This window comes from Acinetobacter sp. 1125_18A, assembly GCF_052824985.1.
The window spans coordinates 173015-230685 of the sequence record NZ_VTDG01000007.1; the positions used below are offsets into that span (position 1 = coordinate 173015).

The 57671-nt window shown below is 41.0% G+C and carries 55 protein-coding genes (2 of these 55 running past the window's edge); 11 read left to right on the top strand and 44 right to left on the bottom strand.

Annotated elements, in window-relative coordinates; translation table 11 throughout:
- Together FY049_RS14060 and cueR are read left to right on the top strand one after the other, a co-directional pair.
- Positions 1–794 carry the end of a heavy metal translocating P-type ATPase gene (locus FY049_RS14060; RefSeq protein ID WP_446083881.1) on the top strand. Its footprint begins 1690 nt before the window's first position, so 794 of the gene's 2484 nt are visible here — the last part of the coding sequence; its start codon lies beyond the left edge, outside the window; its stop codon occupies positions 792–794.
- A 21-nt stretch (positions 795–815) separates the two neighbouring features.
- Entirely contained in the window at positions 816–1280 is a 465-nt protein-coding gene (gene cueR / locus FY049_RS14065) for a Cu(I)-responsive transcriptional regulator (protein WP_234622762.1), read from the top strand.
- Between the two features lie 368 nt (positions 1281–1648).
- On the opposite strand, the gene FY049_RS14070 is transcribed toward cueR, so the two are convergent.
- From FY049_RS14070 to FY049_RS14130, 13 genes are all read right to left on the bottom strand, one after another.
- Positions 1649–4072, bottom strand: a complete 2424-nt coding sequence (locus tag FY049_RS14070) for a glucose/quinate/shikimate family membrane-bound PQQ-dependent dehydrogenase (protein ID WP_446083882.1) — start codon at positions 4070–4072, stop codon at positions 1649–1651.
- Between the two features lie 16 nt (positions 4073–4088).
- Positions 4089–5414: a carbohydrate porin gene (locus tag FY049_RS14075; protein ID WP_446083883.1), complete on the bottom strand. Its 1326-nt coding sequence runs from the start codon at positions 5412–5414 to the stop codon at positions 4089–4091.
- Positions 5415–5431: 17 nt separating this feature from the next.
- Complete coding sequence (locus FY049_RS14080; RefSeq protein WP_151956557.1) at positions 5432–6892, bottom strand: right-handed parallel beta-helix repeat-containing protein; 1461 nt, start codon at positions 6890–6892, stop codon at positions 5432–5434.
- Positions 6893–6912: 20 nt separating this feature from the next.
- Positions 6913–7752 carry a type I 3-dehydroquinate dehydratase gene (gene aroD / locus FY049_RS14085; RefSeq protein ID WP_446083884.1) on the bottom strand — a complete coding sequence of 280 codons (840 nt, stop codon included), beginning with the start codon at positions 7750–7752 and terminating at the stop codon, positions 6913–6915.
- Positions 7753–8027: 275 nt separating this feature from the next.
- A complete protein-coding gene (gene pcaG / locus FY049_RS14090) occupies positions 8028–8657 on the bottom strand; it encodes a protocatechuate 3,4-dioxygenase subunit alpha (RefSeq protein ID WP_446083885.1) in 630 nt (209 codons plus the stop codon).
- A gap of 12 nt (positions 8658–8669) precedes the next feature.
- The gene (gene pcaH, locus FY049_RS14095; protein WP_004722139.1) at positions 8670–9395 is read right to left on the bottom strand and encodes a protocatechuate 3,4-dioxygenase subunit beta; all 726 of its coding nucleotides are present in this window, start codon (positions 9393–9395) and stop codon (positions 8670–8672) included.
- A gap of 10 nt (positions 9396–9405) precedes the next feature.
- A complete protein-coding gene (pcaC, locus tag FY049_RS14100) occupies positions 9406–9819 on the bottom strand; it encodes a 4-carboxymuconolactone decarboxylase (RefSeq protein WP_004722141.1) in 414 nt (137 codons plus the stop codon).
- Positions 9820–9863: 44 nt separating this feature from the next.
- Positions 9864–11216: an aromatic acid/H+ symport family MFS transporter gene (locus FY049_RS14105; protein WP_446083886.1), complete on the bottom strand. Its 1353-nt coding sequence runs from the start codon at positions 11214–11216 to the stop codon at positions 9864–9866.
- A 42-nt stretch (positions 11217–11258) separates the two neighbouring features.
- On the bottom strand, positions 11259–12044 hold the full coding sequence (gene pcaD, locus FY049_RS14110) for a 3-oxoadipate enol-lactonase (RefSeq protein ID WP_446083914.1): 786 nt from the start codon (positions 12042–12044) through the stop codon (positions 11259–11261).
- 5 nt (positions 12045–12049) lie between these two features.
- Entirely contained in the window at positions 12050–13405 is a 1356-nt protein-coding gene (gene pcaB, locus FY049_RS14115) for a 3-carboxy-cis,cis-muconate cycloisomerase (protein ID WP_446083887.1), read from the bottom strand.
- A gap of 8 nt (positions 13406–13413) precedes the next feature.
- Positions 13414–14622: a 3-oxoadipyl-CoA thiolase gene (pcaF, locus tag FY049_RS14120; protein ID WP_446083888.1), complete on the bottom strand. Its 1209-nt coding sequence runs from the start codon at positions 14620–14622 to the stop codon at positions 13414–13416.
- A 133-nt stretch (positions 14623–14755) separates the two neighbouring features.
- Positions 14756–15409 (bottom strand): 3-oxoacid CoA-transferase subunit B, encoded by a 654-nt coding sequence (locus FY049_RS14125; RefSeq protein ID WP_004722148.1) that lies wholly within the window; start codon positions 15407–15409, stop codon positions 14756–14758.
- Positions 15410–15411: 2 nt separating this feature from the next.
- A complete protein-coding gene (locus FY049_RS14130) occupies positions 15412–16095 on the bottom strand; it encodes a 3-oxoacid CoA-transferase subunit A (RefSeq protein WP_224965054.1) in 684 nt (227 codons plus the stop codon).
- Between the two features lie 251 nt (positions 16096–16346).
- Here FY049_RS14130 and pcaU point away from each other — a divergent pair, with 251 nt between their 5' ends.
- The gene (gene pcaU, locus FY049_RS14135; RefSeq protein ID WP_446083889.1) at positions 16347–17171 is read left to right on the top strand and encodes an IclR family transcriptional regulator PcaU; all 825 of its coding nucleotides are present in this window, start codon (positions 16347–16349) and stop codon (positions 17169–17171) included.
- A gap of 197 nt (positions 17172–17368) precedes the next feature.
- Here the strand turns inward: pcaU and moaCB are convergent, their stop codons facing one another.
- The 9 genes from moaCB to FY049_RS14180 all read right to left on the bottom strand — a co-directional run bounded on the left by moaCB (position 17369) and on the right by FY049_RS14180 (position 29906).
- Entirely contained in the window at positions 17369–18292 is a 924-nt protein-coding gene (moaCB, locus tag FY049_RS14140; protein ID WP_224965053.1) for a bifunctional molybdenum cofactor biosynthesis protein MoaC/MoaB, read from the bottom strand.
- Positions 18293–18378: 86 nt separating this feature from the next.
- Positions 18379–19083 carry a molybdenum cofactor biosynthesis protein MoaE gene (locus tag FY049_RS14145; protein WP_056516303.1) on the bottom strand — a complete coding sequence of 235 codons (705 nt, stop codon included), beginning with the start codon at positions 19081–19083 and terminating at the stop codon, positions 18379–18381.
- Position 19084: 1 nt separating this feature from the next.
- Positions 19085–19327, bottom strand: a complete 243-nt coding sequence (locus tag FY049_RS14150) for a MoaD/ThiS family protein (protein ID WP_056516484.1) — start codon at positions 19325–19327, stop codon at positions 19085–19087.
- A gap of 79 nt (positions 19328–19406) precedes the next feature.
- Complete coding sequence (gene moaA, locus FY049_RS14155) at positions 19407–20516, bottom strand: GTP 3',8-cyclase MoaA (RefSeq protein ID WP_446083890.1); 1110 nt, start codon at positions 20514–20516, stop codon at positions 19407–19409.
- Between the two features lie 184 nt (positions 20517–20700).
- Positions 20701–21336, bottom strand: a complete 636-nt coding sequence (gene mobA / locus FY049_RS14160; protein ID WP_446083891.1) for a molybdenum cofactor guanylyltransferase — start codon at positions 21334–21336, stop codon at positions 20701–20703.
- Positions 21333–24128, bottom strand: a complete 2796-nt coding sequence (locus FY049_RS14165; protein ID WP_446083892.1) for a molybdopterin-dependent oxidoreductase — start codon at positions 24126–24128, stop codon at positions 21333–21335. The genes mobA and FY049_RS14165 overlap by 4 nt, the downstream gene beginning before the upstream one ends.
- 97 nt (positions 24129–24225) lie before the next feature.
- Complete coding sequence (gene nirD / locus FY049_RS14170; RefSeq protein WP_056516316.1) at positions 24226–25851, bottom strand: nitrite reductase small subunit NirD; 1626 nt, start codon at positions 25849–25851, stop codon at positions 24226–24228.
- Between the two features lie 93 nt (positions 25852–25944).
- Positions 25945–28491, bottom strand: a complete 2547-nt coding sequence (gene nirB, locus FY049_RS14175) for a nitrite reductase large subunit NirB (protein ID WP_446083893.1) — start codon at positions 28489–28491, stop codon at positions 25945–25947.
- A gap of 38 nt (positions 28492–28529) precedes the next feature.
- Positions 28530–29906 carry an MFS transporter gene (locus FY049_RS14180; RefSeq protein WP_004722167.1) on the bottom strand — a complete coding sequence of 459 codons (1377 nt, stop codon included), beginning with the start codon at positions 29904–29906 and terminating at the stop codon, positions 28530–28532.
- A gap of 431 nt (positions 29907–30337) precedes the next feature.
- Here FY049_RS14180 and FY049_RS14185 point away from each other — a divergent pair, with 431 nt between their 5' ends.
- Together FY049_RS14185 and FY049_RS14190 are read left to right on the top strand one after the other, a co-directional pair.
- Positions 30338–30925 carry an ANTAR domain-containing response regulator gene (locus tag FY049_RS14185; protein WP_004722169.1) on the top strand — a complete coding sequence of 196 codons (588 nt, stop codon included), beginning with the start codon at positions 30338–30340 and terminating at the stop codon, positions 30923–30925.
- Positions 30926–30928: 3 nt separating this feature from the next.
- Positions 30929–31921, top strand: a complete 993-nt coding sequence (locus FY049_RS14190) for an ABC transporter substrate-binding protein (RefSeq protein WP_446083894.1) — start codon at positions 30929–30931, stop codon at positions 31919–31921.
- Between the two features lie 113 nt (positions 31922–32034).
- On the opposite strand, the gene FY049_RS14195 is transcribed toward FY049_RS14190, so the two are convergent.
- The 22 genes from FY049_RS14195 to FY049_RS14300 all read right to left on the bottom strand — a co-directional run bounded on the left by FY049_RS14195 (position 32035) and on the right by FY049_RS14300 (position 51219).
- Positions 32035–32469: an excinuclease gene (locus tag FY049_RS14195; protein WP_056516332.1), complete on the bottom strand. Its 435-nt coding sequence runs from the start codon at positions 32467–32469 to the stop codon at positions 32035–32037.
- A 14-nt stretch (positions 32470–32483) separates the two neighbouring features.
- On the bottom strand, positions 32484–33704 hold the full coding sequence (locus tag FY049_RS14200) for a beta-ketoacyl-ACP synthase (protein WP_419280212.1): 1221 nt from the start codon (positions 33702–33704) through the stop codon (positions 32484–32486).
- Positions 33704–34429: a 3-ketoacyl-ACP reductase FabG2 gene (locus FY049_RS14205; RefSeq protein ID WP_446083895.1), complete on the bottom strand. Its 726-nt coding sequence runs from the start codon at positions 34427–34429 to the stop codon at positions 33704–33706. The genes FY049_RS14200 and FY049_RS14205 overlap by 1 nt, the downstream gene beginning before the upstream one ends.
- A 13-nt stretch (positions 34430–34442) precedes the next feature.
- Positions 34443–34868, bottom strand: a complete 426-nt coding sequence (locus tag FY049_RS14210; RefSeq protein WP_004722180.1) for an ApeP family dehydratase — start codon at positions 34866–34868, stop codon at positions 34443–34445.
- Entirely contained in the window at positions 34865–36070 is a 1206-nt protein-coding gene (locus tag FY049_RS14215; RefSeq protein ID WP_446083896.1) for a beta-ketoacyl-[acyl-carrier-protein] synthase family protein, read from the bottom strand. The genes FY049_RS14210 and FY049_RS14215 overlap by 4 nt, the downstream gene beginning before the upstream one ends.
- Positions 36054–36650 carry a DUF3261 domain-containing protein gene (locus FY049_RS14220; RefSeq protein ID WP_446083897.1) on the bottom strand — a complete coding sequence of 199 codons (597 nt, stop codon included), beginning with the start codon at positions 36648–36650 and terminating at the stop codon, positions 36054–36056. The genes FY049_RS14215 and FY049_RS14220 overlap by 17 nt, the downstream gene beginning before the upstream one ends.
- Positions 36650–37954: an NAD(P)/FAD-dependent oxidoreductase gene (locus FY049_RS14225; protein ID WP_056516350.1), complete on the bottom strand. Its 1305-nt coding sequence runs from the start codon at positions 37952–37954 to the stop codon at positions 36650–36652. Before FY049_RS14225 ends, FY049_RS14220 begins: the two co-directional genes overlap by 1 nt.
- Before the next feature lie 9 nt (positions 37955–37963).
- Positions 37964–40294 (bottom strand): MMPL family transporter, encoded by a 2331-nt coding sequence (locus tag FY049_RS14230; protein WP_446083898.1) that lies wholly within the window; start codon positions 40292–40294, stop codon positions 37964–37966.
- Complete coding sequence (locus FY049_RS14235; protein ID WP_224965504.1) at positions 40269–40868, bottom strand: LolA family protein; 600 nt, start codon at positions 40866–40868, stop codon at positions 40269–40271. Before FY049_RS14235 ends, FY049_RS14230 begins: the two co-directional genes overlap by 26 nt.
- A 57-nt stretch (positions 40869–40925) precedes the next feature.
- Entirely contained in the window at positions 40926–41345 is a 420-nt protein-coding gene (locus FY049_RS14240) for an acyl-CoA thioesterase (RefSeq protein ID WP_004722192.1), read from the bottom strand.
- Entirely contained in the window at positions 41335–42894 is a 1560-nt protein-coding gene (locus FY049_RS14245; protein ID WP_446083899.1) for an HAL/PAL/TAL family ammonia-lyase, read from the bottom strand. Before FY049_RS14245 ends, FY049_RS14240 begins: the two co-directional genes overlap by 11 nt.
- Positions 42895–42896: 2 nt before the next feature.
- Complete coding sequence (locus FY049_RS14250) at positions 42897–43823, bottom strand: LpxL/LpxP family acyltransferase (protein WP_446083900.1); 927 nt, start codon at positions 43821–43823, stop codon at positions 42897–42899.
- Positions 43816–44571, bottom strand: coding sequence for a glycosyltransferase family 2 protein (locus FY049_RS14255; protein WP_056516366.1), 756 nt, complete (start codon positions 44569–44571; stop codon positions 43816–43818). The genes FY049_RS14250 and FY049_RS14255 overlap by 8 nt, the downstream gene beginning before the upstream one ends.
- 10 nt (positions 44572–44581) lie before the next feature.
- Positions 44582–46270 carry an AMP-binding protein gene (locus FY049_RS14260; protein ID WP_446083901.1) on the bottom strand — a complete coding sequence of 563 codons (1689 nt, stop codon included), beginning with the start codon at positions 46268–46270 and terminating at the stop codon, positions 44582–44584.
- Positions 46271–46281: 11 nt separating this feature from the next.
- Complete coding sequence (locus tag FY049_RS14265; RefSeq protein WP_446083902.1) at positions 46282–46833, bottom strand: septation protein IspZ; 552 nt, start codon at positions 46831–46833, stop codon at positions 46282–46284.
- A complete protein-coding gene (locus tag FY049_RS14270; RefSeq protein WP_004819854.1) occupies positions 46830–47078 on the bottom strand; it encodes an acyl carrier protein in 249 nt (82 codons plus the stop codon). The genes FY049_RS14265 and FY049_RS14270 overlap by 4 nt, the downstream gene beginning before the upstream one ends.
- A gap of 9 nt (positions 47079–47087) precedes the next feature.
- On the bottom strand, positions 47088–47348 hold the full coding sequence (locus FY049_RS14275; RefSeq protein ID WP_004819853.1) for a phosphopantetheine-binding protein: 261 nt from the start codon (positions 47346–47348) through the stop codon (positions 47088–47090).
- A complete protein-coding gene (locus tag FY049_RS14280; protein ID WP_262782021.1) occupies positions 47332–48159 on the bottom strand; it encodes a lysophospholipid acyltransferase family protein in 828 nt (275 codons plus the stop codon). Before FY049_RS14280 ends, FY049_RS14275 begins: the two co-directional genes overlap by 17 nt.
- On the bottom strand, positions 48153–48776 hold the full coding sequence (locus FY049_RS14285) for a beta-ketoacyl synthase chain length factor (RefSeq protein ID WP_446083903.1): 624 nt from the start codon (positions 48774–48776) through the stop codon (positions 48153–48155). The genes FY049_RS14280 and FY049_RS14285 overlap by 7 nt, the downstream gene beginning before the upstream one ends.
- A gap of 688 nt (positions 48777–49464) precedes the next feature.
- Positions 49465–49998: a hypothetical protein gene (locus FY049_RS14290; protein ID WP_446083904.1), complete on the bottom strand. Its 534-nt coding sequence runs from the start codon at positions 49996–49998 to the stop codon at positions 49465–49467.
- Between the two features lie 60 nt (positions 49999–50058).
- The gene (locus tag FY049_RS14295) at positions 50059–50511 is read right to left on the bottom strand and encodes a hypothetical protein (RefSeq protein ID WP_446083905.1); all 453 of its coding nucleotides are present in this window, start codon (positions 50509–50511) and stop codon (positions 50059–50061) included.
- Between the two features lie 111 nt (positions 50512–50622).
- A complete protein-coding gene (locus tag FY049_RS14300) occupies positions 50623–51219 on the bottom strand; it encodes a DUF4189 domain-containing protein (RefSeq protein WP_446083906.1) in 597 nt (198 codons plus the stop codon).
- A gap of 464 nt (positions 51220–51683) precedes the next feature.
- On the opposite strand from FY049_RS14300, the gene FY049_RS14305 reads away from it, so the two are divergent.
- From FY049_RS14305 to FY049_RS14330, 6 genes are all read left to right on the top strand, one after another.
- Positions 51684–52145, top strand: a complete 462-nt coding sequence (locus tag FY049_RS14305) for a hypothetical protein (RefSeq protein ID WP_056516384.1) — start codon at positions 51684–51686, stop codon at positions 52143–52145.
- A gap of 850 nt (positions 52146–52995) precedes the next feature.
- Positions 52996–53547 carry a type 1 fimbrial major subunit FimA gene (fimA, locus tag FY049_RS14310; RefSeq protein WP_016539504.1) on the top strand — a complete coding sequence of 184 codons (552 nt, stop codon included), beginning with the start codon at positions 52996–52998 and terminating at the stop codon, positions 53545–53547.
- 52 nt (positions 53548–53599) lie between these two features.
- Positions 53600–54085 carry a hypothetical protein gene (locus tag FY049_RS14315; protein WP_056516387.1) on the top strand — a complete coding sequence of 162 codons (486 nt, stop codon included), beginning with the start codon at positions 53600–53602 and terminating at the stop codon, positions 54083–54085.
- A gap of 19 nt (positions 54086–54104) precedes the next feature.
- A complete protein-coding gene (locus tag FY049_RS14320) occupies positions 54105–54806 on the top strand; it encodes a fimbria/pilus periplasmic chaperone (RefSeq protein WP_004722216.1) in 702 nt (233 codons plus the stop codon).
- 5 nt (positions 54807–54811) lie between these two features.
- Positions 54812–57430, top strand: coding sequence for an outer membrane usher protein FimD (gene fimD, locus FY049_RS14325; protein ID WP_446083907.1), 2619 nt, complete (start codon positions 54812–54814; stop codon positions 57428–57430).
- Positions 57431–57441: 11 nt separating this feature from the next.
- Positions 57442–57671, top strand: the start of a protein-coding gene (locus FY049_RS14330) for a fimbrial protein (protein ID WP_056516394.1). The gene runs 781 nt beyond the window's last position; only the first 230 of its 1011 coding nucleotides appear in the window; it begins with the start codon at positions 57442–57444; its stop codon lies off the right edge, out of view.

Genomic DNA, 57671 nt, shown 5'->3' on the forward strand with positions numbered 1-57671 from the left:
TGACCTTACCCAAAGTGAATCAATTTGATTCTGTGACAGGTATGGGGGTCTATGCAAATATAGATGAAAATGGAGACATTCATATTGGTGCAGATCGCTATATGCTACAACTTAATATTGATATTTCACCTTTTACAAGTACGGCACAACGTTTAGGTGACGAAGGTAAATCACCACTTTATGTAGCAATCAATGGCAAGTTGGCAGGGATAATTGCAGTTGCGGATCCGATTAAATCAACCACGCCAAGTGCAATTAAAGCCTTACATCAACTCGGTCTTAAAGTTGCGATGGTGACTGGTGATAATGCCCGAACTGCACAAGCGATTGCTCGCCAGTTAGGGATTGACGAAGTGATTGCGGAAGTTCTACCTGAAGGAAAAGTAACAGCGGTACAAAGCCTTAAAGCCAAATATGGCAATATTGCATTTGTCGGTGATGGGATCAATGATGCACCCGCTTTGGCTGAAGCCGATGTTGGTCTTGCGATTGGTACAGGTACGGATGTTGCGATTGAGTCGGCAGATGTTGTATTAATGTCAGGTAACTTGCAAGGTGTTGCCAACGCCATTGCATTATCTAAAGCCACTATCGGCAATATTCATCAGAATTTATTCTGGGCATTTGCTTACAATACCATGCTGATTCCAGTTGCCGCTGGGCTACTCTATCCTGCTTATGGAATCCTGCTTTCGCCAATATTTGCAGCAGGTGCAATGGCTTTATCCAGTGTATTCGTGTTGGCCAATGCCTTACGTTTACGTCGTTTTCAACCCGCTTCTACTTTCGAGTAGAAGCTTGTAGAGAGAATCACAATGAATATTGGAAAACTATCTCAAACTGTTGGAATATCTGCCAAAATGATTCGTTATTATGAACAGATTGGTCTGATTCCAGCCGTGGGTCGAAGTAATGCTGGGTATCGCTCCTATTCTGACCAAGATGCTGAACGGCTAAAGTTTATTCGAAGTTCAAGATCGCTTGGATTTTCAGTTGCAGAGATCGCGGATCTTTTAGATTTGTGGAACAATAAAAATCGACACAGTGCAGATGTAAAGCAACTCGCACTCTCGCATATCGAAAAATTGGAAATCCGTATTACGGAATTACAAAAGATGACCAATACTTTGCAAAATTTAATCAATTGTTGTGCTGGTGATCATCGACCGAATTGTCCGATTCTTGAGGGATTGCAAAAACAAGATATTGAACTTCAAGAAAACTACCATCAAAATGATTCTCTCTCTGTTTCACCACTTGCACAGCAAAAAGCTAAATAGGATTTAAAATCCTCTCCCGCTTGCGAAGTATTGCTTCTTCACCTTTTTTAAAGAAAGAGGGCTTACACTGCCCCATCTTACAGTGAAAGGTTTAATTTAACTTGCGCAGGCGATACCTTACTTTTGAAAGATCAAAAGTAACAAAAATCTTTTGCTATGCGAGGGGTACTTCCTATACCCCCGCCTAGCGGCGACATCCTTGTCGCCTTGCGATAGCTACACCGTGTAGGATTCAATGATGAAGAGCGGTTTAATTTCTGCTTAGTTGATTTATATCACTCCGCTAATTCGGTTTCATTCGATTTTAAACCCATAAAAAAACTGCAATCGCGTAACGATTGCAGTTCCATTTTTTAAACAGTTCTAGCTTATTTCAGACTATAGGCAATCACATAGTCACCATGATCAGGAGATTGTCGAGCACCGCCCGCAGTCACCATCACATATTGTGTACCTGTTTTAGGTGAAACATAGCTGATTGGCGTTCCTTGGCTACCGACAGGTAAACGTGATTTCCACAACTCTTTACCTGAAGATGAATCCAAGGCACGTAAGTAGTAATCTTGCGTTGCTGCAAAGAAGACTAAACCACCTTGTGTTGCCATTGGTCCACCAATGGTAGGCATACCAATCGGTGCTTTTAATCCCATTTTTATCCCCATAGGTCCAGTGTCTTCGACTGTTCCCATCGGTACTTGCCAAGCGATCTGACGTGTTTTCATATCAATCGCAGTCATGGTGCCATAAGGCGGTTTTTGACATGGAATATTCAACTTCGACCAGAAGCGATCTTTATTGACTTTATAGGGTGTACCTTTCATCGGTACAGCGCCCATACCTGTATTGACCTTTTCACCACCATTTGCCTGAATTGCCAAATCTTCAGGTGTTTGTTCAATCAATTGAATCCATAAACCTAAACGCATGTCGTTGACAAACATATATTGATGGCTTGGATCAAAAGCAATACTGCCCCAGTTCATGCCACCCAAAGAGCCGGGGAAACTTAAAGATTTATCTGTACCCGGTGCAGTATATAAGCCTTCATAACGCATAGATTTAAAGCCGATACGACACATAAGCTGGTCAAATGGTGTTGCACCCCACATATCCGATTCAGTCAAGGTTTGATTACCAATTTGTGGCATTTCAACTGAACGTGGTTGGGTTGGGCTATATTGTTCATCTGGAATATCCGCAGCTTTCACTGGCTGTTCAATCACTTTGGTTAATGGTTTGCCTGTTAAGCGATCCAATACAAAGAATTGTCCCGATTTGGTTCCAATAACCACAGCAGGTTGATTCTTACCATTTTGCATTGGGAAATCGACCAAGCTTGGTTGCATCGGTAAATCAAAATCCCATAAGTCATTATGGACGGTTTGATAGACCCATTTTTCTTTACCTGTTGTTGCATCTAAAGCCAAGACAGATGAATTGTATTTATGATCTAAAGGTTGACGATTGCCTCCCCAAACATCCACAGATGAGCTACCCATTGGCAAAAATACTGTGTTCATTTTTGGGTCATATGACATTGCAGCCCAAGAGTTTGCTGAACTGCGTTTATAAGTTTCGCCTTCTTTTAACACATAGTTTGGATCAGGATTACGTGGATCAAATGCCCAGCGCAATTGACCTGTGATCACATCATAAGCACGAATCACCCCACCCGGCATATCTGCGGCAAGGTTGTCTGCAATACGACTACCCACCACAATCACTGTGCCCGCAATAGTTGGTGCAGAAGTCACTTCAAAACGTGGCGCGGTGGTTCCTTCACCCAAACCTTTGAGTAAATCAACCGTTCCATCAACACCAAAATCTTTACAACGCTCACCAGTATCAGCATTGACTGCAATTAAACGACCATCTGGTGTGTTGGTATAAACACGACGTAGACAAGCGGTATTATTAGCGACAGCTTGAACAGGAGTTGCACCAGCCAAAGTCGGTTGGGTTAATGCTTGGGTTGAATCGAAGTAAGCCACACCACGACAACGTTCCCATGCATCCGATTTAGAGTTTACTTCGGCTTTCCAAAGCTGTTTACCTGAGTCAGCTTCTAAAGCAAAAATATTGTTATGTGGTGTACATAAGAAAATCTTATTGCCCACCTGTAACGGGGTCATTTGATCTTCTGCACCATTGCCTGAACCCGTGGTGAAATCACCTGTACGAAAACGCCATGCTTCTTTGAGTTGATGGACATTATCACGGGTAATTTGATCAAGTGCAGCAAAGCGACTGCCGCCTGCATCCTGACCATAATTCTGCCAATTGCTTTGTTTCATGTCCGCTTGAACAGGAACCAATGGCAATGCCTGACCAGTTGCGGCAACCGTTGGATGTGGTTGGAACATTTGATAAAGCCCAATCAACATGCCTAAAACTGTGAGTGCACCTAAGCCATAAGCTGGCAAGCTCGCACTCGGTTGAAACTGGTAACGGCGAATCGCGGGCAAAGTAAACATCAATGCAGCAAATAAACCTGCTGGAAACATCAGTCTAGAAAATAAAGGCCAAAATTCCCAACCTGCATCTAGCAATGACCAAATAATTGTGCCCACAAAAACCAAACTAAATAACCAGACACCGAGCGTTTTTTTCTTAAATATAAATATCGCCGATGCCAGTGTGAATACACCAGAAATCACGAAATACCATGATCCTCCAAGTGTTACCAGCTTAGCACCACCAACGGTAAAGAATAGCCCTGTCACAAGTAAAGCCAAAGCTAATATAAAACACCATATTTTTAATACGGTATGTGTCCTTGTAGACTCAGTCATAGGTCATACTCCTAGATTAGAAATTCACACGCATACTCAAACCAGCAACCCATGCATCATCCACTTCTTTTACACCCGCAGGCTGATGGATATATTGTAGGTTGGGTCGTAGCATGACCGCAGGTGACCATTGGTAGGTATAGTTCAGTTCAACATTGAGCTCATCACGTTGTACGGGCACATAATCTGTTGCGAACCTATCGTACTGGTCATAGCCACGGCTGTTGTTGGTTGCAATTTGGCGATCTTTATAACGATCATTGACCATATAATTTGCAATACCAAATCCCATTGAATCATTTGGGCGACTGTCAAAAGGCCCTTTGTACCAGAAAGCAAGTTGTTGGGTACTTTGTACTGCCGTGGTGGCTTTATCATTGACCACAGCATTAAAGCTTACGAACAAACCACGTTTAGGATCTTGGCCTTTTTGGCTCAGTTGTTGTTGTGCATTGAGCCAAAAACTATGTTTGCTATCATGCACCTTGCCTGCAATCGCAATATCATTGGCTTCTGCTGTCGAGTACAACGCACCGACTTTATACTCGCCTGCTAAACCATCAAATGCTGCTAGTTTTGGACGCCATGCCAGTTCTACTGGAATAGTGGCGCCTTTAACATTTCGCATATCCAAGTTAAAACCATCGTTTTTGCCGGTTTTAATGTTGTCAGGATTGACTTCATAAACACCGACACCCAATGTCCACTCAGGTGCAAATTGGTATTTCACATTGGTTCCCCATAAACCTACGGGTAAGTTGTACCAAATTGAACCAATGGATTTACCCAGTTGTCCGCCACAAAGTAATAAGTTTTGGAATTCACATTGTGAACCATTAAAGTCATCCGACATGCCCATACGACCAATCTTGAATTGAACGGTATTGTCAGCAAAGCCTTTTTTGACCCATGCTTGGGTCAGGCGCCAGATTTTGCCTCGTCCATAGATTTCTTGTGAATTGCCCAAAGCACTGGAACGTGGGTCTTTAATGCTTTCTAAAGTTAAAGCATTACCATCACGCTTGGTGATTAAGATATTGGCTGTGGTATCTTTCCAGCCTGCGATTTTATTTAAATCAAAGTTTGCACCCAACGCCAATTGCGCTGCATTTTCAAAGCTGTTGTTGTCGTGATAGCCACCGTCTAAATTGGTTGCAGCTTGGCTCATGATAGATGCAGTAAATTTATAGCCGTCTTTTTCCAGTTGTTGGCGTTGCCCATTCCAATCGCCCAATAACCATTGACGATCTTGTGACCAAGCTTGCTCAGCAAAACTACTCTGAGCCATACACACTGCAACTGCCAAACAACTCAGTTTGATCGATAATCCATTTGAACTCATATTAAGCATCCTTACTTTTATTTAAGTTTTACCGCTGAGCTAAGTTCAGATGTTGCACCTAGACGATCTGTGATATTTGCTGTAACAGATGCAACTTTCATTGTCGGTTTCCAAGTCACGCTTGCTGTGCCTTGGGCATTGGTTGCAACAGTGCTTGAGCCTAAGTAAAACTCGGCTTCATTTGCGCTTGCTTGTGAGTTTCCAAAAAATTCAACTTGATAACGTTGATTTGGTTGTCCTTTTACTTCTACCGCAATTTGACCTTTTGCTAGGGTCAATTTAGGTGCTTGAATATTTTGATTTGGTTGTGGATTACAGCCTTGTTCATTGGGTTGCTGGCAGGTCTTTTGTAAGTTTGCTGGATCAATTTTTACACCATGACCACGTGAACCGACAAAGTGCGCATGTTCTAATCCCGGAATATCAAAAATGATTGCACCTAAACGTTGATTGGGCACACAGCTTCCCCCCGCTTCACAGCGTTTGATGTCTTTGCCATTATTCCAAATTTGATTTTTAGTTAATGTGATACGTGCATTGGCATCTTTTTCTGAACGAATCGCAACACCGACTCGATTGCCATGGACTTTATTGCTGTCAAAAATATTGCCATCACCGGTGAGGTTAAAGCCGTTGGAGTTATTGGTGAGTTCGTTATAGGCAATATAATTGCGTTTGCCCCAGTTGATCTGTAAACCATCTGAATAGTTTTCAAACTTGTTGCCAATCACGGCATTGTCATTGCCCCATAGAATTTCAATGCCTTGTGATGGCTCTGGGTTTGCAGCAGTTGAAATAAAGTGATTATTGGCAACCAAGTTAAATGCAGCACCACGGGTTAACTCAAGTCCATCACCATTGTCTTGGAAATAGTTATTTAGCACTTTGTTGTTATTGGTGGTGGTCGCAGTCGGATTACCTTTGCCATCATCCCCTGTCAACATCACCCCTGCACCGCCATAGTTGTGCATAATACGGTTATTTTGGATCAGGTTATTGCTGGCACGGTTCATCAAGATACCAATACAAAAACGACGAATCTCTAGCCCTTGAATGCTGACTCCGTTGATGTCACGTAACACAATTCCCGGCAAAGTTGTGGTACGAACATTGGTTCCGAACTGCCCTTCAACCGCACCCGGGCAAGCTTCAACCCCTGTACCTTTAATATAATTTGAGCCATCAATCGCGATAAACTCACCTGTTTTTGCCCACTGCGTACCGATGATTTTTACTGGTGCTTTAATTTCTGGCAGTGGGCTGTTGACCTTAATGGCATAGGGTGCTTGTCCAACCGCTTGAATCAGAATCTCACTGGCTTCACTCGGCTTGCTGTTGGCTTGCTCAATCGCCCAACGCAATGAACCTTTTTCATGATCATCCTGATAGCGATCCACCACATAGCTTTCAGCCATTGCCAAACCAGAAACCGCTAAGCCAAGTGCCAATGTCGTTAAACGTAATGAAATCATTTTCATGTCTAAAAATTCCTTTTAATTTATGGTGTAGGTTGAACGGTTTTTAATAACTGTTTGAGTTGAGTCACATCAATTTGACCGGGCGCAGAAGCTTCACCGATCATGCCAAAACTAAAGCTGCCGCCCATATTGGCTGTGGCAATTCGAGAAATGGTCCCGAGTTTTCCCATCGACATGGTGAGCAATGGTTTTTTAGATTGCTGACTGACTTTTAAGGTCGCATTCATCAAAGTAAATACATCTTGTTTGCTTTGTGGCATCACTGCAATTTTAAGAATATCTGCGCCAAGCTGATCTTGTTTAAGCAAGCGTTGAACGATTTCTGCTTCATCAGGTGTCTTTTTAAAATCGTGATTGGACATCACAATCAATACTTTTTTCTCATGTGCCAATTTAACGGTGTTTTTCACCACTTGCTGATCTCGGAACATTTCAACATCCAACATATCCATAAAGGGTTGGCGTAAATAAGCTTGATAGGTTTTGTCATAATCTGCATCGCTGATGGTCAGTTGCCCGCCTTCGTTATGGGTACGAATGGTGGCGATCATGGGTTTAGCCCCTAAAATCTGTTTAAGCTCATGTCCTAAAGCAATCACTTGCTTAGTGTCACTGGCAAAGTTGAGGAGGTCTATGCGGAACTCTGCCAAATCAGCATCTGGATTGCTGGCAATAACTTTTGCTTGTGCTAAGGCTTGTTCTTTGGTTTTTGCTGTAATCGGGACGATGGTTTTTACTGGGAGTTTTGCCAATTCTGCAAGTTCAACTGGGCTTGGTGAAATAGATTCTGCCTGTGTCATTTGAAGGGGCAATATGGGGCTAAGTGCAAGCATCAATGCTGCAAGTTTTTGTAGTTTCATTTTCATCTTCCTGAATAAATTATCCGTTTGTATATCGCGTTTTCGCTTGATTGCGATTTAATTTAGGTGCTTTTCGTCTATCTAAATCCCTCCTAATCCCTCCCTTGCGGAACCTCAATCGTTCCTTACCTTTTTAAAAGGGAGGAGTATCGCGAATCTCAAGACTTCAATAACTTCATATCATGTCCACCTTTTAAAAAAGGAGGCATGTCACAAATCTCAAAGCTTCAATAAGTTCGTGACAAGCCCCCTTTAAAAAGAGATTTAGGCGATTCCTAGATATCAAAAAATACGGTTTCGTCTTCACCTTGAATTCGAATATCAAAGCGATACACGATTTCATCGTCTACTTCACTGCGTTTTGCAATCAGGGTTTGGCGGCGGACTGCCCACTCAATACTGTTGAGTACAGGATCATTGGCGTTCGCTTCAACTTCATCGTCAAAATAAATACGGGTATGCAAACCAATATTGATTCCACGAGCAAAGAGTGCGACGGCAATATGTGGTGCTTGGATTGAGCCTTTACGCCCTGCTACAGCCCCCGGTTTAATGGTGTCAAAACTCCAAAAACCTGTTTCAAAATTTGCGCCTGTACGCCCCCAGCCCTGAAAATGAGCATCGGCTGTTTTGCCTTGGGTATCTGCCTGACTTGGATAAACCCCATTGGCATCGGCTTGCCAGATTTCCAATAAGACATCTCGTAATGGTAAACCCAGTCCATCAAACACTTGACCTTCAATGCGGATGCGTTGACCTTGGGTTTGGTCTTTCACCAACTGGTTATCGAAGCTATGTTCAAATACTTCAATATTGGCTTGTTGTGGCAATAAACCGATATGTACATAAGGACCACCTGTTTGTGATGGGGTTTCCTTAATTTCCTGAAAATTCCATGCATTCATTGTGTGAGTTCCTTAAGTCAAATCATTTTCAAAATAAGTCGCACGACGACCACGCAGATGAATATCAAAGCGGTAACAACGACTATCTGATTCAATGAAATTGTTTTTATCTTCTAATGCGATCAAGGCACGACGCTGATCTTCAGATGGAATGGTTTTTAAAATCGGGCAAGTATCTATCAGGGTATCGCCCTCAAAATAGAACTGCGAAATCAAACGTTGTGCCCAACCATCGGCAATCAATGAAAAATGGATATGCGCTGGACGCCATTCATTGATTCGGTTACGCCACGGATATGGTCCCGGTTTAATGGTACGGAAAATATAAAAACCATTTTCATCGGTTAAGGTACGACCACAGCCACCAAAGTTAGGATCCATTGCGCCAATAAATTTGTCATTTGGATGGCGATAACGACCCGATGCGTTGGCTTGCCAAACTTCCAATAAGGCGTTTTTCACAGGGCGACCAAACTGGTCACGCACATAACCATGCACAATAATTCGCTCACCGACTGGGAGTCCTTCTTTGGCATAGTTCAAAATCAAATCATTGTCTTTTGCACCAAAAATTTCAGGTGAAAAATGCGGTGAAGTGACTTCAGTTAATGTTTCATTAATCGAGATCAATGCATTTTTGGGCGAGCGTAATACACTGGTTTTATAGCCTGGTGTATATGCTGGCGGGTGATCTTCTGTATTCCGTTGCGGATATGCACCCAATGTATGACTTAACATGCCTATCTCCTTAATCCTGTTGTTGTGCAGCGACAGGTTGCACTTCTATTCCGAGTTCTTTAAAAACGTCTTCAGCCATGTGCATTGCAGCATTTGCGGCTGGTAGTCCTGCATACAGTGAGCTGTGTAAAATCAGTTCTTTGAGTTCGTCCTTGGTAACACCATTGTTAAAGCAAGCACGTAGATGCATTCTGAGTTCATCTTCTCGTCCCAATGCCAATAAGATGGCAATGGTGACTAAACTGCGGGTATGCCGTGGTAAACCTTCACGTGACCACACCTCACCCCAAGCAAAGCGGCTAATAAAGTTTTGAAAATCTTGGTTAAAGTCATTCAAATTTTCTAAAGAACGACCGACATGTTTTTCACCCAAGACTTCGGTGCGGACCTGTAGTCCTTGTTGGTAACGTTGTTCATCATTCATTGAAATTGTCCCTCTTTATGATCTTATGTCTGATCTTGAGAAAGTTAGCTTGCATCGGTATGCGCCACTAAGGATTTAACAAAAATTGCCACAGCCGCAGCGGTTGCAGGAATCATCAATAAGCTTAAAATTGCGGTAAATGACCAATCATTGCCCAGCAAAACAGCACCAATCCAAGCCCCAAACACTGCGCCAAAACGACCGATCCCTGTCATCCATGCCACACCTGTTGCACGACATTGAGTTGGGTAAAAACGGGCACTTAATGCTGGCATTGCAGATTGCGCACCATTGATTGCAACCCCTGCACATAACACCAAAATGGCCAATAATGTTGGGTTGCTGAGGCTTTGACCTACGGCAACAGCAAACAAGCCTGCGATAAAATAGAATGCTGAAATAATGCGGTTTGGGTTAAAACGATCCATTGCCCAACCAATAAATAACGCACTCAACACACCACCAAACTGGAATAGACCGCCAATAAATGCCGCGCGTTCCATGGTTGCGCCGGTTTCACGCATCAAGGTTGGTAACCAACTGGTCAGTAGATAAATCACCACCAAGCCCATAAAGTAGGTTGACCATAACAACACTGTGCCTTTAGCAAATTTTTGGGAAAACAACATGCCAAATACATTTTTCTTTTGTGCCACAGCAGGCTGTTCTTCTGGGATATAAAAGCTGTCAGCAAGCTGTACTTTTTCAGGCGCAATATGGCTCAGGATTTTGCGAACTTTTGCAGCATCTCGACCTTTAACAATCAAGAAGCGATATGACTCAGGTAACAGCACAATCACCAATACCATCAGGATCAACGGTGAAATACCACCGAGCAAAAATAAGCTGTGCCAACCAAAGGCAGGAATCAGCCAACTACTGACAAAACCACCTGTGGCCATACCCAAGTTATAACCACAAAACATACAGGTCACGAGCAGTGAACGAACACGGTTCGGGCAGTATTCTGAAAACAATGTGGTGGCGTTTGGCATTGCTGCGCCTAGACCAATACCCGTTAAAAAGCGCAGTACAACCAAACTGTCTAAGTTTGGCGCATATGCGGATGCCAAGGTAAAGCCACCAAAAATCAACATTGAAATGGTTAATACAATCTTGCGTCCAAAACGATCCGCAGTAGGTCCTGAAACCAATGCACCAATGATCATTCCACCCAGTGCTGCACTCATCACAGGTCCAAGTTGAGAGCGATCAATCCCCCAATCTTGTGCCAAAGCAGGTGCAATAAAGCCCATCGCAGCCGTATCAATTCCATCAACAAATACAATGAGAAAACAAATAATTGCAATCATCCATTGATACTTGCTGATCGGTGCATCATTAATGAGTGCCTGAGCATCCATACTATTTTTTGGGGCAGCAAATTCCTGTGCCATAGTTGCCTCCTTGTAGGCGAATTCCTTTCTAACCCTTGACGGTTATATGTTCTGAATAAACTTGGACAATGCCTGATTGAACACTTGTGGTTGTTCAATATTGGACAAATGAGAAGCTGCCAAGATTTCAAGTTGACTGGTTGGAATGGATTGATGCATAAACTCTGCATCCTGAACCGTCGTTACAGGGTCATATTGGCCTGCGATAATTAAAGTCGGGATTTGAATTTGATTTAGCTGATCTCGAACATCGGCATCCGCCAATGCTCGACACGCATTGGCATAGCCTTGTGCAGGCGTCACAGCTAAACTTTGAATGGTTTTTTGAGCAAGCACATCATGTGCATAATCAAAATGCTCACTAAACCAACGTGTATGTGTGGTTTTGACAATTTCAGCCAGTCCGTGTTGCTCAACGTTATCGGCACGGGTAGTCCATGCTTCAGCTGTACCAATTTTTGCGGCTGAGTTTGCAACGGTGATGCTATAAAAACGCTCAGGGTATTCAATTGCCAATGTAAGTGCAGTAATACCACCCATTGAAATTCCACAAAAATGTGCTTTTTCAATATGCCATGTATCTAATATATCAATCACATCGTCTGCAAAGTTTTGCAGTGTACTGTTGGCAATCACATCACTCGCACCATGCCCACGGGTATCATAAGTGATGATCTGATAGTGTTGCGCCAAAGCATCTACTTGCGCTTGCCACATACCATGATCCGTTCCGAGTGAGTTAGAAAATATAATCACTGGTGCATCTTTTACGCCTTGGATTTGAACCGCAAGTTGCTGTCCTTGACGATTGTTAATTTTCATACTGATTTTCATCATTTAGACACTCCTTGTGCTGCTTGTAGTACGGCATCAATTTGTGCCTGAATATTGCCCAAATAAGCGGCTGGTTTGAAAATCTCATCTAATGCCTGTGCACTTAGATGGACATTCACCTCAGTCATTGCTGACAATACTGTTTTTAAATGCTGCTGTTGCGCGATGGCTTGCTGACAAGCTTGCTCAACCAAATGATGCGCATTTAAGCGCCCAATTTTGGGTGCCAGTGCCATCATTGCCGCTTCTGCCATGATCAAGCCCTGAGTACACTCAAGATTACGTTGCATGGCTTGTGCATCGACTTGCATATGTTCAAGCACATCTGTCGTGCGTTCTAAAGCGCCTGCGCATAACTGGAAAATTTCAGGAATCACTAACCATTCTGCATGCCAAGTGCCTAAAGCACGTTCATGTTCTTGCAGCATATTTTGGTAGACACTTGCCATTAATGCTGGGACACGGTTGGCTGCTGCAAGTACGCAAGCTGCTGCAACTGGATTACGTTTATGTGGCATGGTGGATGAGCCACCACGACCTTTTGCAGTGGGTTCAAAGACTTCAGCAATTTCAGTTTGCATCAGCAAAGACCAGTCTTTTGCCATCTTGCCGACATTACCGACGATCAGGGCAAGTACACTGGCAATTTCAACGATACGGTCACGCTCACCATGCCATGTACACTCAGGTGAGGTTAAATTCAACGCCGCAGCATAGGCTTTAACCACAGCTGAACCTTGATCTTGTAATGATGCCAATGAACCTACAGCCCCGCCGAGTTGAGCAGTAAGCACGCGGCTTTTCATCTCGTTTAGACGATCAAGATCACGTTTAAATGCTGCAGCCCAACGTGCAAACTTATGTCCTAAGGTGATCGGTAAAGCTTGTTGCAACCATGTGCGACCGATCATGACTTGGGCACGATACTGTTGTGCTTGGTCTAATGAAACTTGATAAGCCAGTTGTAATTGTTTTTCGATCAGCCCTAATGCATCACGGCATTGCAGAATCGTCGCTGTATCAATAATGTCTTGGCTGGTTGCGCCCCAATGCACATAACGCGCTGTGTCTTCATCGTGTTGTTTTACAATCGCAGTAAATTGCTTTACCAAAGGAATCGCAATATTTCCCGCAAGTGCTGTGGCCGTTGCCAATGCTTCAAAATCAATTTTTGCTAAGGCCTGTTGTCCAACTTGTTCAATGATGCTGGCAGCGGATGGTGGAATCACACCCACTTGTGCCTGTGCTTTTGCCAAAGCCACTTCGGCTTGGATCATATAACCCAATAAGGCATGATCGCTAAAGATTGCTGTGACATCAGGCTGATAAAATAAGCTGGCGTATAACTGGCTCATCAGATACCTCACTCAACACGTTGAATAATTAATGCAATACCTTGCCCTACCCCAATACACATTGAACATAGGGCATATTTACCTTTGATCTGTTCAAGTTGATTTAAGGCAGTGGTCACCAGTCTGGCACCTGATGCACCCAAAGGATGACCTAAAGCAATTGCACCGCCATTGGGATTGACGCGTGCATCATCATCTGCCAAACCTAAATCACGGGTTACCGCCAAAGCTTGGGCAGCAAAGGCTTCATTCAGCTCAATCACATCCATTTGCGCTAAACTAAGATCAGCTTGTTTAAGCAGTTTCTTGATTGCAGGCGCGGGTGCAAAGCCCATAATTCGTGGTTCAACACCTACCGTGGTTGCTGCAATAATTTTGCCACGTGGTTTTAATTGGTATTTTTCTACAGCTTCATCTGAGGCGATCAATAACGCCGCTGCACCATCATTAATTCCAGACGCATTTCCCGCCGTGACCGTACTATCAGCTTTGACCACACCTTTGAGTTTTGTCAGTGCGGCTAAAGTGGTTGATGCACGTGGATGTTCATCGGTATCCACAAGCACAGCATCGCCTTTACGCTGTGGAATAGTGATAGGCACAATCTCATTTTTGAAAAAGCCTTGAGCTTGTGCTGCCGCAGTACGTTGTTGGCTGTTGAGCGCAAACTGATCTTGATCCGCACGGTTAATATTGAATTGTTCTGCCACGTTTTCAGCGGTTTGTGGCATGCTGTCCACACCATACAATTCTTTAAGTTTTGGATTGATAAAACGCCAGCCCATGGTGGTGTCTTCAATCTTTTGACTGCGTCCAAAAGCACTGTCCGACTTGCCCATCACATAGGGCGCACGGCTCATGCTTTCTACACCACCGGCAATGATTAAATCTGCTTCATTGGCTTTAATGGCGCGAGCTGCCATGGCAATCGCATCCAGTGACGATCCACATAGACGGTTCACAGTGGTTGCTGGCACTTGGTATGGCACACCTGCCAATAATGCTGACATACGCCCGACATTACGGTTATCTTCCCCAGCCTGATTGGCACAGCCATAGATCACATCATCGACTTGCTGCCAATCTACCGTTGGATTACGTTGTATCAATGCTTGAATTGGAATTGCACCGAGGTCATCTGCGCGTACTGGCGCAAGACCACCGGCATAACGACCAAATGGGGTACGGATGGCATCTATGATGTAAGCGTTTTTCATGTGTCTTTCCTTTTATATTGAATCCCCCCTTGCGAAGCAGTGCTTCTCACCTTTTTAAAGAGAGACTTTCTCTCTTATCTTTATGAAAGAGAAGAACTCCTCCCTTTCTTAAAGGGAGGTAGGGAGGGATTTATTATCCCTGTGTCGCATCAATCAATTGAGCACCCGTCAAAGCCTGTAATTCTTCAAAGCTCAGACCTGCAACTTTTTCAAGCACTTTTAAGCCATCTGTGGTCACATCAATCACGCATAAGTCAGTATAAATACGATCAACACAATGCTTACCTGTCACTGGATAGCTCAGCTCTTCAACAATCTTAGGCTCACCTTGCTTGGTCACATGATCTGTAGTGATAAAGACTTTCTTGGCCCCTACAGCCAAATCCATTGCACCACCCACCGCAGGAATCGCATCTGGCGCACCGGTATGCCAATTGGCAAGGTCGCCATTAGCCGCCACTTGGAATGCGCCCAATACAGCAATATCCAGATGTCCGCCACGCATCATGGCAAAAGAATCACCATGATGGAAAAACGAACCACCCGTTAGCATAGTCACATATTCCTTACCAGCATTAATCAGCTCAGGATCTTCTTCACCTTTGGCGGGTGGAGGACCAAAAGCCAATAAACCATTTTCAGAATGTAGAAATACATCTTTGTCTGTTGGCAGATATTTTGAAATCTTGGTCGGTAAACCAATGCCTAAATTGACATAAGCACCATCGGGAATATCTTGGGCAACACGTTCAGCAATTTGGTCACGGCTTAGTTTTTGGTAGCTCATTGTTATTCTCCATTACCATTGGCTGCATCAACTGCAACCACATGCTGAACAAAAATTCCTGGGGTAATAATGTGTTCAGGATCGAGTTGACCTAATTCAACCACCTCTGAAACCTGTGCAATGGTGACATCTGCAGCCATCGCCATGATTGGACCAAAGTTACGTGCTGATTTGTTATAAACCAAGTTGCCCCAACGGTCGCCTTGATGTGCTTTAATCAGTGCAAAGTCTGCTTTAATCGGATATTCAAGCACGTAGTCTTTGCCATCGATATGACGAGTTTCTTTGCCGTCTGCCAATAAGGTGCCAAAACCTGTTGGGGTAAACACTGCACCTAAACCCATTCCTGCAGCTTGAATACGACACGCGAGATTACCTTGAGGAACCAGTTCCAGTTCGATCTTGCCCGCATGGTAGAGTTCATCAAATACCCAAGAGTCCGACTGACGTGGGAAAGAACAAATGATTTTACGGACTGCACCCGATTTAAGCAGTTTAGCCAGACCGTAATCGCCATTGCCTGCATTATTATTGACAATCACCAGATCTTTAACGCCAAGTTCAATCAGCCCATCGATCAGCTCTGCGGGCTGTCCTGCTGTTCCAAAGCCACCAATCATAATGGTTGCACCATCTTTGATTTGTGATAGAACCTCGGTCAATGAGGTGGCGTTTTTATCAATCATCTGACTACTTCCTGTACTATGAATCACTCATTTTTTTCATCCTAGAAACCGATGAAACATAAGTTGAGTGTTTTGTTCGGATTTCTTATCTTTATTCTTGATAAATTTTGTATTTACTTCTAGGCTTAAAGACAGAATTTGTTCGATCATCATTTTTTATGTTCGATGATCGAACATTATCCCACTAAAACAGTCTGATTTTGATTGAGTATAATTTTAATGCAATTGGCTTTAAAATAAGGATCTGCGTTATGGATGATGAACACAACAAAACCACCCGATTAATCCATCATGCTGAAAATAAAAAGATCATTCGCCATGAAGATTTTATTGCAGGGATTGCAAAAGGTTTGGCAATTTTGGAATGTTTTGGGCCTGAACGACACCGCTTGAATATCAGCACTGCGGCTGAAAAAACCGGAATGACCCGTGCAGCAGCGCGTCGCCAGTTACTCACATTAGAATACTTAGGCTATTTAGACTTTGATGGACATTACTATTATTTAACCCCGAAAATCCTTAAATTCTCTGGTGCTTATTTAGATGGCTCCCCTTTACCTAAAATTTGCCAACCCTTATTAAATTTATTGACCAATCAAACCTCACTGATTTATTCCGTCATGGTGCTAGATGGTTATGAAGCGATTACCATTGCACGTAGTGCTGCACACCAACAAACAGACCGTGTTAATCCATATGGCTTACATTTAGGTAATCGCCTGCCAGCACATGCAACCTCTGCGGGGAAAATTTTGTTGGCACATTTAAATGTCGAAGAACAAAAACAGTGGCTTACCCAGTATCCATTAAAGCGTCTTACTAAATATACCTATACTGACAGTGAAGCCTTTATAGAATTACTGCATGAGATTAAAGAACAGGACTGGTGTTATTCCTGTGAAGAACATGAATTGGGGGTGCATGCTGTAGCCGTTCCAATTTATGACTCGAATGCGGTTGTTGTTTCCGCACTCAATATTGTCTCTCCTACCATACGTACAACCAAAGATTATTTAATTACGCATATTTTACCCTTACTGCAAGAAACAGCGCGGGATTTACGCCAAGTGATTTAATGGCTATTGAGATAACAAATTCGAGGGAGTTTCAAGGATGCTTCCCTGATCCATATACATTACCTGTGTATAGAGTACTAAGGTGAATGGAATAGTTTCAGCACCTAGATTTTGAGTGTGAATTAGTCACTGCAAGGCTTGATCAACTGAGATCAAGCCTTTGTCTACCCCTCAATCATAAACGATCACAACCTGATTTATTGGTAGCCGCCAACATGTGGAATGTTTTTTTGCACATCAAACAAATGAACCAAGGCTGGTAAAATCGCAATCAATGACTCTTTAGCGCCTTGGCGACTGCCCGGCAAAGTAATCACCAAACTCGTGTCTATATAGCCTGCAACGCCTCGACTAAGTGCCGCATAAGGGGTACGTCTCTGACCAAAACTACGCGAAGCTTCCATTAAGCCGGGGATTTCGCGTTGGAGTAAAGGTTGAATGGTCTCCACCGTTAAGTCTTTTGGGCCTAGTCCTGTTCCACCAACCGTCAAAATCAGCGGATAATGATTTTTTTGTTGTTCAATTAACGCCAATAGCTGTTCTGGAGAATCAGCAATCACTTGATAGTTCAGCTGACTAAAATTGGCTTGTTCAAGAATTTCTAAAACATTTTGCCCTGCTGTATCAGGTTTTTTTCCTGAAGCAACGGTATCTGATAAAACAATCACTGATGCAGATAAAGTCTGTTTGAGCGTTCGGGTAAAATGCGATTTACCGCCTTTTTTCAGTTGTAATTTACATTGGTCAAGGCATAAGTCTTCAGGTTCGCAGTGTGGTTTAAGCATATCGTATAGAGTTAAGCCTGCCAAACTGACTGCGGTAAGCGCTTCCATTTCTACGCCCGTAGGGCCAATGGTTTCAACCGTTGCAATAATTTCAACATGTTGTTCATGTAACTCATATTCAACATCTGCACGATATATCGGTAAAGGGTGACATAAAGGAATCAGTTCATCTGTGCGTTTTGCTGCCAAAATTCCAGCAATACGTGCCGTTTTTAGTGCATCACCCTTTTCGGTATTTCCTGTGCGTAACAGTTCTATGCAGTGTGCAGGCGCATATAAAATTCCTGTTGCTACTGCTGTCCGATAGCTATCTGCTTTCATCCCTACATTTTTCATTGCCTGTTCCTGATATGGCGGTATTTTTTACATGACAAAACATACTTTGTGAAGAACACTCTTTGTTAAGTTTGCTCGATATGTTTTTACATATGCCATTGATAAATTGTCTGTTCACACTGTTTGCTTAACAACACTTGCTGTTCAGCTTCATGATCCTTTTGTTGACTACTGTATTCTGAATGCGTGTGCCCTAAATGTGTAGATTTGGAATGATGTGCAAAAGAATGCTGAGGTTGATTGTGCTGAGATAAATGATCATCAGAAGCGCCATGTTCATGTTCACAGTCATGGTGGTGAAATGAATCCTTTTGTACTGAATGATCTTGTTCCACATCATCTTTTCGAATACAGCAACCCGCAACATATTGACTAGTGCCATCCAGATAAAATTCTTCTTTCCATACGGGAACCTCATGTTTTACCCGTTCTACTGCTTCTTCACAGGCAGCAAATGCTTCACGGCGATGCGCTGCATAAGCAATCGCAATAATGGCTTTTTCACCGATGTTTAAAGCACCAATACGATGAATGACTCGTACATAAGCCACCGCAAATTTTTGTTGAATCTCTTGCTCAATTTGACGAATCATTTTTTCTGAAACAGGCGCATAGGCGGTATATTTCAGCGCTTTGACCGCTTTGCCTTCATGATGATTACGTACTGTTCCAATAAAGATGCCAATGCCACCGCATTCAGGAAAGTCTTGAATCGGGTCAAAACTGTCTTGGGTTAAAGGGGTATCCTGAATTCTGTTGAATTGTTTAAGCGTTTGTTCAAATGTATGCATATCAACCTCCCGCAACAGGTGACAGTAAAACCACAGTACTATCCGATGTTAATAAGGTCTGACGTGGGATAATGTCTTCGCCTATTGCACATGCACAACGCTCAAGCATGTTTCCTGCATGGGGATAAGCGCGTACCACATAATTCAAAATATCCGAAATCCTCATTTCAGACTCACATTGCAGGGTTAAATCAGTCGGCAGTAAACGTTCAATTGCACCAAAGCATTCAATTTTTACGATCATCTGCTGCTGGATATCTTTGAATTGATTGGCGATATTTGCCAAGTCTTGTGTATTTAAAATTTTAAATTGATCTAACATATTAACCTCCAATCATATACATACTGATTTTTCGAGATGATGAATGTTTTAATTTTGGCTGTTGATGAATCTCCTCAAAGCCTTGTTTCTTCTGCCAAATATAATCAGACAAAGTATCTTGTAATTGTCTATGCTGTGGCGAATCTAATGTTATTGGCGAATATACAGCTGCATTTGGTGAACTGGTTTGCGCTAATCGGAGAGGCTCTAAAACAGGTGAATCTTGATTCAATGCCTTAATTTGTGCTTTTAGGTTGATCCCCTTTGGCGCAAATAGACAATTATAAAAATCACCTTGTGCGGTTAAACGCACACGGTCACATGTGCCACAAAATGAATTGGTAATGGTCGAAATGATGCCAATCGGATAACCATCAATAAAATACTGCCGTGCAGGCTCGGAAGACTGTCCTTGCTGTAAAGTGACAACAAAGTCCTGCTTTAATTGAGCTAAAATTTCTTGCTCACTGACAATATCGGCTTGCGACCAAAGCCCAGCGCCATCCAAAGGCATAAATTCAATAAATCGCACGGTAAAATAGTGTTGAATTGACCAGTGTGCTAAGGGCAAAATCTGATCATCATTGATGCCTTTGATCAATACAGCATTGATCTTGATCTTAAAGCCTGCTTGTTGTGCTGCGACAATGCCCGCTAAGACGGGATGTAGTTCTTTTTGAGTCAGTGCCTTAAATTGTGCTGGATCTAGACTATCCAGACTGATATTCAAGTCATCTAAACCCGCTTGTTTTAACTGGCTTGCGTATTGTTTAAGATAGTGCGCATTGCTGGTCATTGAGATACGTTTGAGCCCCAGTTTTCTTAATTTTTGTAGCTCATCAATAAAGTGCACCACACCTTGACGCATTAACGGCTCACCACCTGTGATCCGAATCTGTTCAATGCCATGCCGCACCATAAACTCACAAAACACATAAAGTTCTTCAAAACTGAGTAAATCGTGTTTTTTCATCCATTCAGGATGTCCGGGCATACAATAGAGACACTTAAAATTACAGCGATCTGTCACTGAAATTCGGAGTTTACGCTTGCTACGACCATATTGATCGACAAAAGCCGTACCCACTTCGTATTGTGTCATTGCATTCATTTACACATCCCAAGCACGATTTAAATTCAAGATTGTTTAAAACTTAAAATCTGCGCTATTTTATTGATATTGAAATTGCAAAAAGTGTTCCAACTTTGATCATTCACTAATACGCTTAAGCTAAAATCTGCTCGAATTCTCTCAAAAATAGAGATTTGCAAAAAACGAGTCCAAACCAAGCCAATCAATGTAAAAACTTGAGCTGTTGATATTGCTGTAATTCGTCCAAAGAATTGATGCTGTGAAAAAACAGTGCATGATTTTCAAATAACGCTTCCTGAGCGTGCAAATCAGAAAAACATACCTTTAAACTGCGTTGTCCTTGTTCAAGATGAGTGCAGATTTGATTTAAAGCACTGCGCTTTAACAAGCAAAATGGATATAAGGCTTTGCCATTGATATTGACATAAGCCACTTGTGCCAAAGGATGACCCACTAAAGCCATATGTAAGCTTTCAATAACATCAGGTGGAATAAATGTCACATCACAGGGCACAAAAAGTACATAGTCAGATGTCACATAAGACCAGGCACTTTTTATTCCCATCAACGGGCCATAAAAGCCTTTTTCATCATCCTGATAGCAATACAAACTGGGAATAAGTTTTTGATAAATTGAATAATCACGGTGGCTATTGACCCAGACCTGCGCGACTCGATTTTTTAGTTGTTGGTGGATCTTGATCAATTGAATTTGATCATCGAACTTCTGTAATAGTTTATTGATTCCATTCATACGCCTTGCCTGACCACCTGCAAGAATGACAAGATCAGTTTGTGGATATTGCTTGGCTTTCTTGGGTTTTATAATTCTTTTCATTGTGTAAGCTCCGCTTGACAGGCTTTAATCAATCCGCGAATTTCAGGTAGACATGAACCACAATTACCGCCTGCTTTTAGACATGCAGTCACTTGTTTTTCATGATTAATATTGTTTTCTTTAATAGTTTGAATAATTCGATTTTTGCCCACCTTAAAGCAACTACATACCAATGGCCCTTCACTATTGCCCATCGACATGGCTTGTCCAGCAAGTAACGCTTTACGATGCATCGCACTTAAACGATCACGCTTAAATAAACTGGCAACCCAATCACGATCAGGCAATAAGGCTTTGGGTGCAATATATAAACTTGCAATAAGGCGACCTTCTTTTAACACCACACTATGGCTGATGTGTGCAGTTTGATCTTCCAAGTTAAGCCATTCAAAACTTTCATCCTCAAAGGGTAAAAGTTGTTTGAGATGTTGGGTAGTTTGGGTAAAACGACGACGATCCGCCAATTCATAGCGCACTGCTTTGGCGGTCTGAATTTTTGTCCACCACACCGTATTTTCGATGCTATTTTTAACAATGTGTTCATACCCTTCACGGACATAAAATACCCCTTGCCACTGGGTATAAAATGGCTGAATCAACACAGGGGTATGTTTGAATTCTGGCTCGCCTGAAATTGCATCTACCACTGGATTGACTACTTTGCCAATACGGGCATCCGAAGCAAATTGATCATTCCAATGAATCGGGGCAAAAATCTGCCCACGGCGGATATTGTCACTGAGTACAGTACGCAAGACACAATTACCCCAAGCCGATTTGATTTCGACCAATTCGCCTTCTTTCAAGCCATATTTCAATGCATCATTGGGATGAATTTCACAAAAGGGTTCTGCTTTATGGGTGCTTAAATTGGCAGATAGACCTGTGCGGGTCATGGTATGCCACTGATCTCGAATCCGTCCTGTATTGAGAATTAAAGGATATTCAGTATTGCTTTGATGGACTGGATCTATCGCCATCGTGGCAATAAATTTAGCTTTGCCATCTGCATGGCTAAACTGCCCCTGTGAAAACAATTGTGCGAATGCATGCTCAGCCTGATTGCGCATGATCACAGGCCATTGAATGGGCGCCAATTGATCATATTCATCCAATGAAAGATCAGTTAAACCTTGTAAATTGAAGTAACGAAAGCTTTGTGCATTTGATCGCGCATTAATCTCTGCATTTTGATAGGCAGATAACAATGCATGTTCTTTAAAAATCTCGTGGCTATTTGCAAAATCAAAGCCAGTAAATCCAAGCTTTTTAGCCACTTGTGCCACAGCCCACCAATCCGCTTTGGCCTGCTCAGGTGGGTCTAAAAAAGCACGTTGTCGTGAAATACGGCGTTCTGAATTGGTGACCGTACCATCCTTTTCGCCCCACCCCAATGCAGGTAAGAGCACATCGGCAAACTGAGTGGTGTCGGTATCTTTGCAAATATCAGAGACCACAACAAACTCACAACTGTTTAAAGCACGTTTGACCTGATCGGCATTGGGGAGGCTGACCACCGGATTGGTCGCCATAATCCAAATGGCTTTAATCTTGCCACTTTCCACTGCTTCAAAAAGATCAACGGCTTTTAATCCAACGTGTTTGGCAATGCTTGGACTGTTCCAAAAACTTTGCACAAGCTGTTGATGTTGTTGATTGTCTAAGTCCATGTGTGCTGCCAGCATATTGGCAAGACCACCCACTTCACGCCCACCCATTGCATTAGGTTGTCCTGTCATAGAGAACGGTGCTGCGCCCAACTTTCCAATTTTACCCGTCAACAAATGACAATTAATGATGCTATTGGCTTTGTCCACACCACGTGAAGACTGGTTTACCCCCATTGAAAATAGGGTCATGACTTTTTCAGTTTGGGCAAACTTTTCAAAAAAGAGCTGGAGTTTTTCTAGCGAAATTCCTGTTTTCACTGCAACATCTTGGATATCTGTTTCAGCTTGCGAACTTTTTAGTGCCGTATCTAGCCCTTGGGTATGAGCCTCAACAAATGCGCTATCCGCATAACCCTGTTGATGTAAATATTGTAATAACCCATTAAACAAGGAAACATCTTGACCAATCAAAATAGGCAAATGCAAATCAGCTGCTTCACATGTGGCAGTAAAGCGTGGATCTATCACCACCACAAATAAATCACTTTGCTTTTGTTGTCTTAATTCTTTGGCTTTCATGATGCGTTGATACATCACGGGATGACACCATGCTGTATTTGAACCGACCAAAATCACCATGTCAGTATGTTCAAAATCATCATAACTTGCAGGTACTAGATCCTCACCAAAAGCACGCTTATGTGCGGCAACCGCCGAAGACATACACAATCTTGAATTGGTATCGATATTGGCTGTGCCCAAATAGCCTTTAACGAATTTATTTACCACATAATAGTCTTCCGTCAACAACTGACCCGAAACATAAAATGCGACACTGTCACGACCATATTGCTCGATATAGTGTTGGAATTTATTGGCAATTAAATCTGTTGCGCTATCCCAATTTGTGACTTGCTGATGGGGATGACGCCCAAGCATCGGATGTAAAACACGTGTGCCCAACCCCAGCGTATCGGATAAATTACTGCCTTTAATACACAGTTTTCCGTAATTCGAGGGATGATTGACATCGCCAACCACAGACACTTTTGGTCCTAGCGTGGTGTCTTGCACTGTTGCTGTGACACCACAGCCTACACCACAGTAAGGACAAGTGGTTTGTGCGCTTGTGATCTTATGTTCTGTGGAGCTAGGCAGTTCCATTACAGGGATACTATTCATTGCTGCTGTGCTCCTCAATGCTATACATTCACTTGAATATGGCTTTCAGTTTTAATCGCCCCCTCCTGTTAAGATGAAGGGGGTTAAGCGATATAAATCAGCCTGCTTTTTTTAATGCAAAATCCCGACCAAATAACAATTTATTGCGAATCGAAGAAATTGGGGTTTTATCAGCAATCAATTCAGCGTACCAAGTGCCATCCTCTGTATCACCAAACAGTACCGCACCAACGACTTTATCCTTTTGAATAATAATGCGTTTGTAGATTTGACGTTTTTCATCATTCAGAATAATGTCTTCGAAATCTTCTAGAGGTTGACTGTTTTCTAAATCAATGCGGCCTGCTGAAAAAACATCACAACCACTGACTTTTAACTGGGTTGGAACAGTCGGTGCTTTAAAGGTCAAACTGCCGTGTTCGGCCAAATGTGATGCACAAATAAAGGCTTGACCCCATAAAGGTTCTACCAAACCAAAAGTTTGGTTACGATGCTCAATACATTCACCCACTGCATAAATACTTGGATCATAGGTTTGCATGGTGTCATTGACCAACACACCGCGATTACAGCGTAAACCCGCACTTTGTGCCAAAGCCATATTTGGGCGAATACCCACGGCAAAAACCACCAGATCTGCATCTAAAAGCGTGCCATCTTTTAACCGAACCTGGGTGACATGACCATTTTCACCGAGTAATTCTTCTGTATTGGCTTCTGTGATGATCGGAATGCCCTTTTGCTCAATTGCTGTTTTCAACATTTGACTGGCTTTAGCATCAAGTTGGCGATCCATAATGCGATCCATCAAATGCAAAACCGTCACATTCATACCACGTTGCTTTAAACCATATGCGGCTTCTAGCCCCAATAGACCACCACCAATCACCACGGCATTGTTTTTAGATTTGCAGTAGTCGAGCATATTATTGACATCATAAATATCACGAAAGCTCAACACGCCATCCAAATCTGAGCCTTTGACTGGTGGAATAAATGGTTTTGAACCCGTTGCTAAAATCAAACGGTCATAGCTCACCACCACACCTTTTTCGGTATAGACTTGCTTACGGGGACGGTCAATACGTACCGCAGCATCACCCGCAATAAAGCGAATATTTTTATCGGCATACCATGAATGGGGATGTAGCATAATGTCGTCAATGGTTTTATCCCCTGATAAGACAGGCGACAGCATAATCCGGTTATAGTTACCCCAAGGCTCCTCACCAATCACCGTCACGTCGTAACGATCAGGTGCCATATCAAGCAAATCTTCCAAGCAACGCATCCCTGCCAATCCGTTCCCCACCAGAACTAAATTGATTTTTTCCTGAGCCGTACCATTATTGGTGATATAAGTTTTTTGTGGGGTTGGACTGACCCAAACCCGACCATTTTCAATTTTGCTTGGAAAAACCAATAATTTTTGATCTTTGTCTTCTAAACAACGGCCTGTAGCTAAACTAAAATGTTGCTTATAAATCGGTGATGCAACTACACGTTCACCTTGTAAATCACCAATAATTCCACGTGACATGACAAAGGCTTTGCTAAATGGGTCTTGGTTGCTCAGCGCATATACACGCTTTTCACTGCCTACCCGAAAAATAGCCACTTGTTGTTGCCCGAGTAATGCACCTACACCTGTATTGGGCGTAATGTCTTGCAATGCACAAATATCCAGCCAATCGAGTTCATTCATATCTTTTAAAATGGTCATTGTATTTATCCTTTTAACAACGTTGATCAGATCTTCCACGAGACTTGTTTTTAAGCTGTGGAATAAGGCCAATAAAAGCAAGTGTTCATATGCTTATGCTTCAACTACAGGAATACGGCTCTGATCACGTTCTGATTCAGTTTTTGGGCGAATTTGCCCACGGACTTTGGCAAACTGAATATGTGGATCTTGCTGTTGCTCAGCTTTGGCATTAATAAAGGTCACAAAACGTTTACGTACTTCAGGATCTTCCACCGCAGTGCGCCATTCGTCTTGATAAGTGCCTACCACATGGCTCATTCGACGTTCAAGTTCAGCAGCAACCCCTAAGGAATCATGCACAACAACATCTTTAAGATAATCCAAACCACCTTCCATATTGTCACGCCATACTGAAGTTCGTTGTAAACGATCCGCTGTTTGGATATAGAACATAAAAAAGCGGTCGATATATTGAATTAAAGTTTGCGTATCTAGGTCAGAAGCTAAAAGTTCTGCATGGCGAGGTTTCATTCCCCCATTGCCACAAACATATAAGTTCCAGCCTTTTTCAGTGGCAATCACCCCAACATCTTTGCTTTGTGCTTCGGCACACTCACGGGTACAGCCCGAAACTGCCATTTTTAATTTATGTGGGGAACGCAAACCTTTGTAGCGATTTTCAAGGAAGATGGCTAAACCGACCGAGTCATCGACACCATAACGACACCATGTGCTCCCCACACAAGATTTAACAGTACGTAATGACTTGCCATAGGCATGACCAGACTCAAAACCAGCATTGATCAGCTTTTCCCAAATTTCTGGCAATTGATGGACTTGTGCTCCAAATAAGTCTACCCGTTGCCCACCGGTTAGCTTGGTATATAAACCATATTCTTTGGCAATCTGACCGACTGCAATCAAACCATCTGGCGTCACTTCACCGCCTGCCATACGTGGTACAACAGAATAAGAACCATCTTTTTGAATATTGCCTAGATAGTAGTCATTACTGTCTTGCAACCCAGCATGATTTGAGGTGAGAACAAAGTCATTCCAGCAAGATGCCAAGATATTGGCCGCTGTCGGTTTGCAAATATCACAACCTAAACCATGCCCATGTTGTTGAATCAAATCATCAAAGCTTTTAATTTCATTGACCCGTACCAAGTGATACAACTCTTGGCGTGAGTAAGCAAAGTGTTCACAAAGATGATTATTGACCGTTACCCCTTGGCGTTGTAATTCAGATTTTAAAACTTGGGTCACTAAGGGTGCACATCCACCACATGCGGTTGCGGCTTTGGTACATTTTTTTAACGCACCTAATGAGGTCGAACCCTCTGCAATTGCACTACAAATATCTGCTTTAGAAACGTTATTACATGAACAAATCGTGGCACTGTCTGGCAATAAATCTACACCACTACCTCCCGCTTTTGCTGAAGATTGTGCATAGCCCGGCATGATTAAACTTTCTGGATTTTCAGGTACAGCCAATCCATTGAGCATCATTTGCAATAAGTCGTTATATTCTTTGGCGCAACCGACCAGTACCGCACCTAGTAATTGGGTTTTCTCTGCATTGACCACGATCTTTTTATAGACCATTGCATCCTCATCGGCATAGAAATAGCTCAATGCATTTGCAGTCATGGCATGAGCATCGCCTACCGATGCCACATCGACACCCATCAGTTTTAGCTTGGTGCTCATGTCTGCGCCAGCAAATGTAGGGCAACTTTGTTGCATCACATGCTTTGCCGCAATCCTTGCCATGTCATAACCGGGCGCCACTAAACCATAAATTTTATTGTTCCATAAGGCACATTCACCAATTGCATAAATGTCTGCATCTGAGGTTTGGCAATAATCGTTGATCACAATACCGCCACGCTCACCTAAAGCTAAACCACTTTGGCGCGCCAATTCATCACGTGGGCGAATCCCTGCTGAAAATAGAATAATATCTGTTTCAAGCTCTGAACCATCTGCAAACTTCATCACATGGGTGCTATTCACACCGTCTTCTATAGATGAAGTGGCCTTTTGGGTATGGACTTTCACGCCTAAATTTTCAATCTTGGCGCGTAAAACTTTTCCGCCCAAATCATCAATTTGTACTGCCATTAAACGGGGTGCAAATTCAACAACATGGGTTTCCAAGTCTAAATCACGAAGCGCTTTGGCAGCTTCCAAACCCAACAAACCACCGCCAATGACCACACCAGATTTTGCCGATAAACTCGCTGCCCGAATCGCATCCAAGTCATCAATGGTACGGTAAACAAAACAGTTGTTACGGTCGTGACCTGAAATTGGTGGAACAAAAGCATAGGAACCCGTCGCAAGCACCAATTTGTCATAGCTAATCACATCGCCATGATTGGTGGTAATGCATTTATTGCAGGTATCTATATCAGTGGCTTTGGTGTTTAAGCGCAGGTCGATACCATAAGCATCGGCAAAGTCAGCACGACAGAGGGTTAAATCTTTTGCAGACTTCCCTGTAAAATATTCAGTCAAATGTACACGGTCATAAGCTAAACGGGGTTCTTCTGCTAAAATCGTGATTTCAACTTCATCACCTGCATGTTCCAGCACAGATTCAATAAATTTGTGCCCAACCATTCCATGACCAATCATCACTAATTTCATATCGATTCTCCTCGATTGTTTTTGCTCTTGTTATTCAATTAAGTCGCACTGTTTTGTTTAAGACTTACAGCATTTTGTTCCATGCTATTTCGCTCAAGTACCGCAGCTTCAAATAACTTTTGCTCTTTCTCTTTATGTTCAACCGAAAAACGGATCATCAATACACAACTTGCAGCAATCACCACCAAACCACCTAAAACCATCAGCGTCGTTTGAATATCCAACATGCCTTTTAATAAGAAACCAGCAGCAACAGCACCGACATTACCGCCTGCACCGATAATGCCAGCCACACCCCCCAAAGCATCGCGATCAATAAATGGAACCAGTGCATAGGTCGCACCGCAAGCCATATGGGTAAATAAAGCAAATACTGTCATGACCAAAATCGCCAGAATTGCGGTATTCATTTGAGAAAAGACAATCAGAAATACGCCTTCTAACAGGATCATGGCAAACAATACTTTAGTACGACCATCGAGACCTTTTTTAGTCGCCACCTTGTCTGAAACAATACCGCCAAGTGCACGGGCAAACAGTGCCAGTAAACCAAAAATCCCTGCGGCCATACCCGCTTCTTTTAAACCAAATTTGAAATGATCCACGTAGTACATTGCGACAATGTTGTGAATAAAAATTTCGATACCAAAACAAGCAGCATAAGCACCAAATAGAATCCAGACACGGTAGTTTTTTGCAGCATGTATTAAAATCGCCATACCACCTTTTTTATCACTGCCTACATGCAGACCTTGCGCACGAAGTTCTTTAAAATCACCTTGTGGGCAATCTTGAGTAAACTTCCAATACATTGCACCGACGATTAACATCATCACACCAGGTACAATCAGCGCAATTCTCCACCCCATGGCTTGTTCAACACCAAACATCACCAGTGCAGCAAGCATCAATGGCATCAAGGCTTGAGTTGCTCCACCACCCGCATTGCCCCAACCTGCGGTGGTTGCATTTGCAGTTCCCACCACATTTGGCGCAAACATAATACTGGTGTGATATTGCGTGATGACAAAGCTGGCACCAATTGCACCAATCAATAGACGGAAAAATAGAAAGGATTCATAACTATTGGCAGATGCCACACCAAATACAGGGATACTGCCGATAATCAGTAATGCGGTATAGGTTTTACGAGGACCGTATTTATCGCATAAGGGACCGACAATCAGACGTACTAAAATGGTGATGGCAACCGCGGCAATATTGATATTGGCAATTTGATCTTTAGTCAGATGGAATTCACCTGCAATAACAGGCATTAACGGCGCACAGGCAAACCATGCAAAGAAACAGACAAAAAAGGCGAGCCAACTCATATGGAAGGCCCGCATTGCTGCGCTGCTAAAATTGAAAAGATGAATTTTTGTCGCTTTTTTCGCATCTAAATTTGAAGACATAGCTTCGATCTCCTGAACTGAACGCATATAAGTTGCTGTTATGCACGAGGCATATCAGTAACGATCAGAACGGACGTCGTTGGCCGTCTTACAAATTTTGAAAGTCTTCTTTGACTTGGATTAAATCAATGCATAGTTCATGCCAGTTTTATATTTTGGCTATATATTTTTTTATTTTGCTTGAATACTCAGTACTTATGATTTAATGGTCGTGCATAAATAGCGCAATCAACCATCATGTTTTCTGTCTGTGCGGATAAAATGTAAATCATAAAACTGCATGTTTAGGAGGCAAATTGCGTCAATAAAGTGCATCACTTTTCTTTAACATCCTGCGACTATGATTTTAAACAGCAAATTTAATCCGAGATATTGGCATCTAAATTGCTTATATGCTGAAAGTTCATGTCAGGACAGATCTGAGTAGCGACATGCCAAAATTAAGAATTGCCCTGATCGATGATGATATAGAGCGGGCATCTTTTATCAAATCATCTTTGATCGAACATGGTTTCGAGGTGGTCGCATGCCTGATGATTGACCATTTAAACAGTACAGATCTTCAACACTTACATGCCGATGTGATTTTGCTGGATATGGACCACCCACATCGAGATATTATTGAAAGCTGCGTAAGTCAGTTTGATTTGCCCACTGTGCTTTTCACTAAAAACTCGCAAAAAGACACCATTAAAAGTGCCATTGAAGCAGGTGTAACTGCCTATATTGTCGATGGTATTGATCCTGAAAAACTGGAAAGTATTTTAGAAATTTCGATTGAGCAATTTAAAAAACATAAAAAACTGTTAAAAGATCTCAATGAAACCAAATGCAAACTAGCAGACCGAAAAGATATTGAAAAAGCCAAAGTGATGCTGATGCAGATGCATCAAATTGAAGAAGAACAAGCCTTCAGTTTGTTACGAAAAAATGCCATGAGTCACCGTATCACCATGGGGGAAATGGCAAGAAAGTTAATCGATGCTCAAGCCTTGCTACAAGCTAATTTCAAGGAATAAACAATGAACATACTTGAAACCACGGACATTCAATTAGGCTATATTCCTTTGCTGGATTGCACTGCAATACTTTGGGCACAACATCAAGGCTATTTTAGCGAGCAAGGCCTCAATGTTACGTTGGTGAAAGAACCTTCATGGGCCAGTTTACGTGACCGTTTAGCTTTTGGTATTTTAGATGCCGCACATTGTCTTTCTGCCATGCTTCCTGCTGCTGCGACAGGCAATGATCAACTGGGTATTCCCTTACAAACCTCATTGGTGTTGAGTACCAATCGTGCATTTATCAGCTTGAGCCAAAAATTGTGTTATGAATTAAAAATTCACATGCAAGATAGCGCGCAAGAGTCAGCAGCAAAAGTGGTTCAAGCCTTAAAACAAGGCGATAAAATACAACTGGCCCATGTGTTTAAACAGTCCATCCACCATTATTGTTTAAGAGAATGGTTGGCTTTGGCAGATCAAGAGCTAGCCAAAAAATATCAACCATCCACACTGCCCCCTTCCTATATGGTGGATGCGATTTCATCACAACTCATTGATGGATTCTGCGTCGGTGAACCTTGGAATATCCAAGCGCAGATTGAAGGTTATAGTTATGTGATTGCCGAGAGTAAACAGATTATTCCTGAAGTCGCGGACAAAGTTTTGGCGACCACCCATGAATGGGCAAACAAGCATCCGAATACCTTAAATGCATTGCAGACAGCGATTCAGCAAGCACAGCATGATTTAAGTACCTTGCAATCACTACAACCCATATGGCACATGTTAGAAGACAGCGAGATTATCCGCTTCAACTGTTCACATTTGGTGCATACCTATGCGTTTCATAAAATACAAAATATTATTCGCTCTTTTGGTACACAAGACCGACCTAAACCAGATGATTTTGAATGGATTATTCAACAAATGTGTAAATGGGATAACTTAGAACTGGATACGGCACAAATCAAAAATATTTCGACACAATGCACAGGACATTTAATTGAATAGGCTAATGAAATTTTTAATCGTTAAATATTATTTTTTTTAATAGATTCAAAAGTATGAGCCAATGTCCATATCTTATTCTAAAAGATTACTAGACATTGGCACATGTTTACAGCTTAGAATTTAACGATATCGCCTTTTAAAGCCACACTCGCAAGTGCTGTACCTTTATAACATTGGTATGTGGTGGTGTTTTTTGATTCATTTGCTTTGAAATAGCTCACAATATTGGTCACTGCATTAGCACCTTTATCTTTTGCTGCGCTTTGCAATTGGATTAATGCTGAACGTAATACATGATCACAAGCCTTTTCCGCAGACTTTCCAAAACCATTGGTTTTTTTATTGCTAACAACCGCTTTTTCTAAAACTTGACCGCCAGATTTAGTCCCAGCAAGATAAAATTTTACCGATCCATCTAAAAATCCATCAGCCACAGCTCGATCTACAGCTTCTTTAAAATTGAGATTATGGACAGTGTCCGCAGCTTGTGCAGAGACGATTCCAGCAAAGCATAAAGTTGAAACAACAACCAAGTGTTTAAATGACATCGTTTTTTCCTCTTTTAAGTATGTTTTAAAATAATGGAGGTGTTGATCCCTCCGAATGCAAAATTATTGGTCATGATGGTTTTTGCATTCATCTCTCGTGGCTCTCGCACGATATAATCCAAATCACCACATAATGGGTCAATTTCATCCAAATTTAAAGTATGGATAAACTGTTGGCGTTGCAGCATTTCTATACTCAGCCAAGCTTCGATTGCACCACATGCACCAAGAGTATGTCCAAAATAACTTTTTAATGAGCTGATCGGTTTTTTACCAAATATACGTGCAGTGGCTTGAGTTTCTGCAACATCGCCTTGATCTGTCGAAGTCCCATGTGCGTTAATATAATCAATCTCTTGCGCAGAAATTGCGGCATCTTTAAGTGCCATGCGCATACATCTTTCCATCATTTCTGAATTTGGACGAGTGACATGCTCACCATCAGTATTGCTGGCATAACCGATGACTTCTGCATAGATCGTTGCACCACGTGCCAGTGCATGTTCATATTCTTCTAGCACTAAACAGCCAGCACCTTCACCAATCACCAAACCATCACGATTTTTATCAAATGGACGTGGTGTTTTTTCAGGTGTATCGTTCATCCCACTGGTGGCTAACAACACATCAAATACTGCTGAACCTGTCGCGCTGAGTTCCTCAGCACCACCCGCAAGCATCAGCTTTTGTTTACCTAATTTAATCGCCTCAAATGCCTGTCCGATTGCCATTGAACCTGAAGTACAGGCACTTGAAGTGGGTAAGGTTAAACCTTTTAAACCAAAATAAACCGTCATATTCACAGCGCTGGTATGTGACATCATTCGGATATACGTGGTCGCATTTAACTGACTCATGTCGTTGTCTATGAGCATTTTCCCAAACTCTTTGACTGCATCGACACTCCCCGCAGAGGAGCCAAAAGCAACCCCAGCATCACCACTTTTCAAAATAGGATGATCGATCAAGCCTGCATCTGCTAATGCTTTTTCAGCACAAATCACCGACATCAATGCAACTCGTCCCATCCCTCGCGTCACTTTACGATTAAAATGTTTAGGAACCTCAAAATGCGCTACTGGGCCTGCAATTTTGCAACGTAGATCGGTATAAATATCCCAATCAGGCATCACACGAATGCCATTTTTTGACGCTTGGAATTGGGCAAAAATTTCATCTGCCGTTTCACCCAGTGAGGTGATTCCCGACATTCCCGTCACAACAACACGTTTCATTAAATCAGTCCCCCATTCACCGAAATCACTTGCCGAGTAATATAGCTTGCGTGATCAGAGCAAAGGAAGTTCACCGTATGCGCCACTTCATCGACCTGTCCCATACGTTGTAATGGAATCATTTTTAAAGCATGTTCTTTTACTTCTTCTGTGACCATTTCCGTTTCAATCAATCCCGGTGCAACGCAATTCACCGTAATTTTTCTTTTTGCCAGTTCTAAAGCCAAAGCTTTGGTCGCACCAATCAATCCCGCTTTTGCCGCACTATAATTGACTTGACCACGATTCCCCATAATGCCAGAAACAGAAGAAAGCGTGACAATACGCCCGCCATGTTTTAGGCGAATCATCGGCATCACTAAAGGTTTTAATACATTATAAAAACCATCCAATGAGGTCGAAATTACTTCATCCCAGTCATTGTCAGTTAAAGCTGGAAATGCGCCATCATGAGTTAAACCAGCATTTAGCACCACACCATAAAATGCACCATAAAGCTCGATATCTTGTTCCAGTATCTGTCGGGTGTTTTCACGTTGTGTGACATCAAAAAGTAGCGCATAACTGTTTTGACCCAAAGCTTGGATTTCAGCGACCACTTGCTCAGCATCAGCACGTCTAGAACGTGCATGCACCACCACATCAAAGCCAGATTTTGCTAAAGCTAAAGCAATTGCTTTGCCAATCCCTCGACTAGATCCCGTCACTAATATTCTTCTCGACACACTTAATTCCTACTTATTGCTCAGCTTTCACAGGTGGTTCATAAACACTTAAAACTGCGCTAATTTTATGTTCTTCATAGCTTATTTCACAAGAGAATTGTGCCAAGCCTTCATGTAAATATTGTTGTTCAGCTCGAATGGTCAATGTTTTACCAAATTCAAAATAAGCCAAAGGTAAATTTAATTTGCGTGTTCCGAGCAAATAGCCGATTTGTGGCGCTTGCCCCGTTTTTTGTCCTTTTGCACCTGCAAAGGCACTAATCGTTTGTGCCATGAGTTCAATACTACTCCAAGTCGGCAAACCATGTTCATCACTAAACATCAATTCAGGTGTAATGGTTAGGTTGGCAAGTGCAAAATTCTCACCTAACTCAAGCAGTTGATCAACAAAAACCATCGGTTTTTCATGCGGAATAAATTGAATAGCATCTAAACTCATCTGATTTCAGTTCCAAAAATAAGGCTGACATTACTACCGCCAAAGGCAAATGAATTACTCATCACAAAACGCACAGGATCAGATTGAGTTAAATCATCCTGTTCAACGTAATGCTGATCATCCAATTCAGGATCAATCACGCCATTTTGATGAAGGGGTAACCAGTTTTGATCTTTAAGCACTTGCGTACAAATATAGGATTCCAATGCACCCGCAGCACCCAAGCAATGTCCGGTTTTATGCTTAGTGCTACTTAATGGAACAGCATAGTCCTGAAAGACCTGTCGGACTGCTTTAATTTCCATATCATCATTGTGTGTGGTTGCGGTGCCATGCAAATTAAGGTATTGAATATCTGAAGCTTTTAACTGTGCCTGATCCAGTGCTTTTTGCATTGCAGTTGCAGCACCTTTGCCTTCTGGATGCGGTGCAGAAATATGCCATGCGTCCATAGATTCCCCCGCAGAAATCAACATGACCGGTGCTGGTTCTTTACTGAGTAAAAATAAGCTTGCAGCCTCACCAATATTGATCCCATCCCGCTGATATCCACATGGGCTACAGATACCTACACTCAAATTTTCCAAGCTGTTAAAACCATTTAAGGTCAGTTTAGCGAGGGTATCTACGCCACCCACCAATACAGCATCGGCAAGCCCTGCATTAAGCAACCGTTGCCCGCTGGCAAAAGCTTTGGCACTTGAAGAACAGGCCGTAGAAATCGTATACGCAAGACCATCCCAGCCCAAATAGATTTGCAAAGCTTTGGCGAGATTACCCATTTCCTGTTTTTGCTGTTGAATCACGGTCTCAGTTTGGCCTTGAAAGTAGGCTTTTAATAAGGGCTCATTGTCCGAAATACCTGACGTTGAGGTCCCAACAATGATCGCAAGGCGCTTTTTATCAAACTTAGCCACATAGTCACGTAACTCAGATTCACATTGTGCAAGCGCAGTTAAGGCAAAACGTAAATTACGCGAGTCATAGTTTTGTAGCGCAACTGGAATATCGCTACATAACGGATGTGCATAAGCACCCACCCATACAGGCTGATCAAAAATCAAAGATTTATTCAGGGTTAAACTGTTTTCCAATGAGGTCAATTGTGCCTTGACCTGTTCAGGATGATCACCTAAAGCAGATAAACTGGCTGAACAATGAATGCCTACAGCGGGATGGTTTAAATCAATCTTTTTTGTCATTTTTTTGCTGATCTTCCACTTCATTTTGCTCTAATGAATTGTCTTTCAAAGTATTTTCCACAGGGCTAAAGATCATTTGATAAGGAACTTGCAGATTATCCAGCTCAATATGATCAGCATGCGTTTTTATCGTTAAAACATTTTTTTGATCGATTTCAATTTCAGTCTGATCAACGCTCTGTTTCACTTTAACATTTTCTAAATGATTTTTTGCAAAATCAGGATAAGTTGCAAATAGAATATCTCGAACCACAAAATCAAAAGGTAACAAACGCATCGGTTTTATCCTTTCATGCACCTGTACTTTTTGACCATCGAAATCCAGTCTAAACAGTTGTTGTCCAGTTAAGCTTAAAGCAAACATTTGCAAGTTTTTCGCCTGCTGTTCTTGGTAGAGTAAAAAGCTAAAACTTTGATTTTTCCAGATGACTTCAACTTGATCTTGACGCTGATAATGTGCCAAGGCTGGATCGACAGACCAAACCACAGGAACCAGACCTTGTGGCTGTGGATACATATTTTGACAGGCACCAAGCACTAACAACAGACTGATGCTCATTGCTTTTAACCAAATTTGCATTATTCGCTCTCAAGTATTTTGCTCTGTTCCAGATCCTGACGACAATACTCAGCCAAGGTATTTAAGCGTTGTCGTGCATTGCGATAGATTGGATTAGTTTCATCCCAAGCATAACCCGCCAATAATGACGCAATCATACGACGGATTTTTTCATTTTGATTTTTTGAAAATACCACATCTTGAAACTCACCGTCGTACCATGCTTCTACATAAGCACGAAATACTTTGATTCCTTTACGCAAAGGTTTTTCATATTCTTGCATCCAGTCTACTTGCCCACCTTGTAAGACTTGATCGACTAAAGGTACTGCCAAACTTGAAGACTTGAGTGCAATGGTCACCCCTGAAGAAAACACAGGATCTAAAAATTCACCCGCATTGCCCAGCAAAGCAAAATTGCGCTGTGCTAAGGTTTTAACATTTGCTGAATAGCCCACCAAAGTACGGATTGGCGTATCAAACTTCATATTACGCAGAACATGCGACAAACTCGGTTCATCTGCAAGAATATCTTTAAATAAAGCCAATAAGGCTTCAGGCTCATCAGAGATATAACCATAATGATCAAAGAAATCCTGTTCAGCAACAATCCCAAATGAACAGCGACCATCCGCAAACGGAATTAACCAATACCATCCACGATGATCTTTTTCATGTACCGTAATCAGGATTTTATTTCGGTCGAATTCAGGATCATCCAAGATCCCATCTTCAATATGACTAAACACCGCACGGCGTACTGGGAAATTTGAAGGGCTTTCCAGATCTAGAAGTTTCGGCAAAATACGACCGAATCCACTGGCATCCAGTAAAAATTTAGCCTGAATTTGATAGATATTTTCCTGCTCATCTTTAACGGTTAATACAGGATGATCAAGCTCTACATCAACTGCAACAACCTCATGTCCAAAACGAATTTCAGCCCCATATTGTTCAGCTTGCTGTGCTAAAAGATGGTCGAAATTGGCACGTCTAATCTGCCATGTCGTTCCAGGACCTTCACTAAATTTTTGAGTAAAATCGTAGTAGCTGCGTTGATGACCACGTAAAAATGCTGCCCCATTTTTAAATTGAAATGCATATTCTTCAACATGTTCACGTACTGTTTCTAATAAGCCCGCCTCTTCTAAAAACACCATACATTGTGGCAAAAGTGATTCACCGATCGAAAAGCGAGGAAAATGCTGCTTTTCAATGATCACCACTTGATAACCTTTGTGTCGAAGCAGTGCTGCTGCGGAACTTCCCGATGGTCCTGCCCCGATGATCACCACATCTGTTTGTTGTAAATCTAAACCCTTCATGAATTCACCTTAATGTTCAGTTCTTTGACTGATTAATTGATTTTGATTTAATTTTGAGTCTGCCGGCGTAAACAGCGTGGCATAGATAAACGAAAAAATTACCCCAAAAAGGACCGTTAACCCAAAACAATGTATTGCATAGGTATGGCTTAACGCCAATAAACCGAATCCCAACAACGTCGACATCATACAGAGAAATAATGCCATCCCGACCACATGCGGATGATCGTGCCCTTGACGGTAGAAAATGGCGTAATCCACACCAATCCCTAAGATGAGAAAAACCCCCATTACACTAAATAGATTAATCTCAACGCCCATCCATGCCTGTAATGCAAAAGTGCTCATCAACGCCAAAGTCACAGGCACCATCAAAGCGAACACCGATTTAATCCCATAGATCAGCATTAAACCGATCGCTAAGGCAATTAATGCATAGACAAAAAGATATTCAGCTTGGATACGATGGTCTTGAAATAAGCTCGATAAATTATGTACAGGACGAACCAGCTTATTCTGCTGATCTTGCAAAGCCTCTACGGCTGTTACATCTTTTATGCCTTGAATCAAAATCAATCTTTGCTGCGGATTAACCTGTAAAAATGCCAAAGGATGGGCAGCAAACTGATCTAAATTTAACAATGTTTGTTGAGACAATCTTGCTTGCCAACTCAGGACATCTTTCGGATCAAGTTGCATCGCGCTTGCATATTCCACCAGTACTGATTTTGGAATTTTCTGTAGCGCTTCAACGTTCTGCTGTTGCTGTTCGAGCGAAGGAATCGTTTGCCCGATTGCTTGAAATCCGTCAATTTTGCCCTGTTGTTTTAACTGAGAAAGCGCAAGGATTAAGTGTTGTTCTTGCCTTGCAAGGTCCTTTGCTGAATTTGCATAAATTGCAAAATAATCACTGCCCTGCGCTTGCCCAAAACGAGAACGGATATATTGATCTTCCTGCTTTAAATGTTGATCCATGCTTTGCAAATTACGCACATCATCATTACTTTTGATCAGCAGCAAACTTGATCCTGAAACCACAAAGATCAAAAAAATCAACAGATAACGCTTTGTTGCGTGCGCTAAAAAATAATTACGCCATGTGCCAATAAAGCTTAATCTGCGTATTGCTGGTTCAGCATTTAAGGCAGGTAAACGCGGTAGTAATAATAGACTGGTGATCCCTGCAGCAGTTAAGCCCACCATTGAAAATACGGCAATCTGCTTAAAGCCCGGAAAAGGGGTAAAACTTAAAAATAAATAAGCCAGCAATGTGGTTGAAAGCCCGATCAACAAACTGGGTAAAATCGGCTTTAATACGGCAAATCCATTGAGATGTCGTTGCTGTGATTGCATCGCCATAAAGTAAAAGGAAAAATCGACACATACCCCAATCAGACTTGCACCAAAAACCAAAGTCATCAGATGTATTTCGGAAAATATCCAGTGGGTTACCGCAAAAGCCACCATTGACCCTGTGGCAACTGCAATAAACTCGGTCAACATCGGGCGAATAGAGCGGAAACCAAACCAGACCAAAAGTAAGACACCGATACTCGAACCCACGCCGATTGTAGAAATTTCATTCTTTGCAGATTGGGTACCAAAATGCGAAAAAACAATTGTTCCAGTCCAGTGCGGTTTCACCCCGATCTTGCTCAATTGCTGATTAACATTAGTCACCCATTGGGCAGTTTGTTCTTGATACTCAATATCATAAGGACTTTTTAAAAGTTCTAAATTAAATAGTCGAGAATAGCCTTGCTCATCAGAAATTGTGGCAAAACCATCTTGTATTTCGATATTTGAATGCTGTTGCAGGCTTGCAAGCCCCATGGCATAACGTGGAAATAATAACAATGGATCTTGTTGAAGCAAGCTTTCAGTAATTGGCATGCCCGGACTCATGATTTGCATCAAACTTTGTTCAGTCAGTGCCGCATAATCCTGTTGTTTTAAGATTGCTTGATCTTGCGAACTAATTAAGCCTGCATGATGTGCATATAAAGTCTTGGCAAAATCTTCAGTATCAACTTGCGCTTTTAATGGCTTAAACAAATTCGACTGTTGGACATCAGCCCTTAATATCTGTGTTGCTTGATCAATTTGTTCAGATGATTTTGCATCAATCACCAAGAACACTTTATTGTTCAATTGCTCACTGACATAGTGTTCAGTTTGCTCAAGCTGTTTGTCCTGCTTTACTTTTGGCAGTAAAGCAAAAATATTGGTCTGGATGTGAATGCCTTTTTGCATCCATGTAAATCCCAGCCCGATCGCAATGATGACTAAAAATATCAACCAAATTGCAGTGAGTTTATTTTGCCAATTGGAAAAGTGCATTCTCAGACGCCGATAAAGTTTGAGGTTGAGCCGTCTGCTGACTAAAATTAATAATCGTCATATTATTGGCTTGTTCAGTAATCACAATACGATTGACATAACGTCCACCTTGCGCATTCACTTTGACAAACAATTTTTTAAACAACGCACTTTTCGGGGTTAATGTGACATCCCAAGCTGATGTTGTGTAATTGGCTGCAACCACATTAAAATTTTTGGCTAAGGCTGTTTCATCGCCTGCCATTAACTGTAAAAACATGGTCGCCACTGAACCATATTGACTGTTATCAATCTCAAGTTGACTCATAGTTCGCTGGGTTTTTTGTAGCAACTTCTTTGGAGTAACAATCAAATCTGCTTGAACAGGCTTTTGAATCTGCCAAATCACCCCTTGGCTTTTGGAAAATAAAACCTGCCCATTTGAGCTAAAAGTTTTATTTAACGAGGTGAGCTTTTTTTGCTGCTCAAAATGGGCGCGAACTACAGGTGTTTGGGAAAGCTGTTGAAAAATTTGCCCAACTTTAGAACTTTCCGCATAACTTGCCAATGGAAGTGCCGTCACAACCATAAACATCATACTGGTGATGATCAGTTTGATTTTATTTTTAAAATTCAACATTTTTCATGCCCCCTATTGGGTCTTAAATTCAGACCATGCATACAGGCGGTCTAAAAATATTTGTGGTGACTGAAAGCACATTTCTCGAGTTTCTATCTCAACTGCCACCTGACTGGTAAAACCTTTGGTGAGGCGTTTACCTGATTCTGCATCAAAAATCTGGTACTCGATTTTCAAACGGTTTTCCCATTCTTTTAAAGTCGCACGTACTCGGATATGCTGCCCAAAAATAATACCTTGCGCATAACGGACATAACTTTCAATCACTGGCCACGCATAACCTGAATCTTTCATTTGATTATAGTTATAGTCAAATTGATCCAGCAATTTGCAACGTGCAATTTCAAAATATTTTAGATAATGCCCATGCCAAACCACATTCATGATATCGACATCATGAAATGGAACATCAATAATGACATCAGCATACATCAGCGTTCTCCTGCTTGTGCTGCAACAGATTGCAGTTTAACAGGCTGAGATTTTCAAGATGATCGACAATCGCTTGCAGTTCTTTTTGCAATGGACGATCTTCTTCAACAAAATGAAATTCTTTCAGTACCCATTGTCTAAATAGACCCAACACTGGGCTTAATTGCAGTGCCAAACCTCTCAGTTCAATTGCTTGAACCGCAGCACAGCTCAATGCAGCAATCACTTGTTCAGTCAATAAAATCACCCGACTGGCATCACGTGCGGCAATCGTGCCCATACTGACTTTATCTTGATTATGGCATTCGGTTGAACGTGAAAAAATTGAAGCAGCAAGTGTTTGCTTAAGTGCTTCGGCAGTCCAAGCTGACACCCCTATCTGTACGGCTTTAAAGCCATGATTGAGTGGTAAGCGATCGGTTTTAGCACCAGTCAAATTACGTGGTAACCCATGATTCATTTTATGATCGACCAACTGTGCAAGCTGACGATCCATCAAATCAGCAATATTGGCAATCATAATTTTTAAGCTATCCATAGCCTGTGCAATATGTCCACCATAGAAATGTCCACCATGTAACACGCGTAAATTGATCGGATCAATTAAAGGATTATCATTACTTGAGTTCAATTCATTTTCAATAAATTGTCTAAGCCAAGTTTTAGAATCTTCAAAGATTCCAATAATATGTGGTGCACAACGCAGCGAATAACGATCTTGCAAACGTGGACTTTGATGCTCTGTTTGTACTTTATCGTTTAACCATTCCCGCAGTTGCTTGGCAATCTCCTGCTGACCTGCATGTGGTTTCTGAGCAAATAACACCTCATCAAAATGGCTTGGATTGCCCTCTAATGCCAACACATTTAATGCTGTAATTAAAGTACTTGCCAAACTAATCTGCTCAGCTTTTTTATAATTTAAACAGGCCATTGCGGTCATTACCGCAGTACCATTCATAATGGCAAGTCCCTCTTTGGGTCTGAGTGCCAAAGGCTGTATCGCATATTCAGCATAAACATCCGCGACTGCCACGATATTACCTTGATAGTAAACATCCCGTTCACCGACCAATGCTCCTGCAATATAGGACAATGGGGTTAAATCACCACTGGCGCCGACTGAACCTTCTGAAGGAATCACTGGAATAATATTTTCATTGAGCATCCAAACCAAACGCTCAAGTAAAGCATGTGATACCCCTGAATAGCCACGTGCCAAAGAGCATAATCGAGTTACCATCACAGCACGAGCAGTGATCAAGTCCAGATTTTGCCCTAAACCACAACCGTGAAAACGAGATAAATGCAAAGGCAATTCATTGACCTGATGTGCAGGCACTTCAACCAAACAAGAATCGCCATAACCTGTGGTTACCCCATAGATGACGCCTTCTTCTTGCAATAATTGATCGAGAAAATCAGCACCTCGTTGAATCAATGCCTGCCAACTTTCAGACTTAGGCAGCGCCACTTTGAGCTGTTGATTTGCGACAGCAACAACCTCTTCAATTGAAAGTGGTTTTTCTCCGATGACAAGTGTCTGCATTTTTATTTGTTCCAAAAATTATAAAAATTAAACCATTGATAAGGTGCATCTACGCAATGCTGTTCGACCAGTTGAACATAGCGTTGTATGACTTCAGCTATGGCTTGGTTGCGGGTTTGTCGCGGAAAATTAAGTTTTTGAGCGATTGAATGGATATGCACATGAAAGTTGTCTTGCTTGCGATAACAGAAAACCGCCAATATCGGCACTTTCAGCAAACTCGCTAAAATCCAAGGTCCTTGCGGCCAAGCGGACTCATCAGCTAAAAATTTAAGATTTTCGACACGTTGCGATTGAACTGGAACGCGATCTGCTGCCACGATGATCCACTCACCCTGATCCAGTTTCTCCTGCAAAAGAATCGCAGTATCAACGCCAAGTTCATCAACCGAAATCAGATGCACATCGGCTTTTTGATTGAGCTTTTTAAGAAATTCATTAAATTTACTGGCATGTTTTTGATAAACCAATACATTGATTTTTTGCTGATGATCAGATTTGATCGCACGTAGCAGTTCGATATTGCCAAAATGCGATACCACAATGATCGCACCTTTTTTATAATTTTCCCGAAAATGCGCATGCCCATGCAAGATCAGCTTTTCTTCTGCGACTTTTCCCAGCCAGCCTTCAATTTTATCCAAAATACACTCACCAAATGTCATCAAATGAATATACGAATGACTCATATTCGGTTGATGTGAAAATGGTGACTTTTCTTGAGCAAAATGATGCAACTTTTGTAAATAAAGTAATGAAGCCTGACGCGCTGTACGAGAAAAGATCCAGTACCACATGATGATGAAATACAGCACCAGCTTACACAAAAAACGCCCACCAAAACTATAAAAGCAAAGCATTAACATCAAAGGTAACATTCCACCCTTTTCTTTAAGCTCACTCCATCGTTTTGTATGTGATTCAGTCATGTGCTGAACCTTTGGTTTTTTGTGCCAACAGTTTAGGTAAGCGAATCAACATGCCTGCAAAAAGTCGCGCATGTGCTTTACTGAGTCCTAAATTATCTTTCCACAAATTAAAATGTGAAATACCTTGTTCTGGATAAATCACAGCAGTAGGTACGTTGATAAACTGAACTTGTTCCCACTTTAGACGCACTAAAATTTCACTGTCAAAACCCATGCGTGGTTGAAATTTTGCTCGATTGAGGATTTGAATGGTTTGATCAAGTGGATAAATACGAAAACCGCACATACTATCTTTGATTTCAAGTGACAGACTATTAATCCAAACCCAGACATGGGTGACATAACGACCATACAAACGCTTTTTAGGCACCGTTTCATCAAAGATCGGCTGTCCCAAAATCATTGCTTGAGGATGTTGTGCTGAGATGGTGATAAATTTTTCAATATCCTGCCAATCGTGCTGCCCATCTGCATCAATTTGTAAAACATGTGTCCAGCCGAGATCTTGTGCTTGATATAAACCTGTCATCACGGCCTGACCTTTGCCTTGATTGGTCGCATGCTCAACCAGATATACATTTTTATGCTGCTGCGCCAATTCTTGCAACAAGGTCGAACATTCAATATCACTACCATCATTGACCAAAACCACTGGCAAACCATAAGGGTGAATATAGTCCAGTAATGCTTTGATATAATGCGGATGGTTATACACAGGAATCACAAAACCCAATCGATATTGCTGCATCATCTATCTCCTAAGCGTTAACCGTAGTAGCAAAAACCAAACGTCCTGATGCTAAAGACTGTTCAGCCTGCTGCAATTGAAAACTGATTTTATCTACTTTACGCTCAAGTTTAAGCAAAACCACGGCATGCGGTTGGATCAATTCCTGAAACTTAATTTGTTCTAATGCTGTACACCAATCTAGATCAGCCCAGATCTCTTTAGCGAACTTTTGAATAAAAGCAATTTGCCCAACACCAGGATAAATCGGTTGACCAGGAAAATGCCCATTAAAAGCAGTCAGTTCAGGAATAAATTCTAATTTAAATTCTGCGCTATTGGCATCAATATGCGATGCTAAAACCACGGGTAAATTTAAGTTTTCAAATAATGATTTCATATAATTTTTATTGAGCTTTGATTGGGAGTTTTTCGGTAATTGGCTTAAAAAACGCCACTGCCTCGGTATCGCAATATATTCCAATTTATCTGCAAGTTGTTGTTTTATTTTTGCGACAAATGCACGCTTATGACTGTGTTTAAGTTCTAATTGAGCTTGTTCAGACAATACCGCCACACATGCCAAAATTTGTCGATGATCCTTTTCAAAGATCAATGTATGACATTCACTGACTTCTAGCAATTCAACAATACCACTTTCAATAGAATCAAGACTTAAACGCTTTTCTTCAAGCTTAACAATACGGTCTAAGCGACCTTGAAGCTGAAACTGAATTTTTCGATCATCAGGCACAGACACTTCGACTTTATCAGCAGTATAGATCCAATCATTGATATACGCATGTTGAGTCAAGACACCCAGTTCACCTGCATCTGTAACGCTAATTTCGACATCTGCAAACGGCGTCCAAAGCGCCTCATCTTGTGTGCGATAGGCAATGCCACCCGTTTCGGAACTACCAAAAATTTCGGTGATACTGGCATTGAGCAGTGGACGTACTCCAGCATCTAATTTACCACCTGAAGAATAAACCACTGAATGCTGTTCAAGTAATACATCAGAGGTCCAACGTTTTAAAAGTGCTGGGCTGGAAACCACATAATGATTTGAACCAAAGTGATCGTGACTTAAATGCTGTAACTTTTTTTGTGCTTCAACCACATCTTCAGGAAATGCCAATTGCGGATTATAAAAAGCTCTGCCACTGGCAAGTGGCCAAAGTAATTTAAACAATAGACCATAAATATGTTGATGACTGACTGTAGCAAGCGCCAGTGCATTTTCTGCTAGATCAAAACTTTGATCTAAACCTTGTACTTCATTAAGCAGCTGTTTTAGGGTGCGTGGAATCTTTTTAGGTTGTCCTGTAGAACCCGAAGTATAAAAAAACACTGCAGCACGATTTAAAAATGCATCCTTTAGATCAATGTGATGAGTATCTTCAACCACAGGATTAATCTGTTTATATTGTCGTTCAATAAAATAAATATTCTGAGCTGCTAAGCTTTTTTCCAAATCACGCACACGATTTGGCGGGAGAATCACCTGTTTATCCGCCAGCAAAACTGCAAAAAATAACACTAAAAAATCATAACTGTCATTTTGCCACAAGGCCCATGCACTTTCAGTGGATTGTTCAATGTGTGTTTTTTCACTCAACACTTCCTGCCAAAATTGGGAAAATGTTTTGACACTAAAATCAGAGGTGATACACAAACATTTTTCAGCATGAATGTGGCTTTGAAAATGACACAACATAAGCGTTTATTTTAACTCGTATGATTTTTAGCTTGATGAATTTTTCGCAGTACAAATTCACCTGCAAATAACAAACCCATCAAAAGATAAGAAATAAAACCATTATAAAGTACCCACATTTGGGTACTGCTAAATAACACTGTATAAAGCGCAATACAGGCATTTAAAATAAAAAAGCCACACCAAACAATCGTAACATTTTTGGTCCAGATCACCCCAGACTCGGGTAAATCAGGTTCAACCAAACGTGCAAAACGCTCAATCATTGAGGGTGGTTTGATTAAGGTGGTCGCAAAAATTATCAACGCGCCCACACTCATCAATACTGGATACAGCTTTAACCAAGCATGATCTTTTAAAATCAAACTCAGCCCACCACAAATAATGGCAAACCAAGTTAATGGCCACATAAGATCGCTTTTTTTAAAAAATAAGCGTGATCCACCGAGCAGAACCAACAAAGCACTCACCCAAATAAAATGACCATGCGCTAGGCTGTAGCCCACGATAAATGGGTAAAGTAGAAATAAGACGGTGACTCCACTGCGGATCAAATGATTCATTCTGCAGACATATTTTGAATCACAACCACAACATCTTGCACTGTTCTGACATTTTTAAAATCTTCAGGTTTAACTTGCTTACCGGTTAATTCTTTAATTTTAACAACTAAATCAATAGCGTCGATGCTATCAACATCCAGATCAGAATACAGGTTTGACTCAAGCTGAATATCAGCAGGTTCAATTTCAAATAGTTCTTCCATCCACTCACGTAGATTTGTTAAGACGATTTCTTCAGATAACATAACGACCTCTTAAGCAGCGCGTTGCGCTTCAACCAAGTCCACTAAACTTTGCACAGAGGCGAAATGTTGCTTGGTTTCCTGTGATTCAGCATTTAAATGAATGTTATAGCGTTTTTTCAAAGCTAAACCTAATTCTAGGGCATCAATAGAATCCAGCCCTAATCCATCACCAAAGAGTGGTGCATTGGTATCAATATCTTCAATTGAAATATCTTCCAAAGCCAGCACATCAATGATCATTTCTTTTAACTCATCAGCAAGATTGCTCATTTGTAGATAACTCTTGTTTAATTAACGCTTGATTAAATAAGTTGTGCAAAAAATGATTGAGCTGTTTCACCTGTTTTGAGTTAACAGCAGCATCATCCAATATATCGTGTACATGTACCGCATCTAACACTTTAATCTGAATGTGAAATGGTTCATTTGGAATGTGATACCACTTTTCATTTTTGGTCAGTGTCGAGGGCGTGCATTCTATCAAAATCGGACGAATTGGAACATTCGCTCGAATCGCAATATTTGATGCACCGCGTTGGAACTCATTCAGTGATGCACCTTTTTCTGTTCGTGTCCCTTCTGGAAATATCAATAATGAGGCTGCATCTTTTTCTTGGAGTTTTTTAACGCAGTCCAAAATAAATTGCTCAGATCCCTCATTTAAAATATAACCTGCACTACGTACTGGCCCCAATGTAAATGGATTGCGCCAAAGTGCTTTTTTTACAATACAGTTGGCCTTTTCCATTAAGCCAATCAAAATCACCACATCAATCAAGGTTGGATGATTTGCAATGACTAACTCTTGACGGCTATGGGCCAGCTTTTCCAAGCCTTCGACCTCATAGGTCATGATGCCCAATTTAACCATCATTTCAGTAAAGCCTTTAAAGCTATATTTAATGGCTTTTTGCGCGCGATCTTGTCTTTTTCTTGTATCAAATGTGCTCACTTTCACCAATGGTGCAACCACACCACCAATCACAATTCCGCCCAAGCCAAAACTTGCAAAACTAAAACCTGTAGCGCCAACACGCCAAGCGTAATTTAACTTTTTCTTTACTTTATTGATATTTAGCATTTGACCCAAGCACCCTTTTCTATCAGGTTTTGATTGTGCCAAAACGCATTAAAATTTTGAGCTTCTAAATATTTGCTTTGTTGCGGTTGCAGATTTTCTACATCGATTTTTAAATTGGCATTTTCTAAACTGACCACTCCAGCCAATGAAAAAGCTTTAAAATTCTGATACTCATCGTATATTTCAGGCAATGCTTGATCATAATAAATCACCAAGGCATTTTTAGCATTGTGGTGGGTTTTTAAATAAGCATAAGCTTCTACTAAAGCTTCAGACCATGACGCAGCCAAACTGGTCGCGAGCGTATCATCTTGACAAAATATAGAATACAAACCTGAAACTGCATTATGTACAGAGGTTGAAAAAAGTGTCGGAGATGGGGTCTGGTCTGAAAGGACGTCTTGTAAAATTTTAAGTGTTTTTTCTTCGTCGCCATATTGTGAGCTCCAAACAATATAGTCGACCCGAATCCCCTGCAAACTTTGAATTGCACTATTTAGTGCAATTTTAGCAATACTTGATAACCGTCTACGTTGCATCGCAGGAATTTTTTCAAGTGCTAAAAATGTATCACCATCTTCGCTCAAAGTGAGCCTAGAAATATTTAATTGAAGCATGTTTTATTCATCAACATCAGCTAATTTAATTGGCTTAAAAAGCCTTCTTTAGACAAATTATAACATTTGAATAACAATAAATACAAAAAATACAATTGAACTTTGTCTAATAATTAGTTTCTTAATTAAAAGATCCTCTTGCAACACTATTTTTACTGCAACAGTTTATTCAATCCCATTTCATCAAGTGGCGTATTATACTTATAAAACGTATTTTGAAAGCTTGTTTACTGTTAATTATCGCTAAGTAATGCTATTTTTTAATGTGACTGTGTTGATGACATACTCAGGGTTTTATACAAAATGTTAATTCGAAATAACACAGTATTTTGAACAGTCGATTGCTCTCTAAACAACATATCTTTGCTACAACAAACCTAAGCCTTGAGCACAGCTATTTATACAACTCTAGATTGTAATTTTCCTGTAATTGCTAATTTTAAATCACAATCAATATTTTAAGCTGAACATTAGATATCTTTCATAAATCAAAAAATGATCATGTGGAGTGAATCAATTGGTATTGAAAGTTCCTTCTCCCTCTGGGAGAAGGCTAGGATGAGGGGGGATTTTATGTTGATCCATGGTTTTAAAAAGGACTTATGAAACAACTTTATTGCTTGGCATTCCTTTGCCATTGCTGATTGATTGCTACACGTCATGATCAGCCAAACATACATCTAACAGATCAGCCTGCTGCACTTTCCGCAACCCATTGTGAAAATTTACTTGGAACACCTTTGGTATTTTCATCAAAGCCAAAGAATTTAACACCATCTTCAGTATCTGAATAAGCCGCCATGACTTTACCTGTTTTGGTATTGATCGCAATGACAGCCTTACTTGCACCCGCCCCACGTGGGTCATAACCACTGCCTACCAGCCAATCACCCTGACGCTGCATTGCACTGGATACCACTAAAGCTGAAGTGAGATTTGCATATGATTTGCCAACTAATTGCTGAAAACGGGCTTTCCACGGTGCTGCCTGTATAACGTCATGCGGGTGTTTACCATCTGGTTTCGCCATACCCGTTGTTGGAACAGGACGTGTACCGCACTTGCTTTTGATTTCTGACTCATAGCCGATATTACCAACTTCTTGCACATCGATAGTACGCCCAACCTTATCGGCACAGTCAGCCCACTGTTGTGGTGTTTTTGCCTGTGCAACAATTGGCGTAATCAGCATGCCCGCCAGTAAGAAACTAACAATTTTCATGATTTATTTCCTTTAAACTTTAAATATGTATTTAATTTAACATCGCGATAACAATGCGCTTTAATAACCTGAGCTTTTAGCCAGTTTAGGGGTATCGGCTTTTTGAACTGATACCAATTTTGCCAGATCAGTACCATCACTTTCGCCCTTATAAACCGCATATTCTCCAACCGTTACAGTTGCATGTCCCGTATAGCCAATATAGCCTTCCTTGGGTCTTTTATTGAGTTTTAATGCCTGAGCTGCCTGTTGAGTATCATTGAAACAAAACCAGCGTGAACGGCGATCATCCGGCTTACGCGGTATCAACTGATCTGAAGGCGCACTGGGATGAAAACAGATAACATCACCTGCCACTTCATCATCAAAATAATATGAATATTCTCCATTTACTGTAATTTGACCACGATATTGATCAAATTCCTGTGTGCTTTTTTGCAGTTTCAAGGCATCTGCATGTGCAAACAAGGGCAAAGCTAAAATACTGCCCAGTAAAAAATTAACCGCTTTCATCATTTTTATCCTTTAAAAAGATCCGATCTTTTATTTAAATATATTTTACTTCAAATACTTATCTCGGGTTTATCACAATAGGAGATGTGACTTAAAGCAGAACCCTATGTATTACCACCAATAAAATATACTGGCGCCCGGCTCGTAATAAGTACTACATGCTGAGTAAACCACTTTACACTCTTGCTTGTTTTTACTTTGACATTCATAAGCAGCTAATGCTTTGGCGCCTGCGGGCGTACGATCAATTCTAATCACAGACTCTTGACCACCTTGAGTCGGATCAGCCAAGGCAACACATTTATTGTTATAGGTAAAGATGACTTCACAATTTTTACCTCCCTTTTTTTGGCAATTTTCCAAGGCTACTTTTTTAGCCCCACGTTCGGTTAGTGTCGCTTGGGCATAACCTGTAGGTCGAGAAGGTGCTGCCTTATCTTCAGCAATCGCGCCCCAACGTTTTTCCCAAAGTGAGGGTTCCCATTTATATGTGCCACCACCGCCACTACCATTACTACCGCCACTTGGAATCGGTGCACACCCTTGCAGGCCTTGCCCACCAATTGGATAATAACCAGGAGGACAATTGCCCTCTGCGGCCACATGGCCTGACCACATCAAAACAACAAACGCCAGCACAAGCGTGTTTGCAATCCCCATGAATTGTTTAAAATAGTGTTGCTCTGTGATCGTGAATGTTTTAAACATAATAAAAGCCCTCATGGCCAATAATCATTAACAAATTGAATGATTACTATCCAAAATAACAAAAAATATATGATCAATTTTCTGATTGATGGAATGTTAATATTTTATCTAACGTTCAAACTTAGATTAAAACTTCTACAACTTTTTTCTGCAAGTCATTTTTATTCATTAAATTTTCTCTAAGCATTCCCATTAAGATTAAATGCAGAGCAGCTAAACACAAACAATTAAATCATGTGAAAAATCAATACAAAAACATGTTTTAAAACAGCAAAATACAGATAAACTTAACCACATCATCCTTAATTAAATCGCCAGTAAACATGCAACACGATATGATGACCCGCCGAAGTTGTGAAAACAATTCAACTGAAGCATTCCATGTATTGGCTAAAAGCAGACTGACCGATTTGAATAAAGCGATAAAACAAAAATCGTAATGTATTTACATAGCAAGGAATAAAATGAAACTGACAAGGATATGTACTTTACTGATATTGCCCATCGTATTAACAGCATGCCAATCCAGCACGGTAAATAAGCTGATAAGAGATCTGCCCTCTCCTGATGGACGTTTTCATGTGGAAGTTCTTCAGTGCCGAGCCAATGATGTAATGTTTGGTGGCGCAACCCAAGTTCAGATTTCAGTTCTGAAAAAAGGTGAAACTGAAAAATGTCGTTCATTTATTCATGCTTTGGCGCAATTCGATGTAAGAACCATCGACTTTGGCGCAAAGGATAATGCTTTGCATATAGCGTGGCTGTCAGACACTGAACTTAGTGCGTGGCATCGTAGTTTTGCAACATCTCAAGGCAAGAATTATATAGGGCCGGATGTACAGCAAAGTCAGGCTAACTCTCCAATTAAAGTGATTTTCTCGCCTTTGGCTGCGCAAATTGGAATACCATCTCAAATAAAAAAATAAAGCGCTATACACAATCAACCGTTGTATAAATCGTCTAGTTTTGATTGCTATTGTTATGCAGCAGAAGCTTATAGGGCAAGTCTGGCTTCCGAGCTCGTTTTGTGATCTAGTTATAATCATCTTTTAACAATCGAACTGCCGATAACGACCTATACACGATGATCCAACCACAATAGTCAAAGCAGTTTAAATTTTCATACTTAAACTCAATCAGTGAAGCTTGATTGTATGTAGTAACTGCTTTTTATGATTAACTGTGAATTTTATGAAATATGTCACTTTTAAGTGCTTTACCTCTTAGCGAGTAATTAATCATATTCTCAAAAAACTGAACTCCTCGGCTTTTAATCACTGCTTCAAGCATCCGTCATATCACATCATCCCAAATCTAAGCTATAAGCACCCTAAAGCACATATACAATAAGAACAGTCCGTCACAAATACTTTTACCATCTTATTTTAACCATATATATAATTGATATTAAATAAAATTCAACTTACATAAAATATTATACCTACCCATTCAATGAGCATTTTTGATCAAAAAACCGTACTCACTTATATCAATAATAAGCAACAACACTGTACACAGCACATCTAAACCAAGCCCTCAGATTAATCATATTAATTCATATACTTTTCATAAAAAATGATAAGGGCGCCAAATACAAATTAATTATGCACAAAATACAAAGTTATCTATTGTGATGTACGTCACTATAACCATGCATTTATTTAAGTACATTACTATTTTATTAAACAGTGCGACTAAGTGTAATTTATTGAAATCATAAAAAATGATTTTAAATAAATATTAAAAATCAACCTTCTAAAATGAATGGGTTTTACTATGAAATTAGCTCTATTAAGTACTGCAACTTTATCTGCTTTAACGCTTTCTGTTTCAGCTTTCGCTGCTGATCCTGTAACTGTTAACGGTGGAACAGTACATTTTACTGGTGAAATCGTAAATGCAGCATGTGCTGTAAGTACAGAATCTTCAAATCAAACTGTTGATTTAGGTCAATACCGTACTGCACGTTTAGCTGTTGCTGGCGATAAAACAACTCCAGTACCGTTCCAAATCAAACTTGTTGACTGTGATCCAACAGTTCAAGCAACTGCTGCTGTTGCATTTTATGGTCAGTCTGTAACGTCTAATGCAAACTTACTTTCAGTTGCTGCTGGTGGTACAAACTCTACTGCTGCAACAAATGTAGGGATTGAGATTGCTGATGACACTTCAAAAATCTTAGGTGTTACTGGTGCTAGTTTCTCTACACCTAAAACATTGATCACTGGTGATAACACACTTCAATTCAGCGCTCGTTATGTTGCGACTGGTGCATCTACACCAGGTCAAGCAAATGCTGATGCAACTTTTGTAGTGAAATATGAATAATTTATCTACTTAAGATAATTATTAAATATTTGATTACATGAGCTTATTTACCATGAAAAAGTATATAACCCTGATTGTTGGAATATTAGTAAGTACTCATATTTACGCAGAAAGTTATGTATTTGGTGGAAGAGCTCATTTTCAGGGAGTTTTGATAAATCAAAGCTGCTCAATCTTGATTGAGAATAATGCTGCTGTATCTATTAAAACTCCCAATTCTCCAATTCAAATCAATTTTTCATTATGCCCTGTAAGCATCTACGACAATCTCGCCATTGGTCTATCTGAACAAAATAAACCAACCCATGAGATGTTTTATACAGATCCAAAAGCAAGAAATGATTTTGATATTAATAAAGAATTAAACATTCAAGATTTTGAACAGCCCCGTCTGGATCAGAAATTTATTCGACAAATTGATCGACCTGAACGTTATGACAGTTTCGCTAAAAATAGGATTGGTATTCTCCTCAACCAAACCTCAGAAAAGCCATCCGCTCAAGCATCGAATATTTTAATTTCTGTTTTTTATCCATAAATGAATTCTAAGGACTTATATGAAACTGAACTTATTTAAAAATGGTGTTCTTAGTATAACCTTAGCCTGCTTAGCATCCACCAGCTTAGCCAATAACAATATTATTGGGGGTATATCACTTGGGGCAACTCGTGTTATTTACCCAACCGATGCCAAGCAAGTTTCATTAGCGATTGTCAACAGCAACAATAAAGAACGCTTTTTAATTAACTCGTGGATTGAAAATAATCTAGATGAAAAATCAAAAGATTTTCTGATTACTCCTCCCTTATTTGTCGCAGAAGCAAATAGCGAAAATACATTAAGAATTGTCAATGTTGCTACCAACTTACCCCAAGATAGAGAGTCGGTATTTTGGGTCAATGTCAAAGCAATTCCTTCGATTGATAAATCGACTTTGATTGACAAGAATATTTTACAACTTGCTGTTTTATCTCGAATCAAACTGTTTGTAAGACCGATAAATCTAAAAACTAAACCTGAAGCCGCATTAGAAACACTTAAGTTTTCAAAATCAGCAGAAGGAATCATGGTGAATAATCCATCTCCATATCATGTTTCTTTTGTGAACGTTTTTGTTGATAACCAAAAAGTGCCAAATGTGATGGCAAGTCCATTTGCCCAAACAAAAATTTCAGCGACTTCAGGCAATAAGCTGAGTTATCAAACGGTCAATGATTACGGTGGTTTAACGGCTAAAGTTGATTTAGAACTGAAGTAATAATTATGAATAGTCTATTTTCAATGCCATACAGTGTTGTATGCGTAAGGAGAAATATCAAGCGATATCCAGTGGGTATCGCAGTGACTATGCTGATTTCAATCGTAGTCCCAAGAACCTGTCATGCAGAACAGGTTTTTAACCCTGCATTTTTAACAGATAACTTATCCAATTCACAAATTTCTGATTTGAGCAGATTTGAGAAATCGACCCATCAATTGCCTGGTGTTTACCGGGTTGATGTGTATGTCAACGATCAATATGCGTTTACCCGCGACATCAATTTTATTGAAAAATCAGGCATTCAAGATACGACTGGTTTATTTCCGTGTTTAGATAGCAAAACATTGCAAGGATTTGGAGTCAATATTGCCCAATACGAGCAATTGTCTAGCTCAAACCCACAATGTGTGGATTTTATTTCAATTATTGAAGGTGCAAACAGCCACTTTCAATTTGATAAACAAAAATTATTGATCAGTTTGCCGCAAGCTTCTTTACGCAACCAAATTCGCGGCTATATTCCACCCGATCAATGGGATGAAGGGATCAACGGCTTTTATACCAACTATATTATTTCGGGTTATGACAACTCTAAAACAGATACCAACAGTTTATTTTTACGTCTGGATAATGGACTCAATATTGGCTCATGGCAGTTCCGACATTCAGGCAGTTTTAACGCCAATTCACACAACGGTAAAACCACAAATCAATGGAATAATTTAAATACCTATGTACAAAAAACCATTATTCCTTTAAAAAGCCAGCTGGTAATTGGTGACGGTTCAACAAGTAGCGAAATTTTTGACAGCTTTGGTTTCCGTGGCGCACATTTGTCGACTTCTGAGGCAATGTATCCTGACAGTCAGCAAGGCTATGCGCCTACAGTTCGTGGGGTTGCAAAAACCAATGCAAAAGTGGTGATTAAACAAAATGGTTTTGTGATCCATCAGGTAAATGTCGCACCCGGACCATTCCTTATCCAAGATTTAAATCCAACCTCAATCAGCGGTGACCTTTTGGTTACGATTGAAGAAAATGACGGTTCGATTCAAAGCTTTCAAGTGCCCTATTCAAGCCTTCCTGTTTTACAACGTGAAGGACGCACAAAATACAGTCTGGTGATTGGTGAGTACCGTAGTGGATTGGATTCTCAAGATAATCCATCATTGTTACAGGCAACTGCAATTCACGGTTTAAAAAATGGTATTTCCGTTTATGCTGGGACGCAATTGTCAGATAAATATAAGAGTGCATTGGTGGGTCTAGGTGCCAACCTAGGAGATTATGGGGCTTTGTCTTTTGACCTTACCCATGCGGACAGTGAGTTGGCAGATCAATCCTCGAGCAGTGGACAGTCTTTGCGCTTTTTATATTCAAAATCATTATTAAGCTCTGGAACAACCTTCCAGTTATTGGGCTATCGATATTCGACCAAGGGTTTTTATACCTTAAATGATGTTGCTTATAATCGTATGAGTGGTTATCACGTTTCCGAAACTCAAGACGGAAATCAAGCCAATACCCCGATCATTACAGATTACTACAACTTATATAATTCTAAAAAAGGTCGCTTTGAAGTCAATATCTCGCATTCACTTGGAAACTATGGTTCTTTATTTGTCTCCGGCAATCAGCAAACCTATTGGGATACCAACAAAAAAAATGAATGGGTTCAAGCGGGTTATGCAAACTCATGGAAAGCACTGAATTATTCATTCTCAGTCAGTCGTAACAAATATTCTGAGATTAATCAAAGTGACACCATGTATGCCATGAATCTGTCCTTCCCATTGGACAAGCTATGGCCGAAAGCGAATTTCCGCAATCATCCAATCCAAAATGCATATAGCACTTTTTCGACCACACAAAATTCAAACGGTAATGAGTCCTATATGGCAGGTTTAAGTGGCACTTTACTGAAAGATCGTAATTTAAGTTATAGCATCAATCAGGGACAAGTCAGTAAGCAAGGTGATATTGGTTCAGTCAGCCTAAATTACAATGGTAGTTACGGTACGGTAGGTGCAGGTTATAGCTACGAAAAGAACTCAAATCAATTTACCTATAACGCATCTGGCGGTATTTTAGCGCACCGTGATGGTATTACCTTTGGTCAGCCTTTAGGTAGCACCTCAATTTTGGTTAAAGCACCCGGCGCCAAAGGTGTAAATATCGAAAACTATACTGGCGTTAAAACCGATTGGCGTGGATATGCCATCGTTCCTTATGCCACTGAGTATCGTGCCAATCGTGTTGCACTCAATTCAAATACTTTCAGTAATAATCTCGAAATCAGCAATAACGTTGAAAATGTCGTCCCAATCAAAGGGGCAATTGCCAGAGCAACGTTTAACACCAGTTTAGGTGTACGAGCACTCATCACCTTATCCCATAACGGCAAGTTTATACCGTATGCAAGTAGTGTGATCGAAAAGGAAAGTTCAGCCACCAGCATCGTTGCAGACGATGGCCGGGTTTATTTAACTGGGCTTCCGCTCAAAGGTACCCTGGAAGTGAATTGGGGCGAATCTGCTGAAGGAAAATGTTTGGCAAACTACGATATTTCAGACATGGACCTCAGCAAACCCGTTATTCAATTTGATCTTGAATGTCAATAAGGAGAGATCATATGAAATTTAAGCTTTTAATTTCCAGTATGTTGCTGCTTGCTTCAGCCCAATCCTTTGCAGTTGTCTGTTGGAACAGTAAAGGGAATGGTGTGGTGGATGACGTTTTTTATGATCTATCCAATAGTTTCAGCAGCTCGAATAACGCTGTAGGTAAAATTGTAGAGCTTAAAAAGAATTTTTCTTCGCAAGTTTATGGAACTTGCCCGGCTCATAATTCCAATATTAGTCG

Bases quoted from the DNA above. Each gene is read 5' to 3' on its own strand.
- FY049_RS14075 (WP_446083883.1), bottom strand. From the start codon at position 5,414: ATGAGTTCAAATGGATTATCGATCAAACTGAGTTGTTTGGCAGTTGCA.
- FY049_RS14300 (WP_446083906.1), bottom strand. From the start codon at position 51,219: ATGTTTAAAACATTCACGATCACAGAGCAACACTATTTTAAACAATTC.
- FY049_RS14185 (WP_004722169.1), top strand. From the start codon at position 30,338: ATGCCAAAATTAAGAATTGCCCTGATCGATGATGATATAGAGCGGGCA.
- pcaU (WP_446083889.1), top strand. From the start codon at position 16,347: ATGGATGATGAACACAACAAAACCACCCGATTAATCCATCATGCTGAA.
- FY049_RS14270 (WP_004819854.1), bottom strand. From the start codon at position 47,078: ATGTTATCTGAAGAAATCGTCTTAACAAATCTACGTGAGTGGATGGAA.
- FY049_RS14220 (WP_446083897.1), bottom strand. From the start codon at position 36,650: ATGCAAATTTGGTTAAAAGCAATGAGCATCAGTCTGTTGTTAGTGCTT.
- pcaC (WP_004722141.1), bottom strand. From the start codon at position 9,819: ATGAATGATGAACAACGTTACCAACAAGGACTACAGGTCCGCACCGAA.
- FY049_RS14295 (WP_446083905.1), bottom strand. From the start codon at position 50,511: ATGAAAGCGGTTAATTTTTTACTGGGCAGTATTTTAGCTTTGCCCTTG.
- FY049_RS14130 (WP_224965054.1), bottom strand. From the start codon at position 16,095: ATGATTGATAAAAACGCCACCTCATTGACCGAGGTTCTATCACAAATC.
- FY049_RS14240 (WP_004722192.1), bottom strand. From the start codon at position 41,345: ATGTATGCTGATGTCATTATTGATGTTCCATTTCATGATGTCGATATC.
- FY049_RS14180 (WP_004722167.1), bottom strand. From the start codon at position 29,906: ATGTCTTCAAATTTAGATGCGAAAAAAGCGACAAAAATTCATCTTTTC.
- FY049_RS14225 (WP_056516350.1), bottom strand. From the start codon at position 37,954: ATGAAGGGTTTAGATTTACAACAAACAGATGTGGTGATCATCGGGGCA.
- FY049_RS14070 (WP_446083882.1), bottom strand. From the start codon at position 4,072: ATGACTGAGTCTACAAGGACACATACCGTATTAAAAATATGGTGTTTT.
- FY049_RS14285 (WP_446083903.1), bottom strand. From the start codon at position 48,776: ATGCTTCAATTAAATATTTCTAGGCTCACTTTGAGCGAAGATGGTGAT.
- nirD (WP_056516316.1), bottom strand. From the start codon at position 25,851: ATGACCATTTTAAAAGATATGAATGAACTCGATTGGCTGGATATTTGT.
- FY049_RS14195 (WP_056516332.1), bottom strand. From the start codon at position 32,469: ATGTCATTTAAACACTTGGTTGTTGTTTCAACTTTATGCTTTGCTGGA.
- FY049_RS14230 (WP_446083898.1), bottom strand. From the start codon at position 40,294: ATGCACTTTTCCAATTGGCAAAATAAACTCACTGCAATTTGGTTGATA.
- FY049_RS14250 (WP_446083900.1), bottom strand. From the start codon at position 43,823: ATGACTGAATCACATACAAAACGATGGAGTGAGCTTAAAGAAAAGGGT.
- FY049_RS14125 (WP_004722148.1), bottom strand. From the start codon at position 15,409: ATGAGCTACCAAAAACTAAGCCGTGACCAAATTGCTGAACGTGTTGCC.
- FY049_RS14280 (WP_262782021.1), bottom strand. From the start codon at position 48,159: ATGCTAAATATCAATAAAGTAAAGAAAAAGTTAAATTACGCTTGGCGT.
- pcaG (WP_446083885.1), bottom strand. From the start codon at position 8,657: ATGAATGCATGGAATTTTCAGGAAATTAAGGAAACCCCATCACAAACA.
- FY049_RS14255 (WP_056516366.1), bottom strand. From the start codon at position 44,571: ATGCAGCAATATCGATTGGGTTTTGTGATTCCTGTGTATAACCATCCG.
- FY049_RS14190 (WP_446083894.1), top strand. From the start codon at position 30,929: ATGAACATACTTGAAACCACGGACATTCAATTAGGCTATATTCCTTTG.
- pcaF (WP_446083888.1), bottom strand. From the start codon at position 14,622: ATGAAAAACGCTTACATCATAGATGCCATCCGTACCCCATTTGGTCGT.
- fimD (WP_446083907.1), top strand. From the start codon at position 54,812: ATGAATAGTCTATTTTCAATGCCATACAGTGTTGTATGCGTAAGGAGA.
- FY049_RS14315 (WP_056516387.1), top strand. From the start codon at position 53,600: ATGAAAAAGTATATAACCCTGATTGTTGGAATATTAGTAAGTACTCAT.
- mobA (WP_446083891.1), bottom strand. From the start codon at position 21,336: ATGAAAAGAATTATAAAACCCAAGAAAGCCAAGCAATATCCACAAACT.
- FY049_RS14275 (WP_004819853.1), bottom strand. From the start codon at position 47,348: ATGAGCAATCTTGCTGATGAGTTAAAAGAAATGATCATTGATGTGCTG.
- FY049_RS14105 (WP_446083886.1), bottom strand. From the start codon at position 11,216: ATGGCACAGGAATTTGCTGCCCCAAAAAATAGTATGGATGCTCAGGCA.
- cueR (WP_234622762.1), top strand. From the start codon at position 816: ATGAATATTGGAAAACTATCTCAAACTGTTGGAATATCTGCCAAAATG.
- FY049_RS14150 (WP_056516484.1), bottom strand. From the start codon at position 19,327: ATGATCGTAAAAATTGAATGCTTTGGTGCAATTGAACGTTTACTGCCG.
- FY049_RS14290 (WP_446083904.1), bottom strand. From the start codon at position 49,998: ATGAAAATTGTTAGTTTCTTACTGGCGGGCATGCTGATTACGCCAATT.
- FY049_RS14245 (WP_446083899.1), bottom strand. From the start codon at position 42,894: ATGCAGACACTTGTCATCGGAGAAAAACCACTTTCAATTGAAGAGGTT.
- FY049_RS14145 (WP_056516303.1), bottom strand. From the start codon at position 19,083: ATGCATACATTTGAACAAACGCTTAAACAATTCAACAGAATTCAGGAT.
- pcaB (WP_446083887.1), bottom strand. From the start codon at position 13,405: ATGAGCCAGTTATACGCCAGCTTATTTTATCAGCCTGATGTCACAGCA.
- fimA (WP_016539504.1), top strand. From the start codon at position 52,996: ATGAAATTAGCTCTATTAAGTACTGCAACTTTATCTGCTTTAACGCTT.
- FY049_RS14320 (WP_004722216.1), top strand. From the start codon at position 54,105: ATGAAACTGAACTTATTTAAAAATGGTGTTCTTAGTATAACCTTAGCC.
- FY049_RS14260 (WP_446083901.1), bottom strand. From the start codon at position 46,270: ATGTTGTGTCATTTTCAAAGCCACATTCATGCTGAAAAATGTTTGTGT.
- FY049_RS14210 (WP_004722180.1), bottom strand. From the start codon at position 34,868: ATGAGTTTAGATGCTATTCAATTTATTCCGCATGAAAAACCGATGGTT.
- FY049_RS14080 (WP_151956557.1), bottom strand. From the start codon at position 6,892: ATGAAAATGATTTCATTACGTTTAACGACATTGGCACTTGGCTTAGCG.
- moaCB (WP_224965053.1), bottom strand. From the start codon at position 18,292: ATGAAAAATGTAGGGATGAAAGCAGATAGCTATCGGACAGCAGTAGCA.
- FY049_RS14165 (WP_446083892.1), bottom strand. From the start codon at position 24,128: ATGAATAGTATCCCTGTAATGGAACTGCCTAGCTCCACAGAACATAAG.
- FY049_RS14265 (WP_446083902.1), bottom strand. From the start codon at position 46,833: ATGAATCATTTGATCCGCAGTGGAGTCACCGTCTTATTTCTACTTTAC.
- FY049_RS14305 (WP_056516384.1), top strand. From the start codon at position 51,684: ATGAAACTGACAAGGATATGTACTTTACTGATATTGCCCATCGTATTA.
- aroD (WP_446083884.1), bottom strand. From the start codon at position 7,752: ATGAAACTACAAAAACTTGCAGCATTGATGCTTGCACTTAGCCCCATA.
- FY049_RS14215 (WP_446083896.1), bottom strand. From the start codon at position 36,070: ATGACAAAAAAGATTGATTTAAACCATCCCGCTGTAGGCATTCATTGT.
- FY049_RS14200 (WP_419280212.1), bottom strand. From the start codon at position 33,704: ATGAAACGTGTTGTTGTGACGGGAATGTCGGGAATCACCTCACTGGGT.
- FY049_RS14235 (WP_224965504.1), bottom strand. From the start codon at position 40,868: ATGTTTATGGTTGTGACGGCACTTCCATTGGCAAGTTATGCGGAAAGT.
- nirB (WP_446083893.1), bottom strand. From the start codon at position 28,491: ATGAAATTAGTGATGATTGGTCATGGAATGGTTGGGCACAAATTTATT.
- pcaH (WP_004722139.1), bottom strand. From the start codon at position 9,395: ATGTTAAGTCATACATTGGGTGCATATCCGCAACGGAATACAGAAGAT.
- moaA (WP_446083890.1), bottom strand. From the start codon at position 20,516: ATGAATGCAATGACACAATACGAAGTGGGTACGGCTTTTGTCGATCAA.